Source organism: Paenibacillus sp. J22R67, assembly GCF_059692175.1.
On record NZ_JCAUAX010000003.1, the window covers coordinates 749,321 to 806,991 of the forward strand.

Sequence of the window (57,671 nt, forward strand, 5' to 3'; positions counted from 1 at the left end):
GGATCATGTACAATACCTTCAGCTTCACCTTCTGTGAGATGCCGCTCATTGCCTGTATATTTGGGTTCGAGAGCTTTGATTTCTTCCTTATCCATCGTCATCCCTCCTTTGGGAATAGGGTTAGGAGCGGGGGGCGAATTTATGCATGGATTGTAAAAGTTTCGTTGACGAGCTTTCGAGTCCCATGTTATATTTATTTTGTCATCACATGATAAGCGATCATGGCGGAATTGGCAGACGCGCACGGTTCAGGTCCGTGTGGGCTTACCCCCGTGGAGGTTCGAGTCCTCTTGATCGCATCAACCGCAACAACCCTTTCAGGTTCTGGAGGGGTTGTTTTTTATTTCCTAGGAAATAATGCTCAGGTGGGTAGGCAGCTAGGACTAAGCCTTATATAATAAAGATTATCTGAGAGGAAATAGGGGGTCATCCTATGGAAGAAGATTGGAATTTGTTTGAACGCATCCGAGATCGGGAGCAGGTTCTAATCTTTATGAACACTGCTTTGAAGCAGAAAGCTCCTTTCATAGGGTATGGTCAAAGAATTACGATTGTATTTAATATGTATAGTTTGTGGGACCTCTCGGACAGCTCGACTCAAAAGGCGCAACAAGCATTCTACGAGCTTGAAGACAAGCTTATTTCACGGATGAAAGATAAGGGTTATGCGCTATATGCAGGGCGCATTTCTTCACATAATAAAATGGAAATGTACTTTTACGCCAAGGATGACTGGGACTGGGAGCGGGAAATGAAGCGGATACTGCTCGATTTCCCTAACTTCCGCTATTATTTTTCGATGAATTTGGACGTAGACTGGAGCTTCTATCTGGAAGAAATGGCGCCTTCACCGCTTGAGGAACAGTGGATGCGCAATGCTAAGATTGCTTACGCGCTGAAGCGTCGGGGGGACAATTTGGAGAAGGCCAGGGAGGTTCAGCATTGGCTGCATTTTCCGGATTCAACTCGGATGGATGAGATGAAAAGCAAAGTTGGGCCGCTTGGCTACCGGGTCATTGTCTCCGAGTTGGATACGACACGGCAGGTGGAGCCGTATGTGCTTCACTTGAGCAAATTGCACACGCTGGATGTTCCAACCGTCAATGCTGTCACCAAAGAATTGTTCATTCTAGCCTCAGAAGTGGGCGGAACTTATGACGGTTGGGGGACACGTCTTATTCTTAGGTTTCCTGCGAAACTACGAGCCCATTTGAAACGTATATTAAGTAAGATGATTGCCGCATTTAAATAGTTGCCTGATATCTAGGCATTATAGCGGTTTTCATGAAGATTAGGTATAATGCATAGTATAGATTGTACATGTTTTTTATTAAAAGGAGTTGATAGTTTCATGGATAGAACAGTCACGGTTACGCATTCAGGCAGTTTTGCTCATGTGCTTCAAACATTTGCCATCTCCCTCTTGGTTTCCTTTCTGGGGACGCTGATCGGCGCTATGGTCGTTCCGCCTTCGATGATTATGCTTTTCGTCATTGCTGAAGTGGCCATGCTTGTGGCAGCTATCGTTATTCGGATTCGCGGCAAAAATATCGGATATGGTTTCCTTTATGCGTTTACAGCGATTTCGGGTGTAACGCTTTATCCAGTCATCATGGCATACGGGGGTATGCTTGGAGCTAACGTAGTATCGGGTGCATTCTTCGCGACAGCGGCAATTTTTGGCGGTCTTGCTTTCTACGCACACCGTTCACAACGTGATTTCAGCTTCCTGGGCGGCTTTTTGTTCGCTGGAACGATTGGCCTTGTATTGATGAGTGTAATCGGCATGTTCGTTAACTTCGGTTCTATTACGAACTTGATCTGGTCGATGCTCGGTATTCTGATTTTCAGTGGTTGGGTGCTGTACGATGTGGCTCAATACCGTAACGGGGTATCTTCTGAAGAGGTTCCGCTCGCTGCACTCAATATTTATTTGGATTTCATCAATCTCTTCTTGTACATCTTGCGTTTCTTGGCTTCCATTGTTGGAATTAGCCGAAACTAATGCGGATATCGCAATGAAAAAAGCACTTTCGAAACTCGCTAGCGAGTTCCGAAGGTGCTTTTTAGTTATGAAAATATGGGATATCCCCGCGAAAACATCGATTAATTTCCAGCAGGGTATGAAGAAGTAAAATGAGCTCAGCATGGCTTAACTGAACTGTCGAGAACGTATCTTCCTGTTCGTGGTCACGCAGCTTCAATTCCAGCATGTGGTTGGATTTATCCATGTGGATGTTGAGCTGTTCAGTTAGGAGCATCTCTTCCCACATTCGATGCACCCCTTTCTCTCTAAATTACTTTAATATATGCAGCAGGGACGAGGTTAGAAGCGTGTTAAGAGGCTCGTAGCGTCGGACAGATTTTTTTGAAACAAGCACGATTTAAGCCCTCTCTTCATACAATTTAGTGATCCTATATGGGGAGAGAGGAGATTGACCTATGGCGGCTTGCAGTACTTGGACGTATAGAGGGATTTCGTCTTCGGTGTTTCGATCGTTACAACAAGTGGGCAAAAAACAGGGCTTCACCATTCCTAATGCAGCTTCGGGCAAATTCATGATTACCGTGGTAGGGATGAACGTCGGTTTCCAATATGCCTGGGATACGAATGCGCATACCTTGCTATTGCAGTGTGATAATAAACCGATGCTGCTCGGCTGTAGTACGATTAAGACATTTGCGGATAAAATTATTGCGGAGAGCGGCGGAAAAGTCAGTTGAACCCATGTCTTCCACCTGTCTTATCCGTTTAAGTCCGGAGCTCTCTGGATACAATAGGGAGAAAAAGGCAGGTGGGCGTATGGCCAAAAGTGATGACTTGGTCAAGTACATAACACAGCAGGTCGTGACGTTTATAGACACACCAAGGGATGTCCGCCAACAAGCAAAAGCAATGCAGAAAGAGCAGCGCGAGCATTGGCAGACACGTTGGTTTGGTATGCTGCCCTTGGCAGCCCGGATGCTGTTTGACCAGTTTAAAACCAAAAAATAAGTCGCAAAAAAAGGGCTGCCCTATAAGTAGAATCTACTTAAGGGGAGTCCTTTTTTTAATTTAATAAATATGACCCATTTCCAGGGCAGCTGGCAGTTGAATATACCTCGGTCCCTCATGATCCAGAACTAAATAAGAGGATCCTTCCTGCCATGATTGATAACCTAAGACCGCGAGTGGCAAAGTAACCTGACCACCGTATAGTTCGGTGACATAGGTTAGATTTTTATCGGTATCAAGAGCACTTTGGAGTGCACTCAGACCTGCCACAGGAAGCGGTGAGCCGACAATCCAAGGCATCCGTTCATAGGGATCAAATGCTGGATGCATAACGGTACTTGCTTCTTTTAAATCGGTTGTCATCAGGTAGGTGTTGTCAGTCTGAAGCTTGGGAGTCGGGTCTTCTTTTAGCGGAAGCACCTCGCCTGACTTGGCATCCACATAGTAGGTTTGATCATTAAGATTGATTTTCCAAACAGCGGTTAGGCCGTCCATATATAAGCGGTCTTTGGCGATCGTTTCACTCGCGATAAAATCAGAATAAGTAATCGTTGTAGGTATGAGTTCCTGCTGTACCAAAGAACGATACAGCGTGGTCAAACTGAAAAGTGGATGGTTGCCTGTTCCGTATTCCGTTAATCGGAAGGAGCCATTTTCTACGGCTTGTACGATCATATAACCGACATCCTCACCATGATTAGTGAGAATTACAACCCAGCCATGCGTCCCTGGACCAAGCGGATAGCTGTTCCAAGCTGCTGCTTGCCAGTTGTGAAACCCTTCTTCACGAGCTAGTGCTGCCCGCCACTTATCAATCGTGGCTGTTAGCGTGGTTTCGCTTCGCAAATCCGGTACAGGCTTGGCAGCTTCAGCTATTTGACTGCTGGCTGCGGGTTGTCCTGTCTGTAGCACGAGGCTTGTCCGATCTGGATTATCACCCGCCGAACTTTGGGACGGTATGAATAAGATACTGCCAATACATATGAAGCAAGTTGCTGTCCATGCAGTCCACAGCTTCATCCGCGTTCACCTGCCTATCGCTAACTTCTCATTTGTATGAATCTATTGTAATTCTTATGCTATAAAAAGAATGTTAGAACCTGCAGCGTTAATTTGCGAGGTTTTAGCGACTATCGTCAGTTCCTAGGCGATCGTCCGGCGGTTAAATGGAACAATCCGCAATTGATGACAGAAACGGCAATACGCGGCTTATGCTGCCAGTCGATTTCGCTGAGGCGGTTGCGGCATTGCGTTTCGATTTCGTCTCTTTTGTCTGGCTCTGCGCTTAGCAAAAGGCCGTTATAAAAGGATTCGACACGGTCAATCTCACTGCGGTGCTGCTCGTTCGCCTCGTCTGCCCATCTATGGTCATAGGTGCTGACTTTGCGTTCCAGCGTCGATTCAAGCAAGTTCACGGCTTTGGACAGCGATATCGTATCCGGCAAAATATGACTATTCGCAGGCAGCTTGGGAGAAAGTCCTTTGGTCAGCAGATGTTTATGAAAATTCTCGCGAATCTCGCCGTTGTTTAATTGGATGGCAAGGGAGTGGATTTCACTTCGTTTGCGGTCGCACGCGAGTTCAACCTTGTAATTGACGCAAAACCAAGTATCATACACAAGCGCAGCATGATACGTAGCTCCTGTCGGAAAAGGTTCTTCAAATAGATGCACGAATTTCCCGCGTTCTCGCACGATGTTGAACATTTGTTCCAGGCGCCTGCTGCCAAAAGTGACATCATCCTGCGGCACACGCGCTGTAATCGTCGTCGGAACGAAGCCAAAGTAACGCCCCAGAATGCTGTCGGAGGAACCGTCAGGTGCTTGCTCCTGGTTCGGTAAAGCAGGCGTGCCTGCATTAGGCGGACTCTTCACGGCAGTTGGTGCCGCCTTGGACTTGGCTTCAAGCCTCATTTGTTCGGGATCGAAGACGAATTTATAGGTCATGGTTTCGGCAGGTGTCCCGGTACGTTCCACAAAGCTCCAATAATAAGGCCTGCCTGTCATTTCCCGATCTGCTTCCGGAGACAGCTTGGCTGTGACATAAGACGGGCTTTTCTCTAAAATGGTGCATTCATAGGCTTCAAGAAATCGCATGACAAAGGTATGAACGTTTCGTTTATTCATGGTCTGACCTCACCGCTTTGCGCTCCGCCAACGGCATCAAGGATATGTTGAAACTCTGCGCCATACACCGGATTATGCTCAATTTCTTCTTTGATTTCGGTAAAAGAATGCCCTAGTTCATCAATTTTTCTGCGAATATCATCGCTTGATCCTGCTTCCATCACCATACGGAATAACGAGGTTTCAAGAGAACCTTTTTTTTCGATCTTCTCCAAAATCGTATCGAGCTGCCCGATGACCATCTCAAACATATTGATTTTCTCATGCAGCAGCGAGATGATATGCTCTTCAATCGTATTATTTGTAGATAGATTATAAATGTTCACATCGTGCGTCTGGCCAAGACGATGGACACGGCCAATCCGTTGTTCCACGCGCATCGGGTTCCACGGCAAGTCGAAGTTAATCATGTTATGGCAAAACTGCAGATTAATTCCCTCGCCGCCTGCTTCCGTTGCAACAAGCACTTGTACGCGATTGCGGAATAGATCCATCATCCAATCCTTCTTACCACGATTCATGCCGCCGCGATAAGGCACTGCCGTAATTTTATGCTCTTTCAAATAGTTGAGCAGATACTCCTGAGAAGCCCGATATTCCGTGAAAATAATGACTTTATCATTAATTTCCTGGACGAGCTTCATCGTGGTTTCCGCTTTGCTATTCGATTTAATGCTGCGGATCAGCTCGACAAGCTCCCATATTTTGGCGCGTGTAGGCGAGTCTTCCGCTGTTTTTTTGAACAGATTCACGAGCGTGATGAAGACAGCGTCTCTGGAGGAGCAAACCTCTCGCTGGAGGGTAATGAGCGAAAGCATGCTGCTTAAATCGCCGGAGCTCTCTGCGTACCGCGTGCGGACGAAATTGGTGACACCATCATAGAGTGCCTGCTCGTCTGGTGAAAGCGTCAGTGGAATGTTCTTCACCACCCGCTTGGTGTAATGAACACCGCCATCGCCGCGACGATTCCGGATCATCACCTTGGAGAGCTCCTGCTGCAGCTGGATCTCATTTTTCGGTGTCCTTTTGCCAACAACGAAATTGGACTTAAAGGAGCTGTGGACCCCAAGTTGACCGGGCTTAAGCAAGGTAATGAGATTATAAAGCTCTTTCAAATCATTTTGAACCGGTGTGGCGGTGAGCAGCAGGCAATATTTTTTGCGCAGCTCATTAACGAAGGTGTAGTTGGTCGTTTTCTTATTTTTTAATTTATGGGCTTCGTCGACAATAAGCATGTCGTATTCCAGACCCATCACGATTTCCCTGTGAGGATCGCGTTTGGCCGTATCCATGGAAGCAACGATAATATCGCTTTGCTGCCACATGTACGCTTTTTTATGAGCGATGGCGGGAATGCCGAATTTGGTGTTTAATTCACGGACCCATTGCAGGACAAGAGATGCCGGCACCAGGATAAGTGTTTTGCGGACCAAACCGCGGATCATGTATTCTTTTAAAATTAAACCAGCCTCAATCGTTTTCCCGAGTCCAACTTCATCGGCCAAGATGGCTCGACCGCGCATCTCATTGAGCACTCGCTTCGCTGTATCGATCTGATGAGCCATAGGCTCAAGCTGCCCCAGATGAGGAAGGCACTGCATTTCATCAAACGTAGAAATAAGCCCCGACTCTTCCGATTCGTAGGCTAGCTGGTATAAGGTCCAATCGTCCCATGGCCCTCCTCCGCGCACACGATGATCCAGCTCAGTAAACCAGTCCCTCTCAAAGTGCATGTCCAACCGATGATGAATGGGGCGAATGTTCTCTTGCTGTTCATGTTGACGCATCGTTGTGCCCTCCTAAAGTTTTCGTAAGAAAACTAACTTCGTAAACCTAAGCTGAATGGTGCTTGTTATGAAGCACGGGCGCTAAACGCCGAATACGTGTTAGTATGTCCATAAGAGGCGCTTTCATAACTTTTTCCATTGTAAAACAGACGAAGAGATTGGGCGGGAGCTTGCAGAGGGGGAGGAATCGTAACAGAAGGTGATTATGTGGTATGATAGAGGTTGTCTTTTGACAAGCGATGTAGCAAAGAAAGGGTGAAGGTTTCGATGACAGCATGGCGATTTATACATACGGGAGATCGTTCTCCTGCTGAAAATATGGCTTTAGATGAAGCGATTTTGACCGCTCATAGCGAGGGAATCGTTCCTCCTACGGTGCGTTTTTATGGATGGAATCCAGCAACCCTGTCGATCGGTTATTTCCAAAAAGCGTCTGAGGTCGATCAGGAAGCCGTAGCTCATGAAGGAATTGGTTTCGTTCGTCGTCCAACAGGAGGCAGAGCGGTTCTGCACGATAAAGAATTGACATATAGCATTATTGTGGCTGAGGATTACCCTGGCATTCCCCGAAATGTCACCGACGCTTACCGCGTCCTGAGTGAAGGGCTGCTGCAAGGTTTCCGTGCGTTGGGACTTAACGCCGAGATGGTGCAGCTTGCAAGCGATGAGGAGAAGGAGAAATATGCATCTGCAGGATCAGCTGCTTGCTTCGATTCTCCATCTTGGTATGAGCTTGTGGTTGAAGGACGTAAAGTCGCCGGCAGCGCGCAGGTACGGCAAAAAAACGTCGTGCTGCAGCACGGTTCGATTCTGCTCGATATGGATACGGACCAACTGTTCCGTATGCTGCGTTTCTCTAACGAGAAGGTGGCGGAGCGGATGAAGACAAGCTTTTCGAAAAAAGCTGTAGCGATTAACGAGCTGCTGCGGGCACAGGGGAAAGAAGCTGTTACCTTGGGGCAAGTTGAAGAGGCGTTCCGTCGTGAAATTGCGCAGGGTTTAGGTGTGGAGCTAGTTGAGGACTCTTTGACTCCGTATGAGATTGAATTGACCAATCGTCTTGTGCAGGAGAAGTATGGCACGGATGAGTGGAATTTGCGGCGGTAAGGGTGAGACGGAGCCTTCGTAATGATCCTGATTGATTACCTTGTACAAGGTAGGGAAACTAGAGTAGCTAAGTTAGGCTAGCAGAACCAGCAGAACAGGGAACTAGGGGACGCTATTTAGGTGAAAAGTGGTTGCCTTTGAGCTGAAACGGAACTACAGGGTCTTATCACAGCAAAATGAGGTCAAAATCGGACTAAAACTCAGAAATAGCGAACTGGAGTTCCCTTTCTCAGCTCAAACAGTGGATTTCGCTAAAATAGCGCCCTGGAGTTCCTTTATTAGTATGTGTGTGTGTTTAAAAAGCCTAAGGCAGATGCCTTAGGCTTTTTGCTGATTACGAAAACGTGCGAACAAACTCCTCTTGCAGCTTGAGGGTATACGCTCCTGGCGTGCCGGATCCAATGGTGTGTCCATCTACTTCTAGGATTGGCGTTATTTCTACCGTTGTTCCTGTGATAAAGGCTTCGTCAGCTGCCAAAAGCTGTTCCGTCGTAAACGCCTCCTCTGTAATCGGGATGTCCAAAGCTCTGGCTAATCGCAGCACGACTGCCCTGGTGATTCCGTGTAAAATCAAATGATTAGCCGGGTGTGTATAAAGCACGCCATCCTTGATGATCATCAAGTTAGATGCGCTGCACTCTGTCACCGTACCTTCACGATGCAGCACAACCTCCTGTACACCGTGATCGAGCGCAGCTTGCTTAGCCATGACATTGGGCAGCAAATTGAGCGTTTTGAGGTCGCAACGTAACCAGCGAATATCGCCAAAAGTAATCGCTTTGATACCGTTATGTATGGTTGCTACAGGTCTTGGCACTTCCGTACAATAGGCGAGCATGATGGGTTCAGCTTGAGGAGGAAATGGATGCGCGCGAGGAGCTTCCCCTCGAGTGATTTGCACATATACGGTGCCTTCGATCAGCTTATTTTTGTCCACCAGCTCAGTGAGAATTTGTCCGATTTTTTGGATGGTAAAAGGGAGCGTAAGCCGCACATCATTTGCGGTTCTTTGAAGCCTCTGCAGATGTGCATCCTGCTCATAAAGTTGGCCTTGATAGACTCGGAAAACTTCGTAGATGCCGTCTCCGAAATAATAACCGCGATCATCAGGCGAGAGCTGAATATCCGCTTTCTTCATAAATTCATTTTTATAAAAATACATGTCTCTAACATCTCCTTAGCGTGTACTTGGGAAGTTTATATCCAAAAATAAATAACGAACAAATGTTCTAAAAAGGACTGAATTGTGATATCCTAAATACAGGTTAGCAGAGGAATCCGCTATCGTCAAAAGCAACGAACAGCCTACTCGCTTTCTATAAAATAAAGAGAGATTTAGAGTAAATTCTAGCTAAAGCGATATTTACTTGTCTTATTAAACAAAATTGGTCCTTTGGCCATTCGAACGTCAATATCTTGTGTTGTATAATGGATTTCTCACACCATATATTGTAATTTTCATTCTAGTTGGAGCTGCATCTGTAGCTTATTGGGAGGGCATTTATCAATGGGAATTTCGCAATCAAGTAAGAGGCTGGAAGGGTTAAGCGAGAAAATATTTTTGGATCGCTATGCACTTAAGAATGCGGATACGAGCTGTGCTAAGGTGGGGGACACCGTGCTCGTATTGACGAAGGATGATCCCAAATTCCCAGCTAAAGAAGTAGGCGAAATTATTAGCCGTGAAGGCGACATCGTTCAAGTAAGAACACGCAGCGGTGAGACAGTCCAATCTGCGGTAGAGAAGCTTACACTAAACATAGAAAAGACACCTGAAGAACTGTGGGATCGTTTAGCCGGAGCCATGGCTTCCGTAGAAGCGACACCTGAGAAACGTAGCGAATGGACAGAAAAATTTAGATATATTTTAGATGATTGGAAACTTGTCCCAGGTGGGCGAATTGCGGCAGGAGCGGATGCAAGTGATGAATTAACACTGTTCAACTGCTACGTCATTCCTTCTCCTCACGATAGCCGTGGTGGCATTATGAGCACACTTTCTGAAATGACGGAAATTATGTCACGCGGCGGCGGAGTTGGTATCAATCTATCTTCCCTTCGCCCACGCCGTTCCGTTGTTAAAGGGGTTAACGGTTCTTCAAGCGGAGCGGTATCATGGGGCGGCTTGTTCAGTTATACAACAGGTCTGATTGAGCAAGGCGGCAGCCGTCGAGGCGCACTCATGCTGATGATTAATGACTGGCATCCTGATCTGGAAGATTTCATCACGGTGAAATCAACCATGGGGCAAATCACCAATGCCAATTTATCCGTATGCGTAAGCAATGGATTCATGAAGGCTGTGAAGGAAGATTTGGAATGGGAACTGGTCTTCCCGGATACGACAGATCCTGACTACAACGACAAATGGGACGGCAATTTGGAAGCTTGGAAACAGCTTGGCAAAGCCGTTAAGCCTTACCGCACAGTAAGAGCTCGTGAAGTGTGGCACACGATTATTGAGTCCGCTTGGAAATCAGCTGAGCCTGGCGTTGTATTCTTGGAATACTATAACCAAATGTCGAATAGCTGGTATTTCAATCCGATTATTTGTACGAATCCGTGCGGCGAGCAGGGTCTTCCAGCTTGGGGAGTCTGCAACTTATCGGCGATTAACTTATCGAAATTTTATGATGCGCAGAAGCATGACGTCGATTGGGAAGACTTGGCAACGGTGGTTCGTTACTCGACTCGTTTCCTTGATAATGTCATTGACAAGACGCCTTATCATTTCGAAGAAAACCGTGAGAATCAACAGAAGGAACGCCGCGTAGGATTAGGATCAATGGGCTTAGCGGAATTAATGATTAAGTTGAAAATTCGTTACGGCAGTCCGGAATCCTTGGTGTTTTTGGACAAAATCTACGCTTTCATGGCAAGAGAAGCTTATCTTGCATCAGCGGAGATTGCCTCTGAAAAAGGATCTTTTCAAGCATTTATCGCGGATAAGTTCCTAGAGAGCGGCTTTATGAAAAACATGACCCGTGTATTCCCGGAAGTTGGCGAAGCCATTAAGAACAACGGCATGCGTAACGTAACGGTCATTACACAGGCACCAACCGGAAGCACAGGGACGATGGTTGGGACTTCGACGGGTATTGAGCCGTACTTTGCTTTTGAATATTTCCGCCAAAGCCGGCTTGGCTTCGATAAGCAATATGTGCCGATCGCTCAAGAATGGAAAGACGCCAATCCGAATCAAGAATTGCCGGATTACTTCGTAACTTCCATGACCTTGACGGCAGAAGATCATATCCGAGCACAAGCAGCGATTCAAAAGTGGGTGGATAGTTCGATCTCCAAAACAGCGAATTGCCCATCCGATTTCACAGTTGAAGAGACCAAACGGTTATATGAATTAGCTTTTGATCTAGGCTGTAAAGGTGTCACGATTTACCGTGATGGAAGCCGTGATGTGCAGGTTCTTAGCACAAGCGCTGAGAAGAAAGAGGAGAAGAAAGAAGAGAAGGCAGAAGCAGCACCTGTTGCTGTAGCTGCGGAGGCCGTGAAAGAAGAAGCTAGCTTAACGAATCTCTCAGGTAAGCTTGCTGTTCATGTTGACGCGAAAACGGAGCAAGTTTTCGATAAGCAATATAAGCGCCGCCCGCAAATTTTGCGAGGCGCAACATATAAAGTGAATACACCATTTGGCATGGCGTATATCACAATTAATGATATGAACGGAACGCCGAGTGAAATCTTCCTCAACGTGGGTAAAGCCGGGTCAGACGTATTTGCGATGTCTGAAGCACTTGGCCGCGTGTGCTCTTTGTTCTTGCGCTACGGCGACCACGGGGATAAAGTGAAGCTGCTTGTGAAGCACTTGAAAGGCATTGGCGGCTCTGGCGCCATTGGATTTGGCACGAATCGCGTTGAGTCTATCGCGGATGCTGTTGCCAAAGCGCTCGAGCAGCACGACGAAGTGATGAACGAGCAAGACGACGCGCGGAACTACGTGACCGCGACGAGTGAAGTGCTGGATGCGCCAGCTCCGGCACCGGTGGTTGCACCTAGCGGGCACTCCGCGAATGGCGGCAGCGCAGCTAGCGCCGCGACGAAGGACTTGTGCCCGTCTTGCGGTTCCGCTTCGCTGATTAACAGCGAAGGGTGTAAGAACTGCGCGAACTGTGGCTACAGTCGCTGCTCGTAGGAAAACCAGGGGAGGGATCCCCTGGTTTTTTGTTTTGTGTGAAATTCCATAATTCTTTAGAATTGTTCCATAATTCCTTAGACGATTTGTTGCTGCATATTTCATTAGAAAGTTGTTTTTATACAAAATAATGAATAAATATAAAACAAGGCAAACGATAAGTTAAATCGTTTGCCTTTCCTTTAATAATTGCAGAAGTAATGGAGCTGAGGAACTATGAATAGAAAAAAAATTACTATTTGTTCCTAAAGTTTATGCTAACGAAAGTTTAGTTAGCTTATTTATCGATTAGCTAATGTAAATAATTATGATATAGCTTGGATATATGAGCTGCTAGGGATAAATGTTGATAAAATACGTACACAGGGATTTCAGCTTGGAAATGAAATAATAGATACATCAGTACTTTCTGAAATTACAGGAATTGATAAAATTGAATTCGATAGCTTATCTTTGAATATAAAGAATTCAAATTTAGTGATACAAAACACAATTGAACAATTTGCAATTAGAAATATAAAAAAACAGTTTTGTCCGTTATGTTTAAGAGAGAGTTACTATTATAGGAAAATTTGGGATATAAATATTTATACAAGATGTCATATTCATAATTGCTTATTAATGTGCAGATGCATTAATTGTAACAGACATTTAACAAACCAAGATATTTTAAATGGATTATGTAAGTGCAGATTCGTAATATCAAACACTTTGATTAAAAGTTGTAATAAATCTGATTTAGGATTACTAATCTCTGAGAAAATTGATGAATCTGGAAACATAAAGCGGATACAATCTACAATGTCAGAAGGTTTTGAGAAGTTAGGGATTGATTTGATAGTGTACTTAATAATATTCTTATCTATAAGAATTTCACATGTTTTTTATCAGAGAAGAATTGCATTTACTGAATCTAGTGATATTCATTTTAATGACGAAATTGTAAACGAAGCTTTCAGTATTTTTACTAATTGGCCGCAATCATTATATAGTTTTTTGAATAAATTCAAAAGTACACCTAAGAAAAATCGAAATCAATTATTAAGCGGTTTGAAAAAAGATTTTGGACGATTTCATTTTGAGATTAAGAAACTAAGTCTTATCCCTAGCTTTAAATTTTTTACAGATGAATATCAGAATTATTTGCAATATATTTGGGATGGCGCGGCTGAACAAAGAAGTTCTAATGCGAGATTAAACAACGGGTATATCAGTGAATCTCAAGCATGTAAACTCCTTGGAATGAAAAAGAGCTCAATAAATTTCTCATTATTGGTTAGTAGTGGTTTGATTGCCGGTGAAATTATCTGTAAACCATCTAAAAATATTATTTTAATTGATAAACTGTCTTTAGATCACTATATACAGCAAAAGCCTAAGTATAATAAAGATAAAATTGAAGCAGATATTGCAATAAAACAAGGGTATATAAACATTGCTGAAGCAGCAGAAATTTTACAAATTCCAATTAGATCAGCATTAAAGATAACAAGAGAGAATACGGTTAAACGAGGTCATAGTTACTATATTAAAAAAAACTTTATAGAAAAATTAGAGGAATTAATTATACATAAAAGTAAAATATATAATAATGAGCCTAACTTAATAGTTTTATATAAATCACAAAACTATTACAAGTTCTTATTTGAATCTGGAATACAAGTGTATATAAAACCGGAGAAAATGGGTCTAAATAAAATATATTTTAGAAAACAAGAGTTTATACAATCATTGCATAGTTATGGGAGTAATAAGAAGACTTATCTAAAGAAATAGAATTGTTGTAATAAACTTGCTTAGGAATGTGTTTTGTTTCAAAAAGTTAAATTTAAAAGTTAAAGTCTTAATGGTAATGGTTGGCTAACTTAAATAGTCAAACAGGAATGCCTTGCGATAAATCGTAAGGCATTCCTGATTTTTGTTAATATTAACAATCCGAAGTCAAGATAGATTCGGTATGCGTCCCTTTTTTATATTGAAGGGTTAATGGCCGATAAGTCATCTCCGAGTCATGAACGATGAAATTAAGTTCTATCGTTGGATGTTCATCAAGCATGCCATGATGCTCAGTTGTAAGGGTAACGATAACTTGATCTTTCTCTTTACGGCAGCTCAATTGGAACAAGTCATAAACACCTTTCTTATATTCCAAACTCAATCCATCATCATGATAAAGTTCGAAGCTAGTTTCCGTTTTTGAAGGATAGAGATGAATCTCGTAACGGTCACCTCGATAATCAGATGTGTTATTGATTTGTTCGATATATGGAATGATAGCGCCTTTTCGAACGAACAGCGGAATAATATCACGTGTAGCCTCGTAGCGAATCGTTTGAGAACCCTGATATACTATATCGGTCCAATAGTCGATCCACTCCCCCTCAGGCAAATAAACATCCCGAACCGCGGTGTACATCTCATGGCCGCTTTCCTCATAGATTGGTGCCACAAGGAAGCTAGATCCTAGGAAGTACTGATAATCCACTTTGTAAGTTTCAGGATCCCGAGGGTATTCAAGCAGCATGGCTCTCATCATTGGAATGCCGGTTTCTACGGTTTCATAAGACAGGCTGTACAAATAAGGGAGCAAGCGATATCGCAGTTTAATCAAATCACGGACAATATCCGTTGCCATTTCGCTATAAGCCCAAGGATTAGATCTAGGTCCATGAGCTCTGGATAAAGGAGACCACAGTCCCCACTGGAAAGAGCGGAGCAAGTATTCCTCTGTCATTCCCGGACATTCAGCGAAACCGCCCATATCATGTGACCAAAAGGGGATACCAATGAGTCCAGCACCTTGTCCTGCTTTAATTAAGACGCGTGTCCCTTCAAAATCGCCGTTTTGATCTCCGCCCCATGAGCAAGGGTACTTGCCGCTACCGACAAAACCCGTTCTCTCCCACACGACAGGGCGAATGTTAGGACGCTCTTGGAGCATCGATTCGTAAATAGATTTTGCAAAATAGACCGGATACAGGTTGTGAAACTCACTGCCGCTATGGCCTTCGGCATTATAAATCGTTGCTGGAACTTCTCCACCGTCTCCGCCATCAATTTTCAGTGCGTCAACTCCGCTTTCAAGTAGTGGACGCAATTGCTCGCGCCACCAATCTACCGCGAGGGGTTGAGAGAAATCAAGCAAGCCAGCGCCGAAGCCCTTCCACCACACGATAGGATAGAAGGCACCATCTTTATCTACGCAGAAGAACGATTCTTGAACACCTTCTTCAAATTTGTCGCAGGATTGATTAACGAATGGTGTTGTCCAGAGCATAAGTTTGATGTCGTTTTCCTTGAGGAAATCCATGAATAGGGCAGGATCAGGGAAGTTTTGCTTGTCCCACTGCAGATCACACATATCATTCTGCCAGGCAGGATCAATACAATATACGTCGATTGGTATATCATCCTGCTTAAACTTTTGAATGGTGCTAATCGAGAGATCCGTCGTATCAATGCCTGTTTTGGACTGCATATATCCGAAAGTCCAACGAGGGATCATCTTGGATCTGCCAGTGATAGCGGTGTAACTAGATACAATTTGTTTTGGTTCTGGACCATAGATGAAGAAATAATCTAGCTTGCCGCCCATAGCCCAAGCAATGGCTTGATTCGGAACAAGCTTCCCCATATCAAAAACAGAATGATAGGAATTATTCATGTAAAGACCGTATCCTTGTGTACTGAGGTAGAAAGGGACAGGTATATCGCAGGTGATCCAATCGTGATTCACCCAGATATCTTCACGATGGCCACGTTTATCCATGGTTGGGGTCGCGTTTTTTCCTAATCCAAAGATATGCTCGTCAGGGGTTAAATCGATTGCTGCTCCTACGATTTGACCGTTGATTAAGCCTGATGAGTGCTGGCGAAATAAGATGCTTTCTTGTGAATCTAAAACAGTTAAACTGAACGGCTCCGTTGTGATTTGAACCTTCAGATTTTGAAAGGCGATAGCATAACCACCATAGTGTTCTTCCACAGCCCCCCATTGGTCAACTTGTAAATGATGGTCTAATTCATCGAGACATAGCCCATCGATAAGTGGTTGGTGAGAAGGATATGTTGCTTGATTCAGCGTGAAACGAAACACGCCCTGGCTCCATGCCTGAAGCACGCCCTGGCTACCGGAACCGAAGTCAATTACAATTTTACTATCGTCTCGTCGGATTCCTGTTACATGCCTGAGATCATCCTTAGCTGCGAGTTGAACGGTGCTAGGAAGCTCATGAAGCATACTAATGAAGCCTTCTGGCGTATGAAGCTCCATACCTCTTCCTTTGATCCAAGTTTGGAGCTGCACACTATCTGTAATCACAGCGAGGAGGGAGTGTTTACCATTCTCCTTAAGCATGCTGTTAGGAACAACGAACTTGCACTCCGAGCCGTAATTGTTGGATTTACCAATTTCAACCCCATCCAAGTAGAGGGATACTTTACGTAGATTTGTGAATAGACCAAAATCTAGACTTGCATATTGAACGTTAGCAAGAGACTGGTTATCTATATCTGAAAGTGTAAAACTAGTATAAAACCAATTGGCCTCATCCAGTTCTTGGGCTTCGCTCGTTAGAGATGCGCCTGAATCTAAATCGATCTTTTTAACACTACGAATGTTTGATGTAATGAACTGTTCCTGCTCTGTCAATTGATGCTGTACATCCTTTGATAATCCTGATAGCCATTCTAGATTTAGCGTTGTGTGCATGGAAATCCTCTTTTCTTTAAAGTAATTTGAATCTATGTCCAAAGGTATGAGCATTATATCTTTACTATATTTTTGAAGCAGAGATGTGTCTGCTGACGATTCTGACTTATATAGGGACGATTTTTACCTGCGTCACCCAAAGGGTTCTTTTCAACTATTCGCTATAATGTAAAAACGCAATCATCCCAAATATCCGACACAAAGAACCTTTGACTAAGTGCGACTAAGGTTCTTTGTTCTAGGTAAAAATCGTCTGTAAAGAGGTCAGAATCGTCAGCAGACACGAACAGTCCTTGAATTTATAGTAGTCATACAGACAACAAACAATACTGGAGTGGATGAGATGGAGCTTACAACAGCAAGTAAGAGTGAAAAGAGAAGGATGACCAAATCCAATTCGTTATGGCATCAATATTGGAACTATAAGTATATGTTTATTATGCTTCTTCCCGTTTTGGCGTATTACGCAATCTTTCATTATGGGCCGATGTACGGGGTGTTAATTGCCTTTCAAGATTATCAGGTCTTACAAGGTGTTTCAGGAAGCCCTTGGGTAGGATTATCGAACTTTAAAGATTTGTTCACTGGGGAATATTTCCCTCTAGTATTAAGAAACACTCTACTTATTAATTTCTACAAGTTACTGCTCGGATTTCCTGCACCGATCTTACTTGCAATCTTAATTAACGAAGTCAAGCATGGTGCTTATAAGAAATTCGTACAAACCATCAGTTATGTTCCGCATTTCTTGTCATGGATCGTACTTTCGGGTTTGCTAATTGAGATTTTGTCTCCGAGTCGAGGTCCGATCAACATTTTATTAGATCACCTTGGGCTCCAGCCTATCTTCTTCATTACCGAGCCTAGCTGGTTCCGCACCATACTTGTGAGCTCTGACATTTGGCGGAATATCGGGTTCTCAACGATCATATACCTGGCTGCAATTGCAGGGATTAATCCTGAAATTTATGAGGCAGCTGAAGTGGATGGTATTAATCGCTTCGGCCGCATATGGCGCATTACACTTCCATCGATGTTTCCAGTCATAGTCATTATGTTGATTTTATCGAGTGGTTCGATCATCAATGATGATTTCGAACAGGTTTTCAATCTGTTAAATGCCAAAGTGCTGGATGTCGGTGATGTCATTTCTACCTACACCTACAATGAAGGTTTGGCTCGTATGAACTTTAGCTATGCGGCTGCAGTAGGCTTATTCAAAAATGTGGTTGCCTTGGTTCTCGTTCTGAGCGCTAATTTCATAGCTAAGAAAATTACTGACGAATCCATTATCTAACAGCTTAGTAGAGGAGAGAAATGCATTGAAAATCAAACAAACAATGGCAGATCGTGTATTTATTACGTCGGTTTATGTATTGCTTGGACTGTTATGTATTACCTTCATTATTCCCATTCTTCAGGTGTTGACGAACTCACTCAGCCCTCCAGATGTCATTAATAGTTATGGATTTCATTTGATCCCTACGAAGTTTGATTTAAGTGGCTATAAAACGGTACTCCAGGACGACAGAATCTGGACAGCTTACGGCTATACGATTATTCGGACCCTTCTGGGGACTTCGATCACCGTGCTGCTAACTTTCTTAGGTGCTTATCCCCTATCTAAAGCTAACTTGCCGAATCGTAAGCTATGGACAACCTTGATAGTAGTCACGATGTTCTTCTCCGGCGGTATGATTCCTTCTTATTTGCTGGTGAAAAATTTAGGGATGATGAACAGCATGTGGGCACTGGTACTACCAGCAGCTATTAGTACTTACATGTTGCTCGTTACAAGAAGCTTTTTAGCGGGGCTGCCAGATAGTCTAGAGGAGTCGGCTAAAATTGACGGTGCTAACGATATCGTGATCTTATTCCGGATTATTCTTCCGTTGTCTTTGCCAATTATTGCGACCGTTGCTCTGTATTCAGCAGTTAGTAACTGGAATGCATGGTTCGATGCCATGATCTATATTCAGGATCAGAAGAAACAAGTACTTCAAATTATATTACGAAATATTTTGCTTGTAGGAACAGATCCAATGTTGGAAGCTGTATCATCTGGAAACAAATTAACAGTGAGTGCAGAGAATTTGAAAATGGCAACGTTGATGGTGTCAATTCTTCCAATCTTGGTTGTGTATCCATTCTTGCAAAAATACTTTATCAAAGGCGCTTTGATCGGGTCGATCAAAGGATAGTGATTGGTTAATCCCCTATTTTTAGGGATAACATATGATAGAATGATCATGGAGGGGTAAGAATGACGAAGAGTTGGAAAAAGGTCTCAACGGTAGCACTCGGGTTAACGCTTAGCGCAAGCTTGGTTGCTTGTGGAAGTAATGGCAGTGGAGACAAGAATGCTGCTCTCGCTACACCATCAGACGCAGCTGCCAAACAAGAACCTGTAAAAATCGATTGGTTGGGTTATGATTCGAATGCTCAGGTAGAGAATCCAGATACAAACCCAGTCGTAAAACTCGTACAGGATAAATTTAATGTCAAATTCAATCTTTGGTATGCGGATGCACAGAAATGGGATGAAACGCTCAACATCCGTTTTGCCGCTGGCGAAATGCCAGACTTTATGAAAATCTCTAATATTCAAACACTGCCAAAGTTGATTACTCAAAATGTAGCGGCACCGATTGACGAAGCACTTATTCGTAAAGTAGCTCCTAACTATGCCAAATATATTGATTCTGTGAATAAAAATGCTTGGGACTTCGGTAAAGTGAACGGTAAACTGTATGCCCTTCCAGGCACAAATGCGCGTTCCATGTATCCGACTGTTATCGTTTGGCGACAGGACTGGTTGAGTAAGGTAGGGATTACAAAAACACCGGAGACGCTGGCTGAAGTTGAAGATGTGTTAACGAAGTTCCGCAACAATGATCCTGATGGCAACGGGAAAAAAGACACCTACGGTATGTCAGACTTTGCTATCCCAATCGTAATGGGGGCATTCGGTCGTCCAGCATTCGATGATGTGAAAGCAGCAGCGAAAGAGCCAGCTCGTGCATTAATGCCAGTTCTTAAAGATGGCAAAGTCGTAACCGCTGCAACACAACCAGAAATGAGAGAAGCACTGGATGTTTTAAGCAAGTGGTATAAAGCAGGACTTATTGATCCTGAGTTCATCACTTCAGAGAATACAACGGGTTATTGGGCTGATTCTCAAGCATTTTATAATAACAAAATCGGTTTGACAGGCAAGGGGATGTTCTATCACTGGCGTAATGTTCTGGAGCCAAACAACCCAACCGATGCATTAGGCGGGCAATATATTAACTTTAACAAGTCCCAGCCTAACGGAACTATCGCTTTCGGGAAAGCTCCGACCGGTCCTAAGGGAGCATCTGGTGCACCTCAATGGCAAACCTATAACAATTCTTATATTTTCACAACAAAGGGAGCTAAAGATCCTAAAATTGTTGAAGCGACGCTCAAAATGATTGATGCTACCTTCACTGATTTTGAATATTCCCTTACCGTAACACAGGGGATCAAAGATCAAGATTGGAAGTTGAACGGCGAGCAATTCATCAACATGGATAAAGATCCAGCGAAGAATCCGAACGCCAAGGGATGGAACGTATTTAATCCTGTTGGTGGTGGATTCGCACAGAAGAGAGACAAATTCTTGTTCGATTTTGCAGAGAAAAATGTAAAAACCAAAGGCTATGAGCCACTCGTTCTTCCACCGACGAATGCTTTTGCTAAGTCAAGCAATGCGCTTGCGAAGTCAACGATTGAAGCTTATTTCAAAATCATCACTGGGGAGCTTCCAATTGATGCCTTTGACGATTATGTGAAAAAATATTATGCTAACGGTGGTACAGAAGTTGAGAAAGAATGGACTGACGCATACAATCAAATGCTTGGTAAATAATAGGTGATAAAGGGGAGGGGACAACCTCCCCTTTTCTCTATGGAAAGCTACGAGATGGAGGAAGTATATTGAGATATTTTCAGTCTATGACATTTTACAAGAGGCTTCAGTTGTCTCTATTATTGCTTGTTCTCCTCCCTGTTGCTGGAAGTGCTATTTTCACTTATTATCTCATTCAAGCAAACGTAAATCGGAGTATGGAAGAAAGAAATAGCGCTTATCTCAATCTGGTCTCACAAGAAATTAGTAAGACACTGGATGTTATCGATATATCTTCCCGTTACTTAGCTCAAGATACAGCTACGTTAAGTCGCATGAGAACTTTGAAGGATACAACAGCAATCAGAACGTATGATGAGTTTGAAAGCGCAGAAGAAATCAAATTATCTTTTCAATACTTTGGTGAAAAGAATTTAACTAATCAAATTCAATTTCTCATTGTGAATCCCAAAGGACTTATCGTCCATAACCAAAGGACTGTTGAAGACTTCAATCGATTAGTGAAGGATTTACCTGTCATTCAAAGCCGGATCCAGAAGCATACGTACATAACTTTACAAATGCTTGGAACCTCTTATTCGTATCCTATACAGGAGGATCTGCCATACGCTTTATATTTTGGTCGTGTCATTCAAGATCCTTGGAATACTGAGGACTTAGGCGTTATTTACGTGACTCTTTCGAATGCTTATTTCAAGAACCTATTTACACAGCAGCATTTAGGAACTATGGCTCTATATGATTCTGCTGGACAGTTCGTGGCTGGAGATATGAATATCCCGTATCTTCGTAACGAAAAGACAAAAAAGACGTTGCGAAGTGAAGTTAGTATTCCAATTAATGAATGGAAGCTCATTTATGAAACATCGAGAGCGCCGATTGCCGGTGATGTAAAAAGTATCTATCTGCTTGCAGGTGCGGTAGTTGTTCTGTTTATTTTACTGTTTGGATGGCTCTCCTTTTTCATAGCCAAAAGATTACATCGTCCAATACGAAAACTGGAACTCACGGCTGTACAATTCGGAGAAGGGCATACAGAAATTCGTTTCCCAGACCAGGGGCAGGATGAGATCGCCCGTTTGGGTCGAACCTTGAATAACATGCTTGAGAATATTAAAGAGCTCATCGAAAAAAATCGGCAAGAACACGAACAGAATCGTATTCTTGAGCTGCAGGCATTAGCCTCTCAGATTAGGCCGCATTTTTTATTGAACACATTGAATTCGATTAAGATTAGCTTGAGTATGGCTAAAGACTCCTTTCATAGTGGCAAAATACATTCGTTAACGAGGTTGTTGAGGAATTATCTACATACCGGTGAGAATGCTACACTGCAACAAGAGTGTAAGTTACTAGAGGATTATGTGGAAATTATGAAAATGCGTAATCAAATGCAACTTGTTTTCACTGTAAGCTTAACAGACGAAGCGAAAACGATTGAAATGTCCAAGCTACTGCTACAACCCCTCATTGAGAATGCCATTGTGCATGGATTTTCAGAGCGGAGAGCGGATGCACGTTTGGAAGTTATCGGAGAGATGAATGATAAATGCTTATTCATTACGGTTAGAAATAATGGGGTTGGCATGGCCCCAGATCGGTTAAATTTGATGAATCAGTTACTATCAGCGAGTGATGAAGAACTCGTAGACAATGCGAAACGGGTTGGTCTAACCAATATTGCTCAGAGACTGAGGTTAACTTATGGCTCAGAAGCTACTATGCAACTGCAGAATAATTCTATTGGCGGTATAGATGTCTTTATGAAAATTCCTATCGGATTACATGTGTGAGGAGAGACAATGATATGTATCAAGTTATGACAATTGATGATGATGTACTGATGCTTCAGTACTTACGCGACATGATAAATTGGGAAGAGCTGAATCTACAAATCGTTTATGAAACCTATTCGAGTGTCATTGCCTTGGAGCAATTCCGTAAATTACTTCCTGATATCGTCATAACCGATATTGGTTTGCCTCAAATGGATGGTTTGGAGTTAGCCGCTCAATTACGTTCAATTAAACCTGATGTTGTCATTCTTTTTCTGACTTGTCATGAGGAATTTCAGTACGCCAAACAAGCGTTTCAACTTGAAGCCTTAGACTATCTCATCAAAGTAGAACTGACGGAAGAACAACTGCAGGCAAGTCTACAGAAGGCAATTCGAATGCTGCAGACGCAGAAAACACACCTGGAAGAACAGCCTTATCGGGAAGATATGCGCCGGAATCGCGAAATTCTCGAAGTCACTTTTATAAATCGTTTCATGAAAGAGGGGCCGTCAAAAGATTTACTGGAGTATGGAGCCCGACTAGGTGTTAGCTGGAAGCATCACGATTTCATCGTAGGTATGATCGCGCCTTTCTATTCTTCCTATTCCCCGAGATATATGTATCGAGATTCATTGGCTTCCTACGGCATTTATAATATTGCGGATGAGCTAAAAAGTTCGTTCGAAGGGATGACCGTATTTTCAACGGAGCATGCTGTTGTATTGGTTTATAATTTTAGAAATAATCTGCATACCAATCCAATGGACACATTCCGTAGCTATGCGATGGAAGTGATAGAGAAGTGCAAGGAATATCTCAAAATTCGCCTGAGCTTGCAGTATATACAGCGGAAGTATGAGATATCCGGTTTAGTTTCTGCATTGCATCTTCTGAAAGAAAGACAGTTGGACGGATTTTACACTTCATCTGTCATAGCAGAGGTGCAAGACGGTGCTAAACAATGGTTGAATGAGCCAAGCACAAGATTACTTGGACAATTGGAAACGTACGCTTCTTCCTTTCAGGAGCAATTGATAGAAGAGCAAGTGGATCTTCTTTCCGTCGTTGGTGCTACTGCGGCAGAGAATAAGCTAGCTCCTGACGTATTTTTGAAACTTATACAGACAACTTTACGATCTATTGAGATGAAAAAAGGTAATTTGGAGGCAGAATCGGAAGCCTTTTACGAGTGTTTGCCGTATGTTCTGAGAGTGGACGATCTGCATAAACTCGTCTCGCAATACCTACAGCGCCTTGTAGATCATGTGGATTTGAAAGACAATGCAATCCAGCATGATTTTAAATTAAAGGTAATAAACCAATATTTGCAAGAGCGCCTTTCGGAGAATGTTACGACTGTCGATATGGCTGAATACTTGCATCTTAATGCGAGTTATTTCTCAAGATATTTTAAGAAAGTAACGGGCACGACCTTTACGGATTTCGTTCATCGTCACAAAATCGATAATGCAATTAAAATGTTGGAGCGACCCGAAGCGACGATTGAAGGAGCAACTTTAGCATTAGGGTTTTCCGATCGGAATTACTTTTCCAAAATCTTCAAACGATACATGGGCATGACACCTGGCGATTATGTACAGAAGAGCAAGAAACTAAAATAAGATATGTACTTGCTACGGCAAGGTAAAAATCATCCTGAAACAAGTCAGAATCGTCAGCAGACATGTATCTTTCCCTAGCGTATTATAAAATTCTATCCAAAGGAAGCATAATGCATTCTTTCATGATGCAATGTGCTTCTTGTCATTTCCAGATTATTGGAAGCGATTACAACGATGAATATGGGAGGGGTAATGTATGAGAAAAGGCAAGCTTTATAGTAAGGTGAAGTTGGTACTACTCATTTGCTTTGTGATTGCAATGATTTTGCCACCACAAGTGCAGCTCAAAGTAGAAGCGGCAGAAGCAACAGAGACATTTTATGTTGACTATTCCAATGGTCAAGACACGAATGATGGAACTACACCAGAAACGGCATGGAAAACATTGGATAAGGTGAATGCAACCCAATTTGAACCGGGGAACAAAATTTTATTTAAAGCCGGTGAGATCTGGTTTGGGCAGCTTTGGCCAAAAGGTTCTGGTTCAGAGGGGAGTCCCATTATCATTGATAAGTATGGTGAAGGGGATAAGCCAAAGATTGATGCCGAAGGACTGATTTCAAGCGCTGTAAAGCTAGATAATCAAGAATATTGGGAAATTAACAATCTCGCTGTAACGAACTGGCGTACGACGAAAACGACAGTTCAATTAACGACTAACACCACTTTTGATGTGACGGGTTACTTAGCTGGTATTCGAGTAACGGCTTCTGGCAGAGAAGGTGCATATAAACACATTGTTATTCGTGATTGTTACATTCATGATATTAATGGTTTACGTGAGTTTGGACCCAATGACACAACCGGTGGGACGGTTAAGGGAGCGTATTCTAATCCACCCGTACTAGGAGGATATGATAGTTCATGGTTTAAGGCTACTGGCGGTATTTCGATCTCAACAGTGGACACGCGTCCAGATTATACGGGGCCTCAACCAGCTAAGACCTATTTTGATGGGGTAATTGTTGAGAATAATACGATTGAAAGGGTATCTGAAACGGGTATTCGAATTGCTCAAGCCTCAACTTTGACAGCGTATTCAAATGCAAACCAAACATCTGTAGTTCCGAACCGAAATATTGTTATGAGAAATAATATGTTTATGGGTGGATTGGAATACTCCGACTTTGCACAATTAATCTCACCTGCGTACGCGCCTTTAAGTGAATATAATATCGCACATGACTGGCGTACTTCAGGTCTGGAAGTTACGAATACGATAGATGGCATTTACCAATTTAACGAAGTTTATAATATCAAACAGTGGCCAACAACAAGAACCGCTGATGATACAGCTTTTGACGCTGATTTGAACAGTAGTAATGTCATTTTTCAATATAACTATGCACATGATTCAGGTTCGGCTTTTCTAATCTGTGATTTGCAGGGGAACAAGACGAACTATAAACCTATCATTTATCGCTACAATATTGCGCAAAATATAACAAATCGGCTGATTTATGGCGGTTATGGTGGGCTTGTCTATAACAATACGTTTTATTCACCGAATAATGACACAAGAGTGCAACCTGATAACAATACGGTTGTTTCCAATAATATATTCTATGTGAAAAGCCTTGCCAACGGCGGTGGTACATATAAGAACAATCTATATTATCTAACCGCTCCATTTGCAGCAGATACGGCTGCAGTTGTAGGAGATCCACAATTTATTGATCCTGGTAAAGGTGAAACGGGTACAGTACCTGGTCAACCAAAAATTGATACGTTAGTTGGTTATAAGTTAAAAAATACATCCCCAGCAATCGATACTGGGATGCTTATCGCAAATAATGGGGGCAGAGATTACTTTGGTAATCCATTATATATGGATGCTCCTGATATAGGCGCACATGAATATTCAGATTCTGATAAACCCGTAGATCATGTGGCGTATGTAGAGTTGGATACTAATAAACGATTTATGAATGTTCAAGACACTGGAAGTATAAAGGCTACGGTTAAACCAAATTCCGTTAAGAATAAATTGGTCACTTTCTCTTCTAGCGATGAAAATATAGTAACTGTATCTCCAGCAGGCGTGTTAACGGCCGTTTCACCTGGAACAGCGAAAATCATTGCTGCAAGTAATTCAGATCCAATGGTTACCGCCGAATGTGTGATCGAAGTTTCCCCTGTATCAAATAGGATTAAGATTATCACACCGACGGACGATGGGTATGTTCGAGGGGTAAATGTTTCATCGTACTCCTCCATTATTTCACAGAATGCTGATCCTAATAATTTGCAGATACAAAATAACGCAGATGTGGATGATGGATGGAATAAGAAGGTTCTACTACAATTTCCTACGTCAGATATACAAGATAATTTGAACGACAAAACATTTATTCTAAGAATTTTTGCCCATAAAATAGAGGCGGTTCCAGCTGCAGATGCAAAAGGACCTTATAAGACCATTTCAGTGTTTCCTACGAATACAGGTTGGACTGAAACAACTCTTAAAGGAAATAATAGACCTGCTCGTAGTCAAGTTACATCAATAGGAACATTTAATGTCCCAGTCAGCAACACACAAGTATACTCATGGTTTGATGTGAATGTCACTGATTATATGAAAGCCTATCTAGCTAGCGGTGATAAAACTCAAGCTTCCTTTGAGTTAAGTAATGAGTCTTTAAGAGCAAGTACAGATTCCAAATTTATTGAGTTTTCTTCTAAGGATTCTTCAGATAATTTGCCTCCACAGCTTATTGTTAGTACGATACCTATTCAAGCGCCGACAAATGTGGCCCTTACTACAACGGTAGGCACAGCACCAGTACTGCCAGCAACTGTAGATGCAACTAATCTTGCTAATGGAAGCAGTATTCCTGTAGCCGTGCAATGGGAATCGGTGAATCCTTCATTGTACTCTGCAAAGGGAACTTTTGATGTAAAAGGGATTATCAGTGAGCCTACTTATGCTTCACTTGAAGTGCCAGTCATTATTAAAGTGACTGTAGAACCCAAAGTTCTTTCCGTTGCACTTGATGCAAATAAGCTATACCTCAATGTAGGTGGCGTTAAAACGATTATCAGCAATGTTTTTCCTGAAACGATTACATATAAAAGTGTGACTTTCACATCAAGTAATGAGGGAATAGCGACAGTTTCAGCTGATGGGAAAATAACGGCAATTGCAGAAGGAACAGCGATTATTACTGCAACAAGTGTAAGCGATCCAACAATCTCTACTACATGCGATATTACCGTATCAGCTATTACATCTGTTGCAAATTATCCGAAACAGATCTTCAAATCGACACAGGACTCCTACGTAAGAGATAGAACAAATATCGAAAATTTCGGTAGCGATGCATTCATTCACATTAAATCAGCTAATTCTGCTGGGTTTTCTAGAGTAGGCTATGTGCAATTTGATATCAGTTCATTTCCAAGCAATAGTACATTGTCGGCCAAGCTTAAATTGTATGGGAAAACGATTGATCAAGGCTCCAAAGCTTTGACTAATTTAGGTGTATATGAAACAGATTCCGGCTGGAGTGAGACTGGAATTAATTGGACGAATAGAAAACCATTTAAAGGCAGTGAAATTGTATCTTTTAAAGCACCAACTATACCCGGTAGTGCTTCGGCAGCTACTGCGCAAGGTGTATGGTACGAGGTAGATATTACTGATTTTATTAATACTAGACTACAATCTGGACTTTCACTATCAGGCGTATCTTTAGGCTTAGCTTTTACTGAATTTGTAAACAATAATTTGAGCCCATCTTCAACATTTAATACGGGCATACAATTCTCATCAAGAAATGATACTGCGGGGGACTTTGCACCGCGTATAGAATTGGCTGTTATTCCTTATTCAATCGTGGGCGACAAAAAAGTGCGTACAACTAGAGGGACAGCACCGGTTATGCCTCAAAGCTTAGAAGTTCGTGATACAACTACAGGTTTGACTAGTCAAGTTCCTTTAACATGGGAAATGATTCCTGCATCTAGATATGCAAGTCCGTCAAGTTTTGATGTAAGTGGCACTTTTGACTATAATGGTCAACCTCAATCGGTTATTTACAATGTAATTGTAGAAGCTCCTGAAACTAAATTACTATTTAACGCTGACTCAGGGACTGTTAGTCCGACGGTTAGCACGGCGACTTACGGGAATTCTGTTGGGTGGTTACCTACTCCTGCAAAAGCTGGCTATGTATTTAAGGGGTGGAATACAAGCGCGGATGGAACAGGGGTAACATATCGTCCAATAACTCTGTATACGCAATACACAGACACGATCTTGTATGCACAATGGCAAGCCAAAGTGTATGCATTCAGCTTTAATGCACAAGGTGGGGGGCCAGCTCCAGGTAACCAAACTGTAACTTTTGGTGGCCAGGTTGCTGCTTTGCCAGCTGTATCAAGAGAGGGCTATTCGTTTAAAGGCTGGAACACATCGGAAAATGGAACTGGAATGGCAGTTACAGAAGGCGCTATCTATCAAGATCCAAAAGATACAAATCTGTATGCAATATGGGAGGCGAATGCGTATCAGATTACATTTGAACCGCAATCAACCGTCCTTTCACCATTCACGAAGTCTGTTACTTATAATTCACCGATTGGAACAGTTCAACCAATTGAGCGTGATGGTTATTCTTTCAGTGGCTGGAACACTGCTTCAGATGGGACTGGTCAATCCTATACCGAAGCAACGCTATATCAGTTATCAGAAAATCTAACTTTGTATGCTCAGTGGTCTGTTGGGACGTATACGCTGCATTTTGATGCCAATGGTGGAAATGAAGGTTACTCTAATAAGCTGGTTAGCTATGAAGTGGCTGTTGGCACCTTACATACACCAATTCGCATTGGATATACGTTTAAAGAATGGAACACGGCTAACGATGGAACAGGAGTTGCGTTTACAGCCAATACAATGTATCAAACAGCATCTGATACAGTATTATTTGCGATCTGGACAGCAAATGCATACACGTTAAGCTTCGATGTGCAAGGTGGCAGTTTAAATGGCAGTTCAGTCACTTCTGTGACCTATGCAACTTATGTAGGCACGCTGCCAGTACCGACGAAGACAGGCTATACCTTTGTTGAATGGAACACGGTAGGTAATGGTACAGGTGAAACGGTTTCAAGTGGATCTTGGTACCGAACAGCTGCGGATTGTACACTTTATGCAAGATGGTCGCCCAATACCTATACGTTGAATTTGGATGCAGAAGGTGGCGAAGTAAGCGTATCAAATAAGGAAGTAGTCTTTGCGACTCCAGTTGGAGTGCTACCAGTCCCATCGAAAACAGGGCATATATTTATGGGGTGGAATGCGAAGGAAGATGGCAGCGGTAGCTTTTATACAGAAGTAACTAACTTAAACGTAGCATCAGATACAACACTTTATGCCATTTGGAAAGTCATTGAGCAAGGTGGCGGTTCTTCAACGGGAAATACACCATATACACCAACTTTAATCCTACAAGATCGCGTTGAAGTAACTACGGAATTGGAGAAATACACCAAAATAACAACAGATGTTCATGGAACCGTAGTAGCTCAATTGAATATTGATGCTAGTAACATTCAAACATCATTAGATCAGTTGAAAGATGGCGCAATCTTAGTACTTATGTCTCCAAAGGCAGTTGAAGGGAAAAAAGATACAGGCTTTCAAGTGAACTTGCATATAGAGCAATTGAGTTTACTTACGGATAAACATATCTCACTTGAGCTTCAAGCAGGGAACAAATCGTATATTTTAAGTGCGGAAGAGATGCTTGCTCAGGCTAAACTACTTTTCCCGAACGCATCACCAAATCAAATTTCAATAACAATAGTTAATACACCATCTAATGAAAAAGAGACTGCTGCTATAAAACAAGAAGCTGAAAGACAAGGTTACACGTTATTAGATTCTCCTGTATCATTCGAAGTAAAGTTATCGAATAATGGGGTTGATAAACCTACTGAAATGTTTGAAAAAATGGTTGGTCGTATTTTAGGTGAAACTACACACAAAGATGTTATCGCTTTAAGAATGCAAAAAGATGGCTCCTTTGTTCCTGTTCCATTAGTAAATCTAAATGGTAAATATGTAGGTATGAGTCTATTGAACAGTACCTATGTACTTGCAGCAGCTAGACAAATTACATTCAACGATGTAAAAGGGAATGAAGCAGAAGAAAGTATTCAAGCTTTAGCCTCTAAATATGTGGTTAATGGTTTACCAAATGGGGATTTTGAACCGAATCGTTCTGTAACTCGTGCGGAATTTGTGCAAATGTTATCAGCGGCATTAGGTATTTATGACAAAGGAGTAGCAGAACAACGCTTTAAAGACGTTGACGTGAAGGATTGGTATGCTGATGCGATAACGAGAGCAGTAGATGCTAAACTAATAGGCGGTGTAACGGAAGATATGTTTAATCCAAGCGGTATCATTACTCATGAAGAAGTCTATACAATTCTTGGTAGAACATTACCGCTCTTAAGACTCGATGGTAAAGTAGATCCAAATAAGACATTGTCTGCATTTAAGGATGCCACCACGCTATCTGATTGGTCTGTACTAGCGTCTGCAAGCCTTGTAGACCTAGGTATTATTTCTGAAGATCAGCTACATGCTAAAAGAATAATCACGCGTGCAGAGGCTGCTGTGTTCATTCAACGGTTATTAGAAAAAGCATTTTAGATTTTGGAATAGGGGTAAGCCATTGACCATATAGAGTCAATGGCTTGCTTTATTAATGGAGGATGATGGTTATTAAGAAAAAGGTATTACTTCTAAGTATAGCGACTACACTGATTATCCTACTTTTGGCCATGATCATGGAGTGGAATCACGATAAAAACGAAGCTCTTGCTTATATCAATGGTGAAGAAATAACTGGATCAGAATTCTCATTGATACAAAATAATGGGAAATCTGAAGTCATTACGTACTTTAGACAAAAGTATAAGGCTGATATTGATAAAACATTTTGGAACCGAAATTACAACGGTGAAATCCCATTAGAGATTTTAAAACAAAAAACGATGGATAAGTTGACTAAACTGAAAATGGAGCAAATTCTGGCTAAAGACAAAGGTATAATTGAAGATATAAGCTATGAAGCCTTTCTTGATGCTCTTAAAAATGAAAATAACAATCGTAAAAAATCCATTGAAAGTGGAAAAGTTATCTATGGGAATAAACAGTTTGGTGAATTGGAGTACTATAATTATCGCCAAAGTAATTTGGTTTTAGAGTTGAAAAAGAAGTTAATGGACAATGAACTTAAACCAAGTGATGGAGAGCTTGAAGCGTATTATTTGCAGAAGAGAGATAATATGTACAAGTTGGGGACAACCACTGGGTACAGAGAATTATCAGAAGTCAAAGAAGATGTTGCCATGCAAATTGTAAATACAAACTATGATGAATTTATTGAACAGATGATTAAAAAATTGAATTTGAAAATAAACGACAAACTTTATAGAAGAATTAAGAATGATTGAAAAGCTTTAACACATAACGGTAATAAAGAGTAAAAATTGTATAGAAAGAAGTCAGAATCGTCAGCAGACATATCTTTCTCATTTGTATATGATTATTTCAATCGTAAGCCATTGACTAAGCCATTGACTAACGATTTCATGGGAGCATCACACATTCGATTATCGATGTAGGGTGCTCCTTTTCGTCTGTTGATAATGGAAGCGATTTCAAAAATTGTGGAGGAGGAATTATTGATGAGCAGCAGCAAGTTTAGTGGGAGTATGAAGGTTGTAGTTATGGCCATTTTTGTATTGGCTATGATACTGCCAGCCCAAGTAATGCCCAAGGCTGAAGCAGCAGTAACTGGTAGCTATTATGTGGATTACTCGAATGGGCAAGATTCGAATGACGGGACAACACCAGGGACAGCGTGGAAAACCTTAGGCAAGGTAAATGCGACGCAATTTGCACCAGGTAACCAAATACTATTTAAATCAGGAGAAATCTGGTTTGGACAACTTTGGCCGAAAGGCTCTGGTGTAGAAGGCAGTCCTATTGTCATTAATAGCTATGGTACGGGAGAAAAACCGAAGATTGATGCCGAAGGTCTGATTTCGAGTGCCGTGAAGCTGGATAACCAAGAGTATTGGGAAATTAACAATCTGGCTGTAACTAATTGGCGCACGACAACAACTACGGTTCAATTGACTACAAGCTCGACTTTGCTTAATATCAGAAGGGGCTGCCGCATGGCAGCCCTTTGTTCATTTAAGGACGTAAGTACTTGTCTTATTCGCAAGGCAATAATTTATATATTTTACCTATGATGAATAAGAATATACATCCTTTGCCGCTGTGGGAGTCCTACGAATAGTTATTTATACAATTCAGTGAAGTCATGCAAGGAAAAAATAAAAATATTTGTGACAAGAATATATATCTATTGCCGAAAAAATGTACATGAACAATGTATTATTGCCATAACGCAGTACATCGAAAAGGGAGTAGCCTTCTCAGGCGTGAAAGGGTAATGAACATATGGAAAGGATGAAGTACCGCTTCATAGAAATATGCACCTCATTCGTAGCATCTTCGGATATAAAGGGGCAGACGGCATTGGTACAATTATTTATGAGAAAGCGCATTCATTTATATGGCCTCTCGGGTTGAGAGTACTCAAACGTATATGTTAGTGCGATTTTAATAAAATGGAGTGTGACATCGAATGAAGCGAAAGAAACGAACGTTAACTGGCAAGTGGATTTCACTCTTGATTATCGTGTGCATGCTTTTTACATCGTTAGGAACAGCTTCTGGAGCAGAAGTAGCAGCTACGTCAGATACCAAGGGACATTGGGCTGAAAATCAAATCAACAGTTGGATCGGCAAAGGTTGGATCAAAGGGTACGAAGATGGCAGCTTTAAGCCAGAGCAGACCATAACTAGAGCGGAGTTCGTGACGTTGGTGAATCGCTCTTTTGGATTTACGGAAGAGACGAGCATCTCCTTTAGTGATGTTGTGAAGGGCATCTACTATTACGAAGATGTGGCCAAAGCCATGAAAGTGGGCTATATCCAAGGCTATGCAGATGGCACTTTTGGTGCGAATAAGCCCATAAGCAGGCAAGAAGCTGCTGTTATCATTGATCGATTGTTAGGCTTGTCCAAAACAGCGAGCAGCGAAACTGATTTTTCAGATAAAAATTCGATAGCTCCATGGGCGAAGGATGCCGTAAATGCGGCAGTTGCCCATGACATATTTACGGGCTATGCGGCAGATCATACACTAAGACCGTTGAATGCCATTAAACGTGGGGAAGCGGTTACGGTGTTAGATCGTGCTTTGGCGAAGCGAGTCACTACCTACAACACGGCAGGGATTTATGGTCCGACAACAGACATTCAGACGGTGGATGGCAATGTAGTCATACAAGGACCAGGGGTTACTTTGCAGAACATGATTATCAATGGTAATCTCGTTTTCGCTGCTGGCATTGGCAATGGAGATGCAACACTCAACCATGTGACTGTAAAAGGTCAAACGACGGTAGAGGGTGGAGGAGAAAACTCGATCCACTTTATTGACTCCATCTTGCTCACAATTCTGGTAGACAAGCAACTTGGAACAGTTCGTATTGTAGCGGAAGGGACAACAACTGTTGGAGAAGTTACGATCGAATCTCCAACTACGATTCAAGAGAAGGGGACAACTGGCACAGGGTTCAGCAAAGTGACGCTGTCCGAGAATCTGCCGGCTGATTCGAAGGTTACTTTACTAGGAACGTTTGAATCGCTAGCAGTCAAAGGTGATAAAATCCAGATTGAAATTCCCGAAGGCAGTGTAAAAGAACTCATAGCTGAACTATCAGCTACAGGGATGTCACTTCGTTTAGGGGCAGAGGCAACGATTATTCACCTCGTGCTAGATGCAGCTGCCAAAATCTTAGGTACTGGAACGATTGAAACGGCAACCCTTAGCAAAGCTGCGAAAGATACGACAACCTTTGAGAAGCAGCCGAAAAAGAAAGAGGATAAGGTGGAAGGAGTGCCAACACCTACTCCTACTATAGCACCGCCGTCTTCATCGAATTCAGGCACGAATCCAACGCCACCTCCGAGTAAACAATTGTCTATCGTAAGCTATGGAGCGATTGCGAATGATGGGCTCGATGATTTACCTGCTATCAAGCTCGCAGTGGAAGCGGCGAAAGCGCAAGGCAAAAGTGTTTACGTACCAAGCGGGGAATTTAATCTAAACGGCTTACTTACTCTTGATAGTGTCGATCTTTCAGGCGATGGAGAGACGTCTATTTTAAAAAGTATGAATCTTACGCTCCAGGCGGTCATCCTGATGGGTGATGGCACAGACCTAAGCGCTGTCAAGTTGACATCTGTTCCAGCAACGGTCAGGCTGACGAACGACGATTCAGCTCGTGTACGTGTAGGTTCGAATGCGACGAACTATTCGATCAAAAATATCGTCATTGACGGTGGATCTTCCGTAGGCTTCTTCAACGCTGGGACACATGGGGTCATCAGTGGCAATACCGTCAAGAATATGTTGGCAGATGGTATCCACATCACGGCACTATCCAACGATATCCTTGTTGAGAACAACACGGTTCACCAGGTAGGTGACGATTTCATTGCTGTCGTTTCTTATGAGAAATTCGGTGGCTGGGTGAAGAACGTTGTTATTCGAAATAATCACGTGTCTCACGGTGAGGCGCGTGGACTTACGGTTTCAGGTGGCGAAAATGTATTAATTGAGAATAATACGGTATTGGATGTGTACGGTGCTGGTATTTACTTAAGCTCTGAGGGGAATTACAAGACATACACTGTGAAAGACGTGATCGTACGTAACAACACGGTTACAAATGACAGTATGAATGGCGGTAGCCCGACGAAGGGCGGCTTAAATATCACAGCAACGAACAAAAATCCAAGTATTGATAACGTGCTCGTAGAGAACAACACATTTATCGATTCGCAAGATAACGGCGCGCTGATTGTAGGCACATTTGAAATTGACGGTCTGCAAATCCGGAACAATGTGTTCCAGAATCCAGCTAATTACGGCATCATGATTGTCAGAACGGTGTTTGGTGCAATTAATATCACTGGCAATACAGTGACTAGTTCCGGCAAGGCGGTCTATGTTAACAATTCCACAGATCCTGGTATCACGAGCGATCTGACCAATGAAGCTGATAACGGTGGTGGCGGAGGAACGAATGTGGCTGCTTACGGAACACCTGCCATCGACGGCCAAGCGGATGATTTCTGGGCATATTCCACAGTGCATCAAATGGATGCTACGGCAGCAGGCACAACAGGAACCGCTAGAGTTGCATGGGATGAAGATAAGTTGTATTACTTGTTCGAGATGAAGGATGCAACACCGTTTGCGGTGTCCGAGAAAGAGAAGAACGACTCCGTCGAAGTATGGGTGGATGAGTTAAATACGAAAAACGGTACTCAAACGACGGGTGATTACCAAATGCGCGTTGACTTGAATAATGCCAAAACAACGTCGATGAGTAACCCGGTCGCCAACTTCTTAAATAGTGTGACAAGCGCGGTATATCGCATGCAAGCGGGTTACCAAGTCGAGATCGCGGTTCCGTATACAACGACGGAGCATGCACCGAAAGTCGGGGATATCGTCGGCTTCAATGCGAGTGCCAATGATGATGCGAATGGAGATGGCCTGCGTGATGGCTTCATGACGTGGGTTGACCGCAACCTTCCGTATTGGGCAGATACTCGCGTGTACAATGAAGTGAAACTGGCAGCGCCAGTGCCGCTTGCAGCTTATGGCAAACCAGTGCTAGATGGCACAATCGACAGCTTCTGGGCTAACTCCACGCCATTGCAAATGGATACCATTGCGACGGGAACAACTGGAAAGGTTAGAGTCACTTGGGATGAAACAGCCTTGTACTACCTGTTTGAAATGAAGGATACTACACCTTTTGCAGTTGCCGAGAAGGAGAAGAATGATTCGGTTGAAGTTTGGGTAGATGAGCTGAACACGAAGAATGGTGCTCAAACGATAGGCGATTACCAAACACGGGTCGACTTGAATAACGCGAAGACGACATCGATGAAAGCGACGGACATATTGAATAACGTAACGAGTGCTGTCTACAAAGAAAATGGCAGCTATATCGTTGAAATCGCGGTTAAGTATACCAAGCTTATTCCTTCCGCTGGAGAGATTATTGGCTTTAACGCGACAGCCAATGATGATTCGAATGGAGATGGTTTGCGGAATGGTTTCGTGACCTGGGTCGATAGGAACCTACCTTATTGGGCAGATACACGCGTATATAATCGCATTCAGTTAGCTAAGGCGAAGGAAGTACAGACACTTACACCATAACGTAGAATAGCTGCTAAGAAAAGAGGCTGGCCCGAGGGTCGATAATAACCTTTGAGCTAGCCTCATTACATAATTTAGAGCCTTTATAAAAAAATCCTCATGTTTAATTGAATACCCCTGATGCTCACGATGTGATTGTACCAGAAGTTCGGTTAGTATAGCCATGCAGATCTTTTGATAGTAGGAGTCTAATCCTGCCATCGATAGTTGGGAGTGTAGATATATAGTTATGCAAAGAAATGTTCACTTGCTTAATAGGAAGGAAATGTATTTGGACCTGATGGAGCTGTCTTTTCAAGCATATGATTTGGACTCGATTAGACGAAGAATTTCTTGTGATGGTTCCAGCAGGCTAGATCTGCAGTCTTATTCAAGAATTATGACAGTACTTTCATGCCTGATACATGGTGGACGGATGGCAGGTCAGCTGGAGCTTTGGAAAGAGATGATGTCTGATTGTTGTAGAGAAATCGTAACTCTTCGAGAAGATATCATTGCTGATTTCTCCATTAAGGAAATCATGTTCTCACTGCGTGTAATGAAGGAAACTATAACAATACCTGTTGAGTGGGAACAGGAATGGTTCAGATGGTTACAAGAACTGGACCCATACTTACATTACGGATCAGTGATACGTGATCATAATAAAGTTACCAAACTTCACAATATTAACATATATAATATGGTTGGTGAATTTCTTAGAGAGTCAGTAGGATTAACGGATGCGAGTGAATACTTTGCGAAGCACTGGCCAACTCAGCTGCAGCATTTTGATGAAAAAGGTATGTATATGGATCCGGGCTGCCCTATACTCTATGACCTAACGACAAGGTGTCAAATTCAGCTGATGCTTGGCTTCGGTTACCAGGGGGAGTTCGCTACTGAGCTGGACCGTCTGCTCTGTAAAGCAGGTGAGGCAACCCTTCTGATGCAATCAGCTTCGTTTGAATTTCCATATGGAGGAAGAAGCAATCAATTTCTATTCAATGAAGCACTTATTGCTGCCAATGCAGAGTATGAATCGGTCCGTTATGAGAGGCTAGGAGATCTTGTAAAGGCCAGCAAATTTCGGAGATGTGCCAGGCTTGCAATCGAATCCATCGAGCGTTGGATTCGACTGAATCCACCACGGCACATTAAGAACATGTATTCGATACAGAGTAAGCATGGCACCGAGTCATATGGTTTTTACGATAAATATATGATATCTATGGGAGCATTTCTTGCTATTGCCTACTGGTTTACCGAAGACGAATCAGCGGAAAGCGATAACCTGTGTCCTGCAGAACATGGAGGATATGTTTGGCAAACTGAGGAGTCTTTCCATAAGGTGTTCGCGAATAGCAACGGTTACTCGATTGAGATCGATTACTCTGCAGATTTATCTTACGATGCTACAGGCTTAGGCCGGCTCCATCGCAGGGGAGCACCGACGGAGCTGGCGCTATCTACACCGCTATCGGCAGGTGAGAGTTTTAGTCTAAGTGAAGGAGTGGAGCGCATTCACGCCGTAATTGGTCCAGGGTGGGTTAAACCGGAAGGAACATTTCAATATTTGGCGGAATGTGGAGGTTTAGCTGTGCAGTGTACAGTACATGAGGAATCGAAGCAGTCGGTTCGGTTTAGTGTTACGTACCGGGGGGCAGCACTACAAGGCTGTGAAGCTGTTCTCGAGCACTATGAGCTGGATGCATCAGGATTAAAGCTTCATATGGAGCTTCTAGGAGCACTCCACGACGAGGTGCATGTTCAAATACCGGTATTAATTACGAATGGAGAAGAGACGACAGATTTCAGGATACATGGGTCGGAATTGAGAGTTAAACTGAACGGCTACGAGTACCGAGCTAGGTGTGAAGGTATAATGTCCATAAGTGAACAGGTGTACGGTAACCGTAATGGAGAGTATAAGCTTGCCCGAGCATTAGTAAAAGGGAAAGCGACGACGATTTACTTACAGCTAGAGAAAGTATGATGGTAGTGTCCTAATCAGAGCAGTTGGATATGCTAAGTAACATAAGTAGAGCAAGCGAAGAGGCCATCCTAATTTATCCATGGGATGGCCTCTTTACCTTAGTTAAGATGTCGGTACGGACACCCCATTAATGTACGACTGCAACGTAAACAAAGAAGACACCCATACATTGGGAGACTTCCTCATGGTGGTACTGGCAACGTGCTTGGTTAAGTAGCTCAAGATGAGCTTTTCGATTGTTCTCGGAAGGCGCTTGGTGTTTGACCTGTAGATCTACGAAACAGGCGAGTGAAATATTTGTAATCGGCAATACCCACGCGTTCGGAGATTTCCTGAACTTGAAGCGTTGTTTCATTGAGTAGCTTTTTAGCTGCTTGCATACGATAGTGTGTGACATAATCAGAGAAATTACTGCCTGTTTGGGCTTTGAATAAATGGCTAAAATAGTTAGGACTTATTTGATGATGTTGACACACGTCAGTGACACTGATCGGTTTGTGGAAATGGGTATTGATATAATCAAGCGCATCCTGAATTTCGATGCGAAATTGATGATCCTTGCTGGATAATACTTGAATGGTACGTTTCCACTGCATTAATCGGAGTAAGTAGGCTTCAACATCCTGAAGAACTTCAACCAACTCAAGGGAATCGATCAGCGCGGTTGCACCTAACGGGTCATTCGCAGTCCAATGTTTGGTTAGCTCTTCTAGCCAGCTAATCAGTTGTGTAGGTTGAACATGCTGCTCTTGAATTTTACTGAGAACTTCTTCATAGAGGCTTCTTCGCAGGCAGCTATCATCTAGGAATGGATTAATACTTTGCAAACTATTGTTTAAATTTTGCTTCTGTGCTTCTCCTAATGCGTGATAAGGCACGAAATTGGAATACGTATACACCATACCTAAGTTATTGTAGAATCGCTGTGAAGTAGCGCTGATAGCCTCTTGAACTGCTTCCTTCAAACGTATGGGGAGTTGACCATGATCCAAGGAAAGTCTCTTTGCTTTACTGAACCCAGAAGTAACGGTAAAGGGCAAATATAGTTTGATAAATTCATTTATTTTTTGAAACAAAGCATAAACTTGCGATTCAGCTTGCTCCATTTGATAAGCCGAATCCCAGTGAAGCCATAAACAGAGGGAGTTCTCTTCTGTCCAAGGGAATAGATTGCCATTGTAGTGGGTTGAGCTGACCTCTTCGATCATATGCATCAATACGTATTTGAATAACGAGATATCTCGGGAATGAAAGGTTTGTTTCAGCTCAGAGAATTTATCAATTTCCAGGTAGGCAATCGTAAATCCATAGGATAAGGGATGGAGCTCGAGCATCGTGAATTCCTTACGAATGGATTCTGGCGAAGCATACATCTGGTCCATTACATTCATGATGAATTGTTTGCGAAGCAGAGGCTTGCTTTGCTGGAAACGGTGACGTTCCTGTATTTTCTCTAGCAATAATTCACGATCTAATTCAATCTCCTTCCTGGTACGTTCAAGCAGGTCAAGAAGCTCGCGATGCCCGGAAGTAATTTTCAATAGATAACCAATAGCCCCGAGTTGAACGGCTTTTCGTGCGAAATCGAACTCTTGATAGTTGGATAAAATGATGACTTTTACACGTGGCATCAAAGCTTTTAAATGTTCAGTTAACTGTAGTCCATCCATCCGAGGCATAACGATGTCGGTAATGACAATATCGGGATTAAGTTGCTTGCACAGCTCCAATGCTTCTTCGCCATCTTCGGCTTCACCAACGATTTCGAAGCCATTCTCAGCAAGAGGAAATCCGATACGGAATCTTTCTCGGACTAAGTCTTCATCATCCACAATAATGCAACGTATATTTTCGCTTATAATCAAATTGGATTTCATAAGCTATCATCTCCTTTCATGGCTGGCATGAGAAGTTCAACTCTAGTGCCTGATCCTTCCTGACTCGAAATATGTAATCCATATTCCTTTCCATAATTAAGCTGATAGCGTTCATGCACATTCCGTAAACCAATGGAATTAAATCCCTTAGGCCTAGCATGTGAAGGGGATCCTAAGTTATCGATAAGCAACTGCGTAAGACGTTCCGGGGAAATCCCAGTCCCGTTGTCTTCCACAAATAATAAAACAGAAGTTTTACCATTTATGAAGCCGCCTCCGATGTGAATACTACCTTCACCTCTTTTCTTGCCTTTGATTCCGTGGAATATCGCATTCTCTACAATCGGTTGCAAGGAGAGTTTCAGCATTTTGTATGATAGCAGTTCTTCTTCAAAAGAATATTGCACCTCAAATTTATGCTGGTAACGAATTTGCTGGAGATACACATATTGTTCAAGGCCTTCAAGTTCGGCGCTTAGCTCCGTAAATTCGAGTCCATGATCCATCGTATATTGAAACAATCGAACAAGAGCATTCAGTACTTTAGGTATCTCATCTGTACGATTCAGATCTACAAGAGCGTTAATCGAGTTTAGTGTGTTGTAAAGAAAGTGTGGATTAATTTGCGATCGTAGAGCTTTGAGTTCGAATTTCTTTTTGGCTTTTTCGATGAGAACCTTTTCTTTAACCAGCGTTTCAATGCGATCCAACATCTCATTAAATGATTCTGCTAGGGATAGGAACTCGTCTTGACGCTTCAGACGGATACGGATATGTAGATTGCCATTTTTGATCCGGTTCATCTGGATAATCAATTTCTGAATGGGTTGATTGATTGACCTTGCTAAATAGAGGGATAAAATGAACACAATCAGTGTGAAAACACCTGCAAACCATAGCGTATAATTCTTGAATTTTTCTACTTCACCCAAGAAGCGATCTTTATTGACGAAGTGCAACAATTTCAATTTGAATAAGTCAGGCGTACTGACCCGCACGATATATTCATCATTGTGGATCTTAACAATTTTCGTCTCATTCGTTTCCGTTGACGTATTCACCAGTTCCTGCAGAGCAGGAAACAGCTCGGAGTATTCCTGCTGTTGGAATGTTCCGCGCAGTTTAATATCGCTTAGAATAGGGCGAAGCTCATTGTTAAACACTAAGGTAGAAATTTCTTTGTCAATATTGCTATCCATAAATAATTTATTGATTTTTTCTGAATTGATATCAATGGCAAGTATACCTTTTATTTCGGTACCTTGTCTGACTTTGGCTGTCACTGTACTAATGAGTCCCTTGGACGGAGAATAGTAGGGCCCGATAAAGTTAATTAATTTACTGCCAGTCTGGTTAATAATGTAATCTGTAACGTCAGCTGGAATCAAAAAGGTTTCACTCGTTTGAATTACATGTCCAGAAGGCTCAATATAAAATATGTTCTGGGTAAGCGGATAAAGGGAATAATTGTACGTTCTGATTACAGCTGCGATCTCTTTCTCGGTCATACTAGTTTGCGCAATTTCACTAGATATTAATGAAAGCGTTTGTTGTAAGTCGCTCGTTGTTCGTGATAATTGTTCCTCCGTACGATCTGCTAGTATGTCCATTCGCTCTAATTGACTTTGCGTTACAATGTGGAGTGTATATTGGTATGCAAATAAACCTAGAAGTAATACTGCGGCAATAACGACCGTTGAATTCAGGATGAAAATTTTAAAACGAATGCGTTTAGTGAAGCGCAGATAATGTTGAATGATTCCCATGTTGCACCTGTCCTGTATCGTAATCGTTCCTATTAGTAATTGTTAAGCAACTAAGGGTGCATGTCAATGTATTTTGGGGCATCTATAGATTAATCCACACAATTTGTAGGATTCTTATATACGAAGCATGTAAGAGTCCGTCTAAGATAAACTAGCTCCAATAGATTAATCCACCTAGTTTATAGTAGGATGGGATACTGTGTAAGGTTTGTGATTGCTACAATTAAGTTGTAAACAAAATCAACCTAGCAAATAAGGGGAGTCGAATACATTGAACAAAAAAGTTAAAACTTCGGCATTGGCTATATTAGCTTTATGTACAACGATCGTGTCCGCTGGCTGTTCTAAAAACGCTGTAGAACCTGCGCAGAGCGTTGCCCCAGCAACAAGCAAACCTACTGCTCAGCAGCCGCCAAAGACAGTTAAGGTTGTACTGCCTTCAGCTAGAGCGGAAGATGAAGCTTTCTATAAGGCAGAAGTAAAGAAATTTATGGACAAAAATCCAGACGTAAAAGTAGATTTGCAAATGAATCCTTCAGCACAGTATAACAATGCGGTGCAGTTGATGTTTGCAACAAATGAGGGGCCAGACGTATTCTTCATCGTAGGTGGCAAAGCGCAATGGCAGCTTGCTTCAGATAATGGTTGGATTCAACCGATTGATGAATATTTGACACCGGAATTCAAGGCGAGATACCCGCAGGGCACCTTCGACAAGGATAGCTGGCTGCGTTATAAAGACAATGTGATCGGCGTGCCTTTGGCGGATCCTCGTTACAGTAAAGTCAGACCTTTGTTCTACAATGTCGATATTTTGAAACAATACGGTATCGATGCACCACCGAAAACGTATTCCGAATTCAAGAATATGTCTACTAAAATCACCAAAGAAGGCAAAGGACAAGTGTATGGTACCTCCATCATGGGCAAAGACCTTGGCGCTTTCTCCGCTACCATTGCAGGCTTTGCTGTATCGAACGAAGGCGGGGTTCTCCAACAGGAGGGAGATTGGCCGATTAGCCTCCTAACAGGTCAGGCAAATGCAGCTTCTATGGCTCCTGCGGTTGAAATTTTCCGAGATTTGAATGCACAGAAAGTACTGGCACCTGGTTGGGAGAACTGGGATCCGGCGCAAATGCATCAGCAATTTGCAGCAGGCAAAGTTGCGATGTTCGTTGGAGCAGCATGGCAAGCAGCTGAAATTTTGAAGCTGAAACCAGATTTGAAGCTTGGTATTGCTGCTGCTCCAGTACCTGATACAGGACGCAAAGGCTTTAGAGATGTACCTACGCCAGCTGAGCCCAAGTTCGTAATAGGCTCAGGGTCCAAGGTGAAGGATGCGGCATGGAAAGTACTTGATTATTTTGGATCTGCGGAATTCCAAAAATCATATTTCCAATCATCGAAAGAAATGGTTGTTATTCCTAAAGCATATGACGGTATTGAGTTAGATAGCGTTTCGAAACAAGTGTTGCAAGTGATGAACGAAACGTTACGTTTGGCTCCGCATGTAAGTTTGAAAAATGCCGATATGGATAAGTTGTCCAAACCAATCGCTGACGGACTGCCTAAACCAAGAATAAAAGATCTTGGCGTGAAAGCGATTATCAACAATGAAGATGTTAAAGCGGTATTTAGCGAGTATGACAAAAAAGTTAATCAATTAATAGAAGCAGAAATGAAAAAGGCACGCGATGGTGGAAGCAAAATTACAATCGATGACCTTAAATTCCCAGACTGGGATCCTATGAAAGATTATCTTAGAAAATAAGTGATTTCGTGGGGAGATTCCATCAAGGGAGATTAATCGCTTGAGGGAATCTCTTTTCACCTAATGGCTCGGGAAAAGGAGTGGAAGGAATGAATATACACCAAGAGAGGACATTACCATCCTCGACCTCAGTAAGAGAAAGTGGAACAACGACATCTGATTTATGGAGACGAGTCAAACTGCATCGCTGGCATTATTTGTTTATATTACCCATGTTGCTTTTATTTCTTATGTTTTCAATTTGGCCTATGGTTGGTAGCTGGTACTATGCTTTCTTTAACTGGGATGGAACAGGAAGACCATCGAACTTTATTGGTTTCGCTAATTTCATAGAGATATATACGGATCCTGGATTTTGGAATGCGTTCAAAATTACATTTTCGTTTGCAATAAGCAATGTGTGTATTCAATTGCCGCTAGCACTAATAGTGGCGGTAATTCTTAATCATCCTGCAGTTAAAGGGAGAGATATTTACCGTTTGCTTATCTTTTTGCCAGTGATCTCAACGACAGCCGTAGTCGGCATCGTATTCGTCATCTTGTTAAATCCGCTTGGCGGGCCAATCAACGATGTGTTGTTGAAAATGGGATTGATCGACAGCCCGATTAACTTTCTCGGGTCCCAGAAACTAGCTTTACCTACCTTATTGGTTATTTCGCTATGGAAAAGCTTTGGTACACCACTCATATATTGGCTCGCCGGCTTGCAAACCATTCCTGCGGAACTGTATGAAGCTGCGAAAATCGATGGAGCTGGTGCTGTTCAGCGTTTTACGCGTATTACGATTCCGCTGCTCGTGCCAATCGGTATTATCATTGTCTTATTGACATTCATATCCAATCTACACCCATTTGACTTGGTCAAAACGATGACGGAAGGCGGTCCAGTCAAATCCACCGATGTCATTGATACCTATATTTACCGCTATGCGTTCGAAACAACGGAGTATTCGAGTACACGTTATGGTTTCGCGTCTGCTGCGGGGATCGTGTTCAGTATGGCTGTATTTCTAATTGTTTTGGTTCAAGTAGCTGTTATGAAGAAAGTACGACCTGGTAAAGGAGGGCAATCGGTATGAGAACACTACGTACTGGAAAAACAATTGCTCAGACCGCTATGCATCTTCTCTTTATTGGGATTACCTTCTTGTGGAGTTATCCGTTCTTATGGATGATTTCATCCGCATTCAAATCGCAAGGTGAAATGTTTCTAGGAGGTCTGAGGTTATTTCCGAAGGAGCCGACCTTAGTGAATTTCAGTCGAGCATGGGAAAGCGCCAAGTTCTACTTGTACTTCTTTAATACAGTCTTCGTTACCCTTATGGTAATCTTAGTAGTGCTTCTTGTTTCCTCACTGGCTGGTTATGCGCTCGGTCGCGGTAATATGCCAGGTAAGAAGATCATTTTGGCTGCGCTTGTTGTGGCCATGTTTTTGCCGAAGGGCTTTACGATTATTCCGTTATTTGAGCTGATTGTAAAATTGGGCTTTAACAACAGTCTAATGGGCGTTGTATTAGCCGAAGCTGGTCCATCCAACGTGGTCTCCATTCTATTATTCATGGGCTTTTTCGCTTCGATTCCGAAGGAAGTCGAAGAATCAGGCGTTATGGATGGCGCAAGTCAACCCCGCATCTTCTTCAATATTATGCTACCCTTAACAAGGCCAATCATTGCAACGGTTAGCATTTTCACATTTATTGCGGCATGGAATGCGTTCCTTGTGCCGTTGATCTTTACGCTAGGTAAACCGGATCTTCGAACGCTTGGGGTCGGGATGTATAACTTCTTTGGTACGAATACCGTGGATTGGACCGGCATCGCAGCTGGTGCTTGTATGTCACTGATTCCGATTATTATCGTGTTTCTTTTCCTACAGAGGTACTTTATTGAAGGAATTGCGGGCTCGATTAAAGGGTAATTGTAGCTAGAAAGCTAAGAAATCAAATTAGGAGAGATCACATATATCTTATTTATAACGGAAAAGCTGGTTAAACGAATTGCCTAGCTTTCGAAGTATTGATATAGGGATGCTATCGTCATTCGGGAGCTCAATGTGCGCTTGATGAGGAAGGGAATATTCGTGAACGACCACCGACTTCATTTGAACAAAAGCCCCTGCAACTAGGTGATACGTGAGAAGGCAACGATACCTACTTGTCATTCATAGGCTGCATTAATTGCGGTAAGACCGTTTTATTTGCATATAAGATTCAATATGTTTTGGGTTTTAGGGTAAGCGAAGCTTACCCCTTATTTAATCTGCTGTTATCCAAAGTTTTGGTACGCATCTAAGAAAAGAAGCTGGCGTCCATTCCGATCTTTGTTACACCGAATCTCCTAAATGAATAAATGGGTGCAAAAGTGGGGGAATGCACAGCAAGTAAACAGGAAAACCAGCATTTCATCTTAACAAGATTGGTAAATAGCACTGAATGAGGAAGTGTTGTAACATTCCCGACGTAGTCACTTTACTCATTGAACTGTGTTTTAATTAAAGTAACGATAGTTAAACAGTGAAAGGCTGCCGAGTAGAGGCTTTCACCCCGCTATACGAACGGACAGGATACTTCCAATGTGTGGTAATATGTTGTATATGTAGGATGCTGAAACCAATTCTAATTAATTGAGCCTTTGGGGGTTAAAGGATGATGATTCCTGAGCTGGAAGCACTCAATTCCTTAATAAAAACAGAAGCAGATGGACTCCTATATGAAAATGGTTTAATTCGAGTATTGGAAACGTATAGGAATGTAATTATAAGTGGCAGCTACTCCCTGGACTTAGTGACATGGAGAGATTTAGATATATATCTAGAAAACAATAAGATGAACGAGGAAACATTTTTTGAATTGGGCAAGAGGAAATTTCATTATGTATTAAACCTCCTTCGAAAATGAATTATCGTAATGAGTTAATCGGACAGACAGAACACTTACCGCAGGATAGATAAATTAAAATCCCAAATTAATGTAGTGCAACGAAGGGCTATTTTGAAGTTGAAGAGCTGTGTACCCAATCATCCTTTAGTAGTTCATGCTCTACCAAGCACTCGCGCCGCCGTCCACTGCATAGTTGACGCCTGTAATGTAAGAGGCCCGGTCAGAAGCAATGAAGGCCTCGAGTTCCACGAGTTCCTCTGGTTGACCGAAGCGCTTCAGAAGCGTCTTACTGGTTATTGCATCCCGAGCCGCTTGGTTGTCCCCGAGGTCGCGGTCGCTGGCTGGGGTCAGGAAAGGTCCCGGACTGATCGCCACGGCACGAATCCCATGCGGCTCCGGCAATTATGCCTGCCAAGGACGAAACATTGATGATGTTACCGCCACCGCGACTGACCAGGTGTGGCCATGCGTATTTCGTCACAAAAAAGGGAATATCGAGTTCGCCCGCAATGGTCAACCGCCAATCCTCAATAGAGAAATAGGCATCGGACCAAAGCGTTGGATGGCCGCGTTGTTATAGACTACGTCGAGCCCACCGAAGGCGGCAACAGCATCCTCAACCATTTTCCGCGCCTGTTCAGGGTCGGTGAGATTGTATGAGGCGATGCCAGTCATCTCTCCGCCTAAGCGACGTACGAGCTCAACTGTCTCATTGTTGGCATGAATGTCCATTTTCGGTATATTTAGTGGTTTTCAATCAATACAAATTGCATTAATGTATGAGAACCGGGGGGAAAGAAACATTCCACATTGGGGAAACAAAAAAATAGTATTAGCCGGCACCATGTCATACTAGGAGTCATGTATTTTAAAAATATATGTAATATGCAACACAAATCCCCGAGCATTTACTCGGGGATACATTGTTCAGTCATATGTTCTCGATTTTACCGAATAGCCTTCAATGCACCACTCCATAAAATTAACTGATCAAGCATAGAGTTCACCGAAGCCAACTGATGGTCGGCAGGTTTGAACACGCTGAAGTTTTCAAAGTCAGTAAAGAGAGATAATCCTACTTGAGCACGTACGTCGGCCACCTGAAGTTCACCCATAATTAGTCGCAGATTTTCCACCGCGCGGGTACCCCCAGCACTACCGAATCCTACGAATCCAGCAGCTTTGTTGTTCCATTCATTATATAAGTAATCGATAGCGTTTTTGAGTGCACCAGATGTTGCGTGATTGTACTCAGGTGTTACAAATACGTAGCCATCAAATGAGGCAATCTTAGCAGACCATACCTTGGTATGTTCCTTCGTGTATTGTCCCATAGCAGGGGGTACCGGTTCATCTAAAAGCGGAAGATTGAAATCTGCTATATCAACGAGTTCAAACTCAGCATCATTTCTTTTTGTAGCTAACTCATATACCCATTTCGCTACAGCCTCAGAATTACGTCCCGGGCGTGTGCTCCCAATGATAATTGCTATCTTAACCAATGAAAACTCCTCCTGCACTTTTATTATTTTCAGATGTTATTGTATCCATCACCAGTAATCTTAATCAAACCGTTCAAAGAAAGTGCAGTATTAGACTTAAGTTGTAGATTTGACGAGGTTTTTTAATTAAAAACGTCAGCTTTTGAAAATTGAACACTGATTTCAGAATCATAATTTTGAAAATCTGAAACAGACTTAGTTATACTTATTTACAGAGTAAATTAGAAATTAAGAAGTAATTAAGCTCCCGCGGTATGATTTGATATCCCACGCAAGCAATTCTTGGGCTTAGTTTTTAAATCTTAGTGGCATTAACGACTCTGCATCTCCTTCTTCTATAGATTCCGTTCTAATAGAATCCCCACTTGTTCTGCCACCACTTTAGGTGATTCAGGTATTCCATTCGTAATATACGATTCCACTAATCCCACGATAGCGGTTCCGAAAAACTTTAGAATCACATCTTTATTTAATCCTTTATTTATACCTTGGGTTATATCTACGTCATTTTTTAATTGTTCAATAAGAAACTCAAGGAGGCGGTTACGGAAAGTAGGGGATGCACTGCTTGATAACATGGTCGAAAAGAAAGAAAAATATCGCTCGAAATATTCGAAGATAATCAAATTTGCTGCTACGAAATCTAAATCTGATGATGATTCACAGATTTTCCTTAATTCGTTTATATGTTCTTCAATAAGTTTATCTAGTAGATCGAACTTATCCAAATAATGATGATAAATTGTTCTTCGACCGACATTTGCTCTGTCGGAAATATCTTGGATCGTAATTTCATTAAAATTCTTTTCAGACATCAGGTCAATAAAAGCGGTTTTAATTGCTTCTTGAGATTTGAGAACTCTTCTATCCGTCACTCGCATAATAGTCAACACCAACTTTCTTAATATTAATTGCACAATAGGAAGCGGCGTGTGCAATTAGGCACAGAAGTCGTTCTTTTGATTATTGTGGATAGCATATTTTCATTTTATATTATACACAGATGCGCGATATCGCATCAATATGCAATAATGAAAGCTAAGTTAAAGGATAGCACAATAATGATTAAATCTGTAACATTTAAACGATCCGGATCGGGCGAATAAGGTTAGCGAATAAAGCTTGGATGATTTTAACCCTGGTGACGGCCGTTGTTTTTTTAAAACTTGGCATAACTGTTTAACAAAACTGGTGAAGATGTAATGTGTCACGGGTATTAACTATTAAAGAAATCAAACCGGATATGAAGCACCCACAAACGCAAAAGAATTGGAGGATATCACAACAATGACAAACTCAAAAACCATTCTCATCACCGGAGCGACCGGGCAGCAAGGCGGTGCAACTGCACGGTATCTGCTCGGCCAAGGATTTGACGTACGCGCCTTCATTCGTAATCCGAACGCTCCCGCGGCGCAACATTTGGCTAATGCCGGAGCCAAATTGGTGGTCGGAAATATGGATGACCGCGCATCGCTTGACGAGGCAATGAGAGATGTTCACGGTGTATACAGCATCCAGCCATCTTTGCTCCCACCCGACTTTGCGGAGAACGAACTCCAACGCGGCATCAATGTCGCCGACGCTGCGCTGGCAGCAGGCGTTTATCATGTGGTATTCGCGTCGGTGGGCAGCGTCGATCGGAACACTGGAATTCCGCATTGGGAAATCAAGTGGCAGGTCGAGCAGTACATTCGAAAACTCGGCATCCCGGCCACATTCTTGCGGCCAACCATGTTCATGGAGAACTTCGCGGATGCCACATGGGGACCGAAAGGAAAATATTCGGTACTAGCTCGAATTCCGCCCGACGAAGCGGTACAGCTCATTGCACTGGAAGATATCGGGGCGATGGCCGCGCTCGTATTCCAAAATCCGGAGCGATTTATTGGGCATGCGATTGAGTTGGCTGGCGATGAGCTAACCCTTGGGCAGATTTTATCCGCGATCAATCATTGGACCGGTGTTAAGCTGGAAGGTCAAGCGAAGCCAAGCAACAGGGCGATTGACGGCAATAACGGTATCGTGCGCTATAGTAACTGGCATGCCGATATTCCGGCTTTGCAAGCGATTTATCCGTCGCTCATGAATTTCGACACCTGGCTTTCCCGAGGTGGGGCATCGAAAATTAAGGATATGCTTGCAAGTACACCATGACATGCGTGCATACAGATTGACGGCTCCTAACCTGGAAGAACTCTATTGCCGCGATTCAGGTTATTTGGGGAATTGGGATTTTTATCGGATTGGGAACGAGATTCATCTCAATCGTTCTCGCTATTATCATGCTCTGTGCTATCGTAAAGGCGAAATTTTCGGCTGTTTTTTTGGGAAACGGTCAAATAACAGACTGGGAGTTTGAAGAATTTTTGTTGCTCCTAATGGACGTATATTTTGCCGTCAGAGGCAGTAGTGAACTATGGGTGGATTGGCTGTTGGAAAGAAAAAACAATTAGGTAGCGGACAGACTAGTGAGCAGTGAAGCTATGCCGCATCCAACGGAGTAATAAAGATGATCGATATTTCTTATCGACGGAATCTACGGCGTTTTCGACAACAGGATTTTGTGTATTCATCCCAATGCAGTCATGAACTTATTGCAGTTTCAAGAGCCGCGATTTTAACGACGCCTATTCCATAGTGGCTAAATAATTATATCTTGATCATTACTTGAATTCATGTTCAAGTAATGAGCTTATCTTTTGTCATTTACAATGTGTATTCAAGCAAATGTATCATATCGGAGGTTAAATGTAATGGACAAACCCTATTTATTTCGCCCCCTATCACTGTGGAACTTGAACTTACCCAATCGTACTGTCATGGCTCCAATGACACGAAACTTTTCTCCCAATGGAGTTCCAGGCCCAGACGTTGCCGCTTATTATCGCCGTCGCGCCGAGGGCGGGGTCGGACTGATTATTACTGAAGGGACGGTCATCAATCACCCCGCATCGGCTGCAGACCATAACATACCGCATTTCTATGGAGAAGACGCGCTGAATGGTTGGTCGCAGGTCGTTGAAGAGGTACATGCGGCAGGCGGCAAAATCATGCCTCAACTTTGGCATGCGGGCATGGCCCGCAAGATGAGCGACTTTCCGGATTCTGATGTCAATCCGGTGGGACCTTCCGGACTAAATCTTCAAGGAGAACAAGTATCGGAGCCTTTGAACGAGTTGGAAATTGCCTCCATCGTCGATGCTTATGCGCGTGCAGCCGCCGACGCGAAGCGCCTCGGGTTCGACGGGATAGAGCTTCATGGCGCTCACGGTTATCTAATTGATCAGTTCTTCTGGGAGAAGACGAACCGCCGCACGGACCGATATGGCGGCGACTTGACGGCACGTACCCGATTCGCCGAGGCAGTTATCCAGGCCTGCCGAGAAGCGGTCGGACCTGACTTTCCGATCGTGCTTCGTATTTCGCAGTGGAAGGCGGAGAACTACGATGCGAAACTTGCCGATACTCCGGATCAGCTCGCGCAGTGGCTGTCGCCACTGGTGAAAGCAGGCGTGGATATTTTTCACTGCTCGACTCGCCGATTCTGGGTACCAGAATTCGAAGGATCCGAATTGAATTTGGCAGGATGGGTCAAGAGAGTGACGGGTAAACCAACTATTTCTGTCGGCTCAGTTGGTCTTGATGTGGACGTTCTTGGCTCCGCGAACGACGGTAACCCCTCTGCACGACTTGATGCCTTGAACGAGCAAATCAAGCGGGAGGAATTCGATCTGATTGCAGTCGGACGCTCATTGTTAGCCGATCCTGCTTGGGTAAATAAGGTTCGTGAGGGACGATTGAATGACATTACACCCGTATCGGCAGATGTTTTTGCAAAGCTGACATAACTGGTTTACGGGACTGAGTATGTAACAATACAAGACAGCTGAACAATTAGGAATAAAGTTTTCGGATTACTCTCAATAGAATAGGAGGATATGAGAACAATGACAACTACAAAACCAATGAGTCAAGAGAGACGCGACATGCGTGCATACCGATTGACGGCTCCTGCCCTGGATGGACTCCAAATGAACACTGAAGAAGTACCCGGAATTTCGTCTTACGAAGTCCTCGTCAAGCTTCATGCGGCTTCGCTCAACTATAAGGACACATTCTACATTGCGGGTGACAAGGGGATTCAATTGCCCCGCCCAACAGTACCGCTGTCGGATGGAGCAGGGGAGGTGGTGGCCGTAGGTTCTCGCGTGGATCGCTTCGTACCTGGCGACCGCGTTGCCGGTGCACTCGTTCAGGATTGGCTCTACGGTCCCATTCCTGCGCATGCGGTTAATTCCAGCACATCCCTTGGCCATGGACTCGACGGAAATTTGATGGAATATCGCGTGTTTAACCAAGAGGGTTTGGTCCGATTGCCGAAAAACTTGTCTTACGAGGAAGGTGCAACGCTTCCTTGTGCGGCCGTTACGGCTTGGAATGCGGTCCGGGGCATTCGCTCTTCGCAGACGGTTTTGATTCTCGGCACCGGAGGGGTTGCTCTCTTTGCACTCCAGTTTGCAAAAGCGCTCGGAGCGAAGACGATTATCACCTCCTCCAGCGACGCAAAGCTCGCTCGGGCTATTGAAGCCGGGGCCGATCATGTAATCAACTATCGAAGCAACCCGGATTGGCATAAAGCGGTCCGCGACTTGACTGAAAGTATCGGTGTCGACCATGTCGTGGAAACGGTAGGTTCGAATACGTTGGAGCAGTCGATTCTTGCTGCTGGAATCGAGGGCATGGTCCACTTGGTAGGAATCGTTCCTCCTGCGGGGAAAATAAATCCGATGCCCGTCATTCTCGGAGCTATCACCGTCCGAGGCGTACGCGTCGGTTCGCGCCAATTGTTTGAAGAAATGAATGCTTTCATCGAACGAAAGGATATTCATCCCATTATCAGCCAGCGCTTTGCCTTTGAGGACGCTAAGTCAGCCTTCATTCAGCAACTGAATGGACCTGACTTTGGCAAAATCGTCGTTAACATCCATGGCGAGAGCGGTTATTGAAATTCATTTCTATGGCAGTCATGAGTCTGCAAATTCCGTTATACTTGGGGGGCAAACTTTCTTACGGTTGACGATACAGTAAAGTCCATCATTGATCCTTTTTATATAAACGACTTGAAATGAGGCACAATAGTTAAAAGATTCGACGGCAGCCGCCCCAGATACGAACGGCAGCCGTCGATTTTTTGCACAGATTATTGTGATATCGCAGGCAGCAACTGCCATCTGAGCTTTCTGGCGGGCAGCAGCAGCGCGTTGCAATTGCCTGGACATTGGCGGGCGATCCCGCGATTATACTGGCGGATGAGCCCACCGGTGCGCTGGATTCGAAGACGAGTGCGGAGATTTTGGATATTTTTAAGGGGGTGAATGAGCAGGGCAGGACGATTGTGTTGATTACGCATGATCTGGCGATTGCAAAGCAGGCAAAGCGGGTTGTGTATTTTCGGGATGGGCGGTTGAGTGAGGTTGGATAGGTGAATATATGAACCGGAACTCCGTTGGAGGTCCGGTTTGTTGTTTTTACACTTAGGCATGGGATTAAACATTCCTGTTAAGGCTAAGAAATGGCCTTTGTCAAAAAAGGAGCGCCTCGGTATGATGGGTTTGTCCCGGGTTTAAACCCAACACCATCAAGGAGGCGCTCTTATTATGAAGTTTAAACAATCAGATGTAGTGAGAATTGTATGAGGCAATCGCCTAGATGGATAAAATTAAGAAGGGTTGTACCTCATTCGTCAATAGTTGAAACCGCAAAAAAGGATGAACCTTAACGATATCACCCTTTAAAATAACGCTATCTTTGTTATCTTATCTTCAAAATAGGTTCAACTTTTTTATTGCTTTAATTGGTTCAATTCCTGAATGCAGTCTTGAACAAGAGTAACTCCTTGGCTCAAGGATGCCCCGCCGCCAAATGCTGCAGTGACACCTACAGCTTCAAGTATTTCTTGTTCGGAGCAACCTTGATCAAGACATCCTTTTATGTGATAGATAATACAATACTCGTCCTGAGCATGGAGGCTGATACCTAATGCTATTAATTGTTTTTCTTTTTGAGACAAAGCACCTTCTTTGAAGCACTCTTCCGTAAATGAAATATATTGCTTTGCAAATTCAGGCATTTTTTTGGTGAACATTCCAAGTCCTTCTTTATATTTAATAAGTTCAGTATAATTAGAATTTAGTTTCTCAAATTCCATTTATTATTTCACTCCATTTCAAGAAAAATGTCATCAAAGTTATTATGTGCCGAATATAAATGTTTAAACAAAATATTATATATTCAAACCTTTTCATAATATGTTAGCTTTGTTTCTGTATGAAACGTAATATCCGCTATAAAAGCATGACTTGCTTTCCGTTACCCAAAATATTGGATGAACAAAAGGATCTAAGCACATAAATACTGCTTAGATCCTTTTTTTGATTCTCAATTATATCCATAGTTCTCCAGTGTGGGATGGTAGAGATCGATACTCAACTGGTCGCCATTATTGAGAAAGGTCAGCGAGCAATTTCACGACGAACAACCGGCGCGACTTTTGTTGCCAGTAACTCGATTGTTTTTGCCACCTGACTAAAGGGCATTCCGCCAATATCCAATTGCATCATAAATCTGTCGTTTTTGAATAGCTCATGCTGGTGTAAAATTTTCTCGACCACTTGCTCGGGGCTACCTACGGCCAGTGCAGTTCCTGGTCCTGCAAAATGCTCAAATTCCAACCGAGACATTCTACTACTTCCCGCGCGATTACCGAGAAATTTTCCTAGATAACTACTGTAAAATGGGAAAAATTCATCATAAGCCCGTTGTGTCGTTTCTCCAACATACCCATGACTGGAGACGGCAACCCGAAGTTTGGACGGATCATGTCCTGCTTGTCGGCCAGCTTCCCAGTAGTAATCCGTTAAAGGCTTCGCGCGTTCTGGCGCTCCTCCGAGAAGGGCAAGTGTCATGCCTAAACCCAGCCGTCCGGCATTAATGGCGCTTTCCGGTGTTCCGCCGACGCCGACCCAGACAGGCAATTCCGTCTGCAAAGGTCGTGGTGCGATTTCAAGATCGTTCAATGTGCTACGGTACTGGCCACTCCAAGTTATTCTCTCCTGCTTACCCAATTTCAATAACAAATCCATTTTCTCGCTGAATAGTTTGTGGTAATCTTCTAGGCTGTACCCAAAGAGAGGGAATGATTCCGTGAAAGCTCCTCGACCAGCGATGATTTCGGCACGTCCTCCAGAAATCAAATCTACGCTGGAGAAATCCTCGAACAGGCGAACTGGATCAACTGTACTTAACACCGTTGTGGCACTAGTCAGTCTAATCCGTTCAGTCGATTGGGCGATAGCGCCAAGAATGACAGGAGTAGAAGAAATAGCAAAATCGAGTCTGTGGTGTTCACCTACGCCGAAGATATCAAGCCCGGCTTCATCGGCTAGTTTGGCTGCGGCGACGATTTCATTTATACGTTGTTTTGCGCTTATCGTTTCACCATTGAGAGGGTTAGGAATCAGATCTCCCAAAGTGTAGAGGCCGATTTCAAAACCTGAAGCTTTTGCTATGTTTGCTTGCTGTTTATCCATGTGAAGTACCTGCTTTCATTTAGTATGGGTTAAACGTTTGATTGTTATTTCGTATTGCTGACTTCATTATGCTGCTAAGATGACTTTTATGGAAGTAGGCACAATATAGTGATCTGGTATATTAAATGAAACCATCTCAATGAGAGGATAGTACAGCACGACTCATAATCTGGATATGCAAGAATAATCATTCATCTTATAAAGAAGATAGGGGATTAACCTCATGGAACAATATCGTATCGATCCGAATAAGTGGTTGTAATTCGGAATTTATTCGTTGGACGATCATATTCCCGACCCACACACTCTTGTCGATTTGGCGGGTGGTAGGAGGGACTCCGGGCAGCCCAATCAAAGCAGGATATACTAGAGTGCTAATGATGCTGGCCATATTGATGATGATAGGTACATCGGATGCCATCGTTTTTGGCACACCGATGTTTCAAGCATCGATCCCAGCTATAAGAAAAATATCTTTGATATGTTGCCTGTTAATGCCTTCCAAGATAAAGTAGTAAGCATACTCGTAACAGTCGTTACTCGCTTATAAGAGAATCGGGAAAGAGCAAGAAACGCAGTATCAGTTTTAAAACTCATGCGAATTAAACCCACGCGGCGCGTGGGTTTTTCTTATCTGTCAAACTATCTAAATCGCTAGGTATCTGTTCAAAATCCTCGATTAATACAGATATAAAGATACCGTTGAATTGCCTATAGAGGTAATATGAATATGTAGATTCTCTTTAGGCCATTCTCTATACTCCAATAATAGATGCCTGCTTCTTAGCCCTTTAATAATTCCTCATTTTTCTTTTTGTGTTGAATATGCTCCGAATGAGCTCTTCCCCACTGATGCATCAATAATAATATTGGTTGAATAGTGTGTCCGTATTCGGTAAGCGAATATTCTACCTTAGGTGGAACAACCGGGTAAACGATGCGTAGTATGATGTCTTGTTCTTCTAAGTCTCTCAAATGTGAGGTCAACATCTTTTTCGTAATGTCGGGGATGTTTTTTTGTAGTTCACTAAATCTCTTGGTGCCTTGAAACAGAAGGAATAATATGGAGATCTTCCATTTGCCAAAGAGTACATCCAGCGCGGGTTCCACAGTACATTGGTCTAATTTTTGATTCATTTTAAATGCGCTCCTTCTATAGTGTCGATAACAGCGATTTTTCCATTCATATTTGGAGAGTCGTATTTTCCAAAACATTCACTATCTCATCGCAACTAGTTATTATTATTATTATTAGAAGCAAGATACTGGCCGTAGTAATCAGAAGTTCTCATTCTGTAATTTTAAAAAATTCCCCTTCTCTTAAATTTATACGCATTATAACATGTAAGTTGCCCTGAAATGGACTTAAATGCAATAGTAACTGGATGCATCGTTTGAAGGGAATTACTGTAAAAGTCATTAAAATATAAGGGTGAACTTTTCTTCATAATTCTTTTTGCGTTGGGGTTCGGCGGAGAAAGCCGAATCTAACATATTTTTTTAAAAAAAAAGGGTGGTCAGAAATCACTTCGTAACCGTCAAATAGTTTCCAGTGATGAAAGTAAAGACGCAATTATATATAGTTCCATGAATGCTGATGAATCAAACATATTACAAACACGTGTTCTTATTTCGAGGTGAACGTCCACTATTAATTCTAAGTGCAAAAATACCGCTAATACGTACTTGGCGACAAGAAAATCCTTCGAATATGAACAGTCATTTTTATTATTTTAAAGGTAAATGCTGGTGTTGTTTTCCTGCAGCTAAAATAGGCCAACCAGTTTATTTTGGTTGACCTAA

42 protein-coding genes, 1 tRNA gene and 3 pseudogenes (1 of these 46 cut by a window edge) are annotated in these 57,671 nt (G+C 42.8%); 29 read left to right on the forward strand and 17 right to left on the reverse strand.

Annotated features, from left to right (window positions below; translation table 11 throughout):
- On the reverse strand, nt 1-95 hold the 5' portion of the coding sequence (locus AC58VC_RS15380) for a hypothetical protein (protein ID WP_497369602.1). Its footprint begins 85 nt before the window's first position; 95 of the gene's 180 nt are visible here — the first part of the coding sequence; the start codon lies at nt 93-95; its stop codon lies off the left edge, out of view.
- A 120-nt stretch (nt 96-215) separates the two neighbouring features.
- On the opposite strand from AC58VC_RS15380, the gene AC58VC_RS15385 reads away from it, so the two are divergent.
- The 3 genes from AC58VC_RS15385 (at nt 216) to AC58VC_RS15395 (ending at nt 2,005) form a co-directional block, all read left to right on the forward strand.
- Nucleotides 216-299: transfer RNA gene (locus AC58VC_RS15385), tRNA-Leu, on the forward strand.
- A 134-nt stretch (nt 300-433) separates the two neighbouring features.
- Entirely contained in the window at nt 434-1,252 is an 819-nt protein-coding gene (locus AC58VC_RS15390; protein ID WP_497369603.1) for a DUF695 domain-containing protein, read from the forward strand.
- A 99-nt stretch (nt 1,253-1,351) separates the two neighbouring features.
- Nucleotides 1,352-2,005 (forward strand): Bax inhibitor-1/YccA family protein, encoded by a 654-nt coding sequence (locus tag AC58VC_RS15395; protein WP_497369604.1) that lies wholly within the window; start codon nt 1,352-1,354, stop codon nt 2,003-2,005.
- Between the two features lie 61 nt (nt 2,006-2,066).
- On the opposite strand, the gene AC58VC_RS15400 is transcribed toward AC58VC_RS15395, so the two are convergent.
- Entirely contained in the window at nt 2,067-2,273 is a 207-nt protein-coding gene (locus AC58VC_RS15400) for a hypothetical protein (protein WP_497369605.1), read from the reverse strand.
- A gap of 169 nt (nt 2,274-2,442) precedes the next feature.
- Here AC58VC_RS15400 and AC58VC_RS15405 point away from each other — a divergent pair, with 169 nt between their 5' ends.
- Both AC58VC_RS15405 and AC58VC_RS15410 read left to right on the forward strand, forming a co-directional pair.
- The gene (locus tag AC58VC_RS15405) at nt 2,443-2,724 is read left to right on the forward strand and encodes a hypothetical protein (RefSeq protein ID WP_497369606.1); all 282 of its coding nucleotides are present in this window, start codon (nt 2,443-2,445) and stop codon (nt 2,722-2,724) included.
- 79 nt (nt 2,725-2,803) lie between these two features.
- Entirely contained in the window at nt 2,804-2,995 is a 192-nt protein-coding gene (locus tag AC58VC_RS15410; RefSeq protein WP_497369607.1) for a YqzE family protein, read from the forward strand.
- A gap of 60 nt (nt 2,996-3,055) precedes the next feature.
- Here AC58VC_RS15410 and AC58VC_RS15415 read toward each other — a convergent pair whose 3' ends face one another.
- The 3 genes from AC58VC_RS15415 to AC58VC_RS15425 all read right to left on the reverse strand — a co-directional run bounded on the left by AC58VC_RS15415 (nt 3,056) and on the right by AC58VC_RS15425 (nt 6,908).
- Nucleotides 3,056-4,015: a hypothetical protein gene (locus tag AC58VC_RS15415; RefSeq protein WP_497369608.1), complete on the reverse strand. Its 960-nt coding sequence runs from the start codon at nt 4,013-4,015 to the stop codon at nt 3,056-3,058.
- Between the two features lie 116 nt (nt 4,016-4,131).
- Entirely contained in the window at nt 4,132-5,121 is a 990-nt protein-coding gene (locus AC58VC_RS15420; RefSeq protein ID WP_497369609.1) for a YqhG family protein, read from the reverse strand.
- A complete protein-coding gene (locus AC58VC_RS15425) occupies nt 5,118-6,908 on the reverse strand; it encodes a DEAD/DEAH box helicase (protein WP_497369610.1) in 1,791 nt (596 codons plus the stop codon). The genes AC58VC_RS15420 and AC58VC_RS15425 overlap by 4 nt, the downstream gene beginning before the upstream one ends.
- Nucleotides 6,909-7,175: 267 nt before the next feature.
- Here AC58VC_RS15425 and AC58VC_RS15430 point away from each other — a divergent pair, with 267 nt between their 5' ends.
- Nucleotides 7,176-8,015 (forward strand): lipoate--protein ligase family protein, encoded by an 840-nt coding sequence (locus AC58VC_RS15430; RefSeq protein ID WP_497369611.1) that lies wholly within the window; start codon nt 7,176-7,178, stop codon nt 8,013-8,015.
- Nucleotides 8,016-8,349: 334 nt separating this feature from the next.
- On the opposite strand, the gene dat is transcribed toward AC58VC_RS15430, so the two are convergent.
- Nucleotides 8,350-9,177 (reverse strand): D-amino-acid transaminase, encoded by an 828-nt coding sequence (gene dat / locus AC58VC_RS15435; protein ID WP_497369612.1) that lies wholly within the window; start codon nt 9,175-9,177, stop codon nt 8,350-8,352.
- Between the two features lie 345 nt (nt 9,178-9,522).
- Here dat and AC58VC_RS15440 point away from each other — a divergent pair, with 345 nt between their 5' ends.
- From AC58VC_RS15440 to AC58VC_RS15450, 3 genes and pseudogenes are all read left to right on the forward strand, one after another.
- Complete coding sequence (locus tag AC58VC_RS15440) at nt 9,523-12,165, forward strand: adenosylcobalamin-dependent ribonucleoside-diphosphate reductase (protein ID WP_497369613.1); 2,643 nt, start codon at nt 9,523-9,525, stop codon at nt 12,163-12,165.
- A gap of 279 nt (nt 12,166-12,444) precedes the next feature.
- Nucleotides 12,445-12,774, forward strand: a pseudogene (locus AC58VC_RS15445) (TniQ family protein); the annotation flags it as partial.
- Nucleotides 12,775-12,966: 192 nt separating this feature from the next.
- Nucleotides 12,967-13,941 carry a hypothetical protein gene (locus AC58VC_RS15450; RefSeq protein WP_497369614.1) on the forward strand — a complete coding sequence of 325 codons (975 nt, stop codon included), beginning with the start codon at nt 12,967-12,969 and terminating at the stop codon, nt 13,939-13,941.
- Between the two features lie 151 nt (nt 13,942-14,092).
- Here AC58VC_RS15450 and AC58VC_RS15455 read toward each other — a convergent pair whose 3' ends face one another.
- Entirely contained in the window at nt 14,093-16,876 is a 2,784-nt protein-coding gene (locus AC58VC_RS15455; protein ID WP_497369615.1) for a glycoside hydrolase family 31 protein, read from the reverse strand.
- Nucleotides 16,877-17,258: 382 nt separating this feature from the next.
- Between AC58VC_RS15455 and AC58VC_RS15460 the strand changes: the two genes are divergently transcribed.
- The 10 genes from AC58VC_RS15460 (at nt 17,259) to AC58VC_RS15505 (ending at nt 38,481) form a co-directional block, all read left to right on the forward strand.
- Nucleotides 17,259-18,173, forward strand: coding sequence for an ABC transporter permease (locus AC58VC_RS15460; RefSeq protein ID WP_497369616.1), 915 nt, complete (start codon nt 17,259-17,261; stop codon nt 18,171-18,173).
- Nucleotides 18,174-18,198: 25 nt separating this feature from the next.
- The gene (locus AC58VC_RS15465) at nt 18,199-19,077 is read left to right on the forward strand and encodes a carbohydrate ABC transporter permease (RefSeq protein WP_497369617.1); all 879 of its coding nucleotides are present in this window, start codon (nt 18,199-18,201) and stop codon (nt 19,075-19,077) included.
- A 62-nt stretch (nt 19,078-19,139) separates the two neighbouring features.
- A complete protein-coding gene (locus tag AC58VC_RS15470) occupies nt 19,140-20,768 on the forward strand; it encodes a type 2 periplasmic-binding domain-containing protein (protein WP_497369618.1) in 1,629 nt (542 codons plus the stop codon).
- A gap of 86 nt (nt 20,769-20,854) precedes the next feature.
- A complete protein-coding gene (locus AC58VC_RS15475; RefSeq protein ID WP_497369619.1) occupies nt 20,855-22,561 on the forward strand; it encodes a sensor histidine kinase in 1,707 nt (568 codons plus the stop codon).
- A gap of 14 nt (nt 22,562-22,575) precedes the next feature.
- Entirely contained in the window at nt 22,576-24,168 is a 1,593-nt protein-coding gene (locus tag AC58VC_RS15480; protein WP_497369620.1) for a response regulator transcription factor, read from the forward strand.
- A gap of 196 nt (nt 24,169-24,364) precedes the next feature.
- The gene (locus AC58VC_RS15485) at nt 24,365-30,832 is read left to right on the forward strand and encodes an InlB B-repeat-containing protein (protein ID WP_497369621.1); all 6,468 of its coding nucleotides are present in this window, start codon (nt 24,365-24,367) and stop codon (nt 30,830-30,832) included.
- Nucleotides 30,833-30,897: 65 nt separating this feature from the next.
- Nucleotides 30,898-31,638 carry a hypothetical protein gene (locus tag AC58VC_RS15490; RefSeq protein WP_497369622.1) on the forward strand — a complete coding sequence of 247 codons (741 nt, stop codon included), beginning with the start codon at nt 30,898-30,900 and terminating at the stop codon, nt 31,636-31,638.
- A 234-nt stretch (nt 31,639-31,872) separates the two neighbouring features.
- Nucleotides 31,873-32,445 (forward strand): hypothetical protein, encoded by a 573-nt coding sequence (locus AC58VC_RS15495; RefSeq protein ID WP_497369623.1) that lies wholly within the window; start codon nt 31,873-31,875, stop codon nt 32,443-32,445.
- 398 nt (nt 32,446-32,843) lie between these two features.
- A complete protein-coding gene (locus AC58VC_RS15500) occupies nt 32,844-36,506 on the forward strand; it encodes a sugar-binding protein (RefSeq protein ID WP_497369624.1) in 3,663 nt (1,220 codons plus the stop codon).
- Nucleotides 36,507-36,885: 379 nt separating this feature from the next.
- Nucleotides 36,886-38,481 carry a hypothetical protein gene (locus AC58VC_RS15505; protein WP_497369625.1) on the forward strand — a complete coding sequence of 532 codons (1,596 nt, stop codon included), beginning with the start codon at nt 36,886-36,888 and terminating at the stop codon, nt 38,479-38,481.
- A gap of 218 nt (nt 38,482-38,699) precedes the next feature.
- On the opposite strand, the gene AC58VC_RS15510 is transcribed toward AC58VC_RS15505, so the two are convergent.
- Nucleotides 38,700-40,358 (reverse strand): response regulator, encoded by a 1,659-nt coding sequence (locus AC58VC_RS15510; protein ID WP_497369626.1) that lies wholly within the window; start codon nt 40,356-40,358, stop codon nt 38,700-38,702.
- Nucleotides 40,355-42,124: a sensor histidine kinase gene (locus AC58VC_RS15515; protein ID WP_497369627.1), complete on the reverse strand. Its 1,770-nt coding sequence runs from the start codon at nt 42,122-42,124 to the stop codon at nt 40,355-40,357. Before AC58VC_RS15515 ends, AC58VC_RS15510 begins: the two co-directional genes overlap by 4 nt.
- A gap of 271 nt (nt 42,125-42,395) precedes the next feature.
- On the opposite strand from AC58VC_RS15515, the gene AC58VC_RS15520 reads away from it, so the two are divergent.
- The 4 genes from AC58VC_RS15520 to AC58VC_RS15535 all read left to right on the forward strand — a co-directional run bounded on the left by AC58VC_RS15520 (nt 42,396) and on the right by AC58VC_RS15535 (nt 46,792).
- Nucleotides 42,396-43,895 carry an ABC transporter substrate-binding protein gene (locus AC58VC_RS15520; RefSeq protein ID WP_497369628.1) on the forward strand — a complete coding sequence of 500 codons (1,500 nt, stop codon included), beginning with the start codon at nt 42,396-42,398 and terminating at the stop codon, nt 43,893-43,895.
- An 89-nt stretch (nt 43,896-43,984) separates the two neighbouring features.
- Entirely contained in the window at nt 43,985-44,974 is a 990-nt protein-coding gene (locus tag AC58VC_RS15525; protein ID WP_497369629.1) for a carbohydrate ABC transporter permease, read from the forward strand.
- Nucleotides 44,971-45,813 carry a carbohydrate ABC transporter permease gene (locus AC58VC_RS15530; protein WP_497369630.1) on the forward strand — a complete coding sequence of 281 codons (843 nt, stop codon included), beginning with the start codon at nt 44,971-44,973 and terminating at the stop codon, nt 45,811-45,813. Before AC58VC_RS15525 ends, AC58VC_RS15530 begins: the two co-directional genes overlap by 4 nt.
- Before the next feature lie 727 nt (nt 45,814-46,540).
- Nucleotides 46,541-46,792: a hypothetical protein gene (locus tag AC58VC_RS15535; protein WP_497369631.1), complete on the forward strand. Its 252-nt coding sequence runs from the start codon at nt 46,541-46,543 to the stop codon at nt 46,790-46,792.
- Nucleotides 46,793-46,933: 141 nt separating this feature from the next.
- Here AC58VC_RS15535 and AC58VC_RS15540 read toward each other — a convergent pair whose 3' ends face one another.
- The 4 genes from AC58VC_RS15540 to AC58VC_RS15555 form a co-directional block, all read right to left on the reverse strand.
- Entirely contained in the window at nt 46,934-47,176 is a 243-nt protein-coding gene (locus AC58VC_RS15540) for an SDR family NAD(P)-dependent oxidoreductase (RefSeq protein ID WP_497369632.1), read from the reverse strand.
- 111 nt (nt 47,177-47,287) lie between these two features.
- Complete coding sequence (locus tag AC58VC_RS15545; RefSeq protein ID WP_497369633.1) at nt 47,288-47,506, reverse strand: SDR family NAD(P)-dependent oxidoreductase; 219 nt, start codon at nt 47,504-47,506, stop codon at nt 47,288-47,290.
- A 215-nt stretch (nt 47,507-47,721) separates the two neighbouring features.
- Nucleotides 47,722-48,276, reverse strand: a complete 555-nt coding sequence (locus tag AC58VC_RS15550) for an NADPH-dependent FMN reductase (protein WP_497369634.1) — start codon at nt 48,274-48,276, stop codon at nt 47,722-47,724.
- Nucleotides 48,277-48,611: 335 nt separating this feature from the next.
- Nucleotides 48,612-49,157 (reverse strand): TetR/AcrR family transcriptional regulator, encoded by a 546-nt coding sequence (locus AC58VC_RS15555; protein WP_497369635.1) that lies wholly within the window; start codon nt 49,155-49,157, stop codon nt 48,612-48,614.
- Between the two features lie 406 nt (nt 49,158-49,563).
- On the opposite strand from AC58VC_RS15555, the gene AC58VC_RS15560 reads away from it, so the two are divergent.
- The 5 genes and pseudogenes from AC58VC_RS15560 to AC58VC_RS15580 all read left to right on the forward strand — a co-directional run.
- On the forward strand, nt 49,564-50,433 hold the full coding sequence (locus AC58VC_RS15560) for an NmrA/HSCARG family protein (protein WP_497369636.1): 870 nt from the start codon (nt 49,564-49,566) through the stop codon (nt 50,431-50,433).
- A 53-nt stretch (nt 50,434-50,486) separates the two neighbouring features.
- A complete protein-coding gene (locus tag AC58VC_RS15565; RefSeq protein ID WP_497369816.1) occupies nt 50,487-50,732 on the forward strand; it encodes a DoxX family protein in 246 nt (81 codons plus the stop codon).
- Nucleotides 50,733-51,032: 300 nt separating this feature from the next.
- Entirely contained in the window at nt 51,033-52,127 is a 1,095-nt protein-coding gene (locus AC58VC_RS15570; protein WP_497369637.1) for an NADH:flavin oxidoreductase, read from the forward strand.
- A gap of 99 nt (nt 52,128-52,226) precedes the next feature.
- Nucleotides 52,227-53,285 carry a zinc-dependent alcohol dehydrogenase family protein gene (locus AC58VC_RS15575; RefSeq protein WP_497369638.1) on the forward strand — a complete coding sequence of 353 codons (1,059 nt, stop codon included), beginning with the start codon at nt 52,227-52,229 and terminating at the stop codon, nt 53,283-53,285.
- A 206-nt stretch (nt 53,286-53,491) separates the two neighbouring features.
- Nucleotides 53,492-53,761, forward strand: a pseudogene (locus AC58VC_RS15580) (ATP-binding cassette domain-containing protein); the annotation flags it as partial.
- A gap of 360 nt (nt 53,762-54,121) precedes the next feature.
- Here the strand turns inward: AC58VC_RS15580 and AC58VC_RS15585 are convergent.
- From AC58VC_RS15585 to AC58VC_RS15595, 3 genes are all read right to left on the reverse strand, one after another.
- A complete protein-coding gene (locus tag AC58VC_RS15585; RefSeq protein ID WP_497369639.1) occupies nt 54,122-54,487 on the reverse strand; it encodes a carboxymuconolactone decarboxylase family protein in 366 nt (121 codons plus the stop codon).
- A gap of 304 nt (nt 54,488-54,791) precedes the next feature.
- Nucleotides 54,792-55,868 (reverse strand): LLM class flavin-dependent oxidoreductase, encoded by a 1,077-nt coding sequence (locus tag AC58VC_RS15590; RefSeq protein ID WP_497369640.1) that lies wholly within the window; start codon nt 55,866-55,868, stop codon nt 54,792-54,794.
- Between the two features lie 196 nt (nt 55,869-56,064).
- Nucleotides 56,065-56,301, reverse strand: a complete 237-nt coding sequence (locus tag AC58VC_RS15595) for a hypothetical protein (protein WP_497369828.1) — start codon at nt 56,299-56,301, stop codon at nt 56,065-56,067.
- Here AC58VC_RS15595 and AC58VC_RS15600 point away from each other — a divergent pair.
- Nucleotides 56,279-56,409, forward strand: a pseudogene (locus AC58VC_RS15600) (NADPH-dependent FMN reductase); the annotation flags it as partial. The gene AC58VC_RS15595 and the pseudogene AC58VC_RS15600 overlap by 23 nt on opposite strands.
- A 242-nt stretch (nt 56,410-56,651) precedes the next feature.
- Here AC58VC_RS15600 and AC58VC_RS15605 read toward each other — a convergent pair.
- Entirely contained in the window at nt 56,652-57,005 is a 354-nt protein-coding gene (locus AC58VC_RS15605) for a winged helix-turn-helix transcriptional regulator (protein ID WP_497369641.1), read from the reverse strand.
- Between the last annotated feature and the right edge of the window lie 666 nt (nt 57,006-57,671).

Bases quoted from the DNA above. Each gene is read 5' to 3' on its own strand.
- AC58VC_RS15390 (WP_497369603.1), top strand. From the start codon at position 434: ATGGAAGAAGATTGGAATTTGTTTGAACGCATCCGAGATCGGGAGCAG.
- AC58VC_RS15395 (WP_497369604.1), top strand. From the start codon at position 1,352: ATGGATAGAACAGTCACGGTTACGCATTCAGGCAGTTTTGCTCATGTG.
- AC58VC_RS15400 (WP_497369605.1), bottom strand. From the start codon at position 2,273: ATGTGGGAAGAGATGCTCCTAACTGAACAGCTCAACATCCACATGGAT.
- AC58VC_RS15405 (WP_497369606.1), top strand. From the start codon at position 2,443: ATGGCGGCTTGCAGTACTTGGACGTATAGAGGGATTTCGTCTTCGGTG.
- AC58VC_RS15410 (WP_497369607.1), top strand. From the start codon at position 2,804: ATGGCCAAAAGTGATGACTTGGTCAAGTACATAACACAGCAGGTCGTG.
- AC58VC_RS15415 (WP_497369608.1), bottom strand. From the start codon at position 4,015: ATGAAGCTGTGGACTGCATGGACAGCAACTTGCTTCATATGTATTGGC.
- AC58VC_RS15420 (WP_497369609.1), bottom strand. From the start codon at position 5,121: ATGAATAAACGAAACGTTCATACCTTTGTCATGCGATTTCTTGAAGCC.
- AC58VC_RS15425 (WP_497369610.1), bottom strand. From the start codon at position 6,908: ATGCGTCAACATGAACAGCAAGAGAACATTCGCCCCATTCATCATCGG.
- AC58VC_RS15430 (WP_497369611.1), top strand. From the start codon at position 7,176: ATGACAGCATGGCGATTTATACATACGGGAGATCGTTCTCCTGCTGAA.
- dat (WP_497369612.1), bottom strand. From the start codon at position 9,177: ATGTATTTTTATAAAAATGAATTTATGAAGAAAGCGGATATTCAGCTC.
- AC58VC_RS15440 (WP_497369613.1), top strand. From the start codon at position 9,523: ATGGGAATTTCGCAATCAAGTAAGAGGCTGGAAGGGTTAAGCGAGAAA.
- AC58VC_RS15450 (WP_497369614.1), top strand. From the start codon at position 12,967: ATGTCAGAAGGTTTTGAGAAGTTAGGGATTGATTTGATAGTGTACTTA.
- AC58VC_RS15455 (WP_497369615.1), bottom strand. From the start codon at position 16,876: ATGCACACAACGCTAAATCTAGAATGGCTATCAGGATTATCAAAGGAT.
- AC58VC_RS15460 (WP_497369616.1), top strand. From the start codon at position 17,259: ATGACCAAATCCAATTCGTTATGGCATCAATATTGGAACTATAAGTAT.
- AC58VC_RS15470 (WP_497369618.1), top strand. From the start codon at position 19,140: ATGACGAAGAGTTGGAAAAAGGTCTCAACGGTAGCACTCGGGTTAACG.
- AC58VC_RS15475 (WP_497369619.1), top strand. From the start codon at position 20,855: ATGACATTTTACAAGAGGCTTCAGTTGTCTCTATTATTGCTTGTTCTC.
- AC58VC_RS15480 (WP_497369620.1), top strand. From the start codon at position 22,576: ATGTATCAAGTTATGACAATTGATGATGATGTACTGATGCTTCAGTAC.
- AC58VC_RS15485 (WP_497369621.1), top strand. From the start codon at position 24,365: ATGAGAAAAGGCAAGCTTTATAGTAAGGTGAAGTTGGTACTACTCATT.
- AC58VC_RS15490 (WP_497369622.1), top strand. From the start codon at position 30,898: ATGGTTATTAAGAAAAAGGTATTACTTCTAAGTATAGCGACTACACTG.
- AC58VC_RS15495 (WP_497369623.1), top strand. From the start codon at position 31,873: ATGAGCAGCAGCAAGTTTAGTGGGAGTATGAAGGTTGTAGTTATGGCC.
- AC58VC_RS15500 (WP_497369624.1), top strand. From the start codon at position 32,844: ATGAAGCGAAAGAAACGAACGTTAACTGGCAAGTGGATTTCACTCTTG.
- AC58VC_RS15505 (WP_497369625.1), top strand. From the start codon at position 36,886: ATGACAGTACTTTCATGCCTGATACATGGTGGACGGATGGCAGGTCAG.
- AC58VC_RS15510 (WP_497369626.1), bottom strand. From the start codon at position 40,358: ATGAAATCCAATTTGATTATAAGCGAAAATATACGTTGCATTATTGTG.
- AC58VC_RS15515 (WP_497369627.1), bottom strand. From the start codon at position 42,124: ATGGGAATCATTCAACATTATCTGCGCTTCACTAAACGCATTCGTTTT.
- AC58VC_RS15525 (WP_497369629.1), top strand. From the start codon at position 43,985: ATGAATATACACCAAGAGAGGACATTACCATCCTCGACCTCAGTAAGA.
- AC58VC_RS15530 (WP_497369630.1), top strand. From the start codon at position 44,971: ATGAGAACACTACGTACTGGAAAAACAATTGCTCAGACCGCTATGCAT.
- AC58VC_RS15535 (WP_497369631.1), top strand. From the start codon at position 46,541: ATGATGATTCCTGAGCTGGAAGCACTCAATTCCTTAATAAAAACAGAA.
- AC58VC_RS15545 (WP_497369633.1), bottom strand. From the start codon at position 47,506: ATGGACATTCATGCCAACAATGAGACAGTTGAGCTCGTACGTCGCTTA.
- AC58VC_RS15555 (WP_497369635.1), bottom strand. From the start codon at position 49,157: ATGCGAGTGACGGATAGAAGAGTTCTCAAATCTCAAGAAGCAATTAAA.
- AC58VC_RS15560 (WP_497369636.1), top strand. From the start codon at position 49,564: ATGACAAACTCAAAAACCATTCTCATCACCGGAGCGACCGGGCAGCAA.
- AC58VC_RS15570 (WP_497369637.1), top strand. From the start codon at position 51,033: ATGGACAAACCCTATTTATTTCGCCCCCTATCACTGTGGAACTTGAAC.
- AC58VC_RS15575 (WP_497369638.1), top strand. From the start codon at position 52,227: ATGACAACTACAAAACCAATGAGTCAAGAGAGACGCGACATGCGTGCA.
- AC58VC_RS15585 (WP_497369639.1), bottom strand. From the start codon at position 54,487: ATGGAATTTGAGAAACTAAATTCTAATTATACTGAACTTATTAAATAT.
- AC58VC_RS15590 (WP_497369640.1), bottom strand. From the start codon at position 55,868: ATGGATAAACAGCAAGCAAACATAGCAAAAGCTTCAGGTTTTGAAATC.
- AC58VC_RS15605 (WP_497369641.1), bottom strand. From the start codon at position 57,005: ATGAATCAAAAATTAGACCAATGTACTGTGGAACCCGCGCTGGATGTA.